This window comes from Flagellimonas sp. L-11, from assembly GCF_056857735.1.
The window spans coordinates 1-57,671 of record NZ_JBSXNR010000073.1 but is presented as its reverse complement, the minus strand read 5'-3'; the positions used below and the strand labels follow the sequence as shown (position 1 = coordinate 57,671).

General features: G+C 43.2%; 52 protein-coding genes and 1 tRNA gene (1 of these 53 running past the window's edge). 14 read left to right on the top strand and 39 right to left on the bottom strand.

Features of this window, described 5'->3' with window-relative positions:
* Window positions 1-602, bottom strand: the 5' end (the start) of a protein-coding gene (locus AC13CC_RS14800) for a M28 family peptidase (protein WP_482878030.1). It extends 1,642 nt beyond the left edge of the window; only the first 602 of its 2,244 coding nucleotides appear in the window; it begins with the start codon at window positions 600-602; the stop codon falls past the left edge of the window.
* A 149-nt stretch (window positions 603-751) separates the two neighbouring features.
* Between AC13CC_RS14800 and AC13CC_RS14795 the strand changes: the two genes are divergently transcribed.
* Window positions 752-1,222, top strand: a complete 471-nt coding sequence (locus AC13CC_RS14795; protein ID WP_326276882.1) for a CBS domain-containing protein — start codon at window positions 752-754, stop codon at window positions 1,220-1,222.
* Between the two features lie 6 nt (window positions 1,223-1,228).
* Here the strand turns inward: AC13CC_RS14795 and AC13CC_RS14790 are convergent, their stop codons facing one another.
* The 5 genes from AC13CC_RS14790 to AC13CC_RS14770 all read right to left on the bottom strand — a co-directional run bounded on the left by AC13CC_RS14790 (window position 1,229) and on the right by AC13CC_RS14770 (window position 6,600).
* Window positions 1,229-1,582: a hypothetical protein gene (locus tag AC13CC_RS14790; protein WP_326276883.1), complete on the bottom strand. Its 354-nt coding sequence runs from the start codon at window positions 1,580-1,582 to the stop codon at window positions 1,229-1,231.
* Between the two features lie 10 nt (window positions 1,583-1,592).
* Window positions 1,593-2,165 carry a pentapeptide repeat-containing protein gene (locus tag AC13CC_RS14785; protein WP_482878029.1) on the bottom strand — a complete coding sequence of 191 codons (573 nt, stop codon included), beginning with the start codon at window positions 2,163-2,165 and terminating at the stop codon, window positions 1,593-1,595.
* On the bottom strand, window positions 2,165-5,314 hold the full coding sequence (locus tag AC13CC_RS14780) for a VPS10 domain-containing protein (protein WP_482878028.1): 3,150 nt from the start codon (window positions 5,312-5,314) through the stop codon (window positions 2,165-2,167). The genes AC13CC_RS14785 and AC13CC_RS14780 overlap by 1 nt, the downstream gene beginning before the upstream one ends.
* Window positions 5,315-5,375: 61 nt before the next feature.
* A complete protein-coding gene (locus tag AC13CC_RS14775; protein WP_482878027.1) occupies window positions 5,376-5,867 on the bottom strand; it encodes a DUF6265 family protein in 492 nt (163 codons plus the stop codon).
* Window positions 5,868-5,898: 31 nt separating this feature from the next.
* Complete coding sequence (locus tag AC13CC_RS14770; RefSeq protein WP_326276887.1) at window positions 5,899-6,600, bottom strand: SIMPL domain-containing protein; 702 nt, start codon at window positions 6,598-6,600, stop codon at window positions 5,899-5,901.
* 123 nt (window positions 6,601-6,723) lie between these two features.
* On the opposite strand from AC13CC_RS14770, the gene AC13CC_RS14765 reads away from it, so the two are divergent.
* Window positions 6,724-7,860: a glycerate kinase gene (locus AC13CC_RS14765; RefSeq protein WP_482878026.1), complete on the top strand. Its 1,137-nt coding sequence runs from the start codon at window positions 6,724-6,726 to the stop codon at window positions 7,858-7,860.
* On the opposite strand, the gene AC13CC_RS14760 is transcribed toward AC13CC_RS14765, so the two are convergent.
* The 4 genes from AC13CC_RS14760 to AC13CC_RS14745 all read right to left on the bottom strand — a co-directional run bounded on the left by AC13CC_RS14760 (window position 7,857) and on the right by AC13CC_RS14745 (window position 9,989).
* Window positions 7,857-8,459, bottom strand: coding sequence for a GNAT family N-acetyltransferase (locus AC13CC_RS14760; RefSeq protein WP_326276889.1), 603 nt, complete (start codon window positions 8,457-8,459; stop codon window positions 7,857-7,859). The two genes, AC13CC_RS14765 and AC13CC_RS14760, sit on opposite strands and share 4 nt — an antisense overlap.
* 108 nt (window positions 8,460-8,567) lie before the next feature.
* Window positions 8,568-9,038 carry a hypothetical protein gene (locus AC13CC_RS14755; RefSeq protein WP_326276890.1) on the bottom strand — a complete coding sequence of 157 codons (471 nt, stop codon included), beginning with the start codon at window positions 9,036-9,038 and terminating at the stop codon, window positions 8,568-8,570.
* 53 nt (window positions 9,039-9,091) lie between these two features.
* Complete coding sequence (locus AC13CC_RS14750; protein ID WP_326276891.1) at window positions 9,092-9,586, bottom strand: Dps family protein; 495 nt, start codon at window positions 9,584-9,586, stop codon at window positions 9,092-9,094.
* A 250-nt stretch (window positions 9,587-9,836) separates the two neighbouring features.
* Complete coding sequence (locus tag AC13CC_RS14745) at window positions 9,837-9,989, bottom strand: hypothetical protein (protein ID WP_326276892.1); 153 nt, start codon at window positions 9,987-9,989, stop codon at window positions 9,837-9,839.
* A 278-nt stretch (window positions 9,990-10,267) separates the two neighbouring features.
* Here AC13CC_RS14745 and AC13CC_RS14740 point away from each other — a divergent pair, with 278 nt between their 5' ends.
* Together AC13CC_RS14740 and AC13CC_RS14735 are read left to right on the top strand one after the other, a co-directional pair.
* Window positions 10,268-10,600 (top strand): single-stranded DNA-binding protein, encoded by a 333-nt coding sequence (locus AC13CC_RS14740; protein ID WP_326276893.1) that lies wholly within the window; start codon window positions 10,268-10,270, stop codon window positions 10,598-10,600.
* Between the two features lie 142 nt (window positions 10,601-10,742).
* Window positions 10,743-11,147 (top strand): hypothetical protein, encoded by a 405-nt coding sequence (locus AC13CC_RS14735; RefSeq protein WP_482878025.1) that lies wholly within the window; start codon window positions 10,743-10,745, stop codon window positions 11,145-11,147.
* Between the two features lie 206 nt (window positions 11,148-11,353).
* Here AC13CC_RS14735 and AC13CC_RS14730 read toward each other — a convergent pair whose 3' ends face one another.
* The 8 genes from AC13CC_RS14730 to AC13CC_RS14695 form a co-directional block, all read right to left on the bottom strand.
* A complete protein-coding gene (locus tag AC13CC_RS14730) occupies window positions 11,354-12,907 on the bottom strand; it encodes a M20/M25/M40 family metallo-hydrolase (protein ID WP_482878024.1) in 1,554 nt (517 codons plus the stop codon).
* An 89-nt stretch (window positions 12,908-12,996) separates the two neighbouring features.
* Complete coding sequence (locus AC13CC_RS14725; RefSeq protein ID WP_326276896.1) at window positions 12,997-13,158, bottom strand: hypothetical protein; 162 nt, start codon at window positions 13,156-13,158, stop codon at window positions 12,997-12,999.
* 80 nt (window positions 13,159-13,238) lie between these two features.
* Complete coding sequence (locus tag AC13CC_RS14720; protein WP_326276897.1) at window positions 13,239-14,081, bottom strand: phosphatase PAP2 family protein; 843 nt, start codon at window positions 14,079-14,081, stop codon at window positions 13,239-13,241.
* Window positions 14,082-14,111: 30 nt separating this feature from the next.
* Window positions 14,112-15,014: a histone deacetylase family protein gene (locus AC13CC_RS14715; RefSeq protein ID WP_326276898.1), complete on the bottom strand. Its 903-nt coding sequence runs from the start codon at window positions 15,012-15,014 to the stop codon at window positions 14,112-14,114.
* Window positions 15,007-17,139 (bottom strand): Tex family protein, encoded by a 2,133-nt coding sequence (locus tag AC13CC_RS14710; RefSeq protein ID WP_482878023.1) that lies wholly within the window; start codon window positions 17,137-17,139, stop codon window positions 15,007-15,009. The genes AC13CC_RS14715 and AC13CC_RS14710 overlap by 8 nt, the downstream gene beginning before the upstream one ends.
* Before the next feature lie 109 nt (window positions 17,140-17,248).
* Window positions 17,249-19,345, bottom strand: coding sequence for a methionine--tRNA ligase (metG, locus tag AC13CC_RS14705; protein WP_482878022.1), 2,097 nt, complete (start codon window positions 19,343-19,345; stop codon window positions 17,249-17,251).
* A 142-nt stretch (window positions 19,346-19,487) separates the two neighbouring features.
* A complete protein-coding gene (locus AC13CC_RS14700; RefSeq protein ID WP_326276901.1) occupies window positions 19,488-21,206 on the bottom strand; it encodes a DUF1501 domain-containing protein in 1,719 nt (572 codons plus the stop codon).
* A gap of 10 nt (window positions 21,207-21,216) precedes the next feature.
* Window positions 21,217-22,728: a DUF1800 domain-containing protein gene (locus tag AC13CC_RS14695; protein WP_482878021.1), complete on the bottom strand. Its 1,512-nt coding sequence runs from the start codon at window positions 22,726-22,728 to the stop codon at window positions 21,217-21,219.
* Window positions 22,729-23,112: 384 nt separating this feature from the next.
* Here AC13CC_RS14695 and AC13CC_RS14690 point away from each other — a divergent pair, with 384 nt between their 5' ends.
* The 3 genes from AC13CC_RS14690 to AC13CC_RS14680 all read left to right on the top strand — a co-directional run bounded on the left by AC13CC_RS14690 (window position 23,113) and on the right by AC13CC_RS14680 (window position 25,516).
* The gene (locus AC13CC_RS14690) at window positions 23,113-23,256 is read left to right on the top strand and encodes a PDDEXK family nuclease (protein ID WP_482878020.1); all 144 of its coding nucleotides are present in this window, start codon (window positions 23,113-23,115) and stop codon (window positions 23,254-23,256) included.
* Between the two features lie 54 nt (window positions 23,257-23,310).
* Window positions 23,311-23,970, top strand: coding sequence for a hypothetical protein (locus tag AC13CC_RS14685; protein ID WP_014032964.1), 660 nt, complete (start codon window positions 23,311-23,313; stop codon window positions 23,968-23,970).
* Window positions 23,971-24,358: 388 nt separating this feature from the next.
* Window positions 24,359-25,516: a serine hydrolase domain-containing protein gene (locus AC13CC_RS14680; RefSeq protein WP_482878019.1), complete on the top strand. Its 1,158-nt coding sequence runs from the start codon at window positions 24,359-24,361 to the stop codon at window positions 25,514-25,516.
* A gap of 213 nt (window positions 25,517-25,729) precedes the next feature.
* Here AC13CC_RS14680 and mfd read toward each other — a convergent pair whose 3' ends face one another.
* From mfd to AC13CC_RS14665, 3 genes are all read right to left on the bottom strand, one after another.
* Window positions 25,730-29,164, bottom strand: coding sequence for a transcription-repair coupling factor (mfd, locus tag AC13CC_RS14675; protein ID WP_482878018.1), 3,435 nt, complete (start codon window positions 29,162-29,164; stop codon window positions 25,730-25,732).
* A 323-nt stretch (window positions 29,165-29,487) separates the two neighbouring features.
* A complete protein-coding gene (pdeM, locus tag AC13CC_RS14670) occupies window positions 29,488-30,120 on the bottom strand; it encodes a ligase-associated DNA damage response endonuclease PdeM (RefSeq protein ID WP_326276905.1) in 633 nt (210 codons plus the stop codon).
* Window positions 30,121-30,410: 290 nt separating this feature from the next.
* Entirely contained in the window at window positions 30,411-32,873 is a 2,463-nt protein-coding gene (locus tag AC13CC_RS14665) for a ligase-associated DNA damage response DEXH box helicase (RefSeq protein WP_482878038.1), read from the bottom strand.
* Window positions 32,874-32,971: 98 nt separating this feature from the next.
* Between AC13CC_RS14665 and AC13CC_RS14660 the strand changes: the two genes are divergently transcribed.
* Window positions 32,972-33,400, top strand: coding sequence for a tellurite resistance TerB family protein (locus tag AC13CC_RS14660; protein ID WP_482878017.1), 429 nt, complete (start codon window positions 32,972-32,974; stop codon window positions 33,398-33,400).
* On the opposite strand, the gene fbp is transcribed toward AC13CC_RS14660, so the two are convergent.
* On the bottom strand, window positions 33,397-34,404 hold the full coding sequence (gene fbp, locus AC13CC_RS14655; RefSeq protein ID WP_482878016.1) for a class 1 fructose-bisphosphatase: 1,008 nt from the start codon (window positions 34,402-34,404) through the stop codon (window positions 33,397-33,399). The two genes, AC13CC_RS14660 and fbp, sit on opposite strands and share 4 nt — an antisense overlap.
* Before the next feature lie 111 nt (window positions 34,405-34,515).
* Here fbp and AC13CC_RS14650 point away from each other — a divergent pair, with 111 nt between their 5' ends.
* From AC13CC_RS14650 to AC13CC_RS14640, 3 genes are all read left to right on the top strand, one after another.
* A complete protein-coding gene (locus AC13CC_RS14650) occupies window positions 34,516-34,998 on the top strand; it encodes a GNAT family N-acetyltransferase (protein ID WP_482878015.1) in 483 nt (160 codons plus the stop codon).
* Window positions 34,999-35,026: 28 nt separating this feature from the next.
* Window positions 35,027-36,277: an aspartate kinase gene (locus tag AC13CC_RS14645; protein WP_482878014.1), complete on the top strand. Its 1,251-nt coding sequence runs from the start codon at window positions 35,027-35,029 to the stop codon at window positions 36,275-36,277.
* A 78-nt stretch (window positions 36,278-36,355) separates the two neighbouring features.
* Window positions 36,356-38,176, top strand: a complete 1,821-nt coding sequence (locus tag AC13CC_RS14640) for a GNAT family N-acyltransferase (protein WP_482878013.1) — start codon at window positions 36,356-36,358, stop codon at window positions 38,174-38,176.
* Here the strand turns inward: AC13CC_RS14640 and AC13CC_RS14635 are convergent.
* The 14 genes from AC13CC_RS14635 to AC13CC_RS14570 form a co-directional block, all read right to left on the bottom strand.
* Window positions 38,173-38,664 (bottom strand): GNAT family N-acetyltransferase, encoded by a 492-nt coding sequence (locus AC13CC_RS14635; RefSeq protein WP_482878012.1) that lies wholly within the window; start codon window positions 38,662-38,664, stop codon window positions 38,173-38,175. The genes AC13CC_RS14640 and AC13CC_RS14635 overlap by 4 nt on opposite strands.
* A 185-nt stretch (window positions 38,665-38,849) precedes the next feature.
* The gene (locus AC13CC_RS14630; RefSeq protein WP_326276912.1) at window positions 38,850-39,239 is read right to left on the bottom strand and encodes a YtxH domain-containing protein; all 390 of its coding nucleotides are present in this window, start codon (window positions 39,237-39,239) and stop codon (window positions 38,850-38,852) included.
* A 50-nt stretch (window positions 39,240-39,289) separates the two neighbouring features.
* Window positions 39,290-39,676 (bottom strand): VOC family protein, encoded by a 387-nt coding sequence (locus AC13CC_RS14625; protein WP_482878011.1) that lies wholly within the window; start codon window positions 39,674-39,676, stop codon window positions 39,290-39,292.
* A complete protein-coding gene (locus AC13CC_RS14620) occupies window positions 39,673-40,131 on the bottom strand; it encodes a DUF1801 domain-containing protein (RefSeq protein ID WP_482878010.1) in 459 nt (152 codons plus the stop codon). The genes AC13CC_RS14625 and AC13CC_RS14620 overlap by 4 nt, the downstream gene beginning before the upstream one ends.
* 58 nt (window positions 40,132-40,189) lie before the next feature.
* Entirely contained in the window at window positions 40,190-41,122 is a 933-nt protein-coding gene (locus tag AC13CC_RS14615) for a 2-hydroxyacid dehydrogenase (RefSeq protein ID WP_326276915.1), read from the bottom strand.
* Window positions 41,123-41,141: 19 nt separating this feature from the next.
* Complete coding sequence (locus AC13CC_RS14610; protein ID WP_326276916.1) at window positions 41,142-41,507, bottom strand: cupin domain-containing protein; 366 nt, start codon at window positions 41,505-41,507, stop codon at window positions 41,142-41,144.
* 9 nt (window positions 41,508-41,516) lie between these two features.
* Window positions 41,517-42,869, bottom strand: coding sequence for a magnesium transporter (mgtE, locus tag AC13CC_RS14605; protein ID WP_326276917.1), 1,353 nt, complete (start codon window positions 42,867-42,869; stop codon window positions 41,517-41,519).
* A complete protein-coding gene (gene rsmA / locus AC13CC_RS14600) occupies window positions 42,856-43,728 on the bottom strand; it encodes a 16S rRNA (adenine(1518)-N(6)/adenine(1519)-N(6))-dimethyltransferase RsmA (RefSeq protein ID WP_482878009.1) in 873 nt (290 codons plus the stop codon). The genes mgtE and rsmA overlap by 14 nt, the downstream gene beginning before the upstream one ends.
* Before the next feature lie 18 nt (window positions 43,729-43,746).
* A complete protein-coding gene (locus tag AC13CC_RS14595; RefSeq protein ID WP_482878008.1) occupies window positions 43,747-44,055 on the bottom strand; it encodes a gamma-glutamylcyclotransferase family protein in 309 nt (102 codons plus the stop codon).
* A 3-nt stretch (window positions 44,056-44,058) separates the two neighbouring features.
* Window positions 44,059-44,376, bottom strand: a complete 318-nt coding sequence (locus tag AC13CC_RS14590) for a DUF4286 family protein (protein ID WP_326276920.1) — start codon at window positions 44,374-44,376, stop codon at window positions 44,059-44,061.
* 117 nt (window positions 44,377-44,493) lie between these two features.
* Window positions 44,494-46,230, bottom strand: coding sequence for a tetratricopeptide repeat protein (locus AC13CC_RS14585; RefSeq protein WP_482878007.1), 1,737 nt, complete (start codon window positions 46,228-46,230; stop codon window positions 44,494-44,496).
* A gap of 282 nt (window positions 46,231-46,512) precedes the next feature.
* On the bottom strand, window positions 46,513-47,784 hold the full coding sequence (gene serS / locus AC13CC_RS14580) for a serine--tRNA ligase (protein ID WP_482878006.1): 1,272 nt from the start codon (window positions 47,782-47,784) through the stop codon (window positions 46,513-46,515).
* Between the two features lie 50 nt (window positions 47,785-47,834).
* Window positions 47,835-49,151, bottom strand: a complete 1,317-nt coding sequence (locus AC13CC_RS14575) for an HTTM domain-containing protein (protein ID WP_326276923.1) — start codon at window positions 49,149-49,151, stop codon at window positions 47,835-47,837.
* Window positions 49,152-50,081, bottom strand: a complete 930-nt coding sequence (locus AC13CC_RS14570) for a bifunctional riboflavin kinase/FAD synthetase (protein WP_326276924.1) — start codon at window positions 50,079-50,081, stop codon at window positions 49,152-49,154.
* A gap of 58 nt (window positions 50,082-50,139) precedes the next feature.
* Between AC13CC_RS14570 and AC13CC_RS14565 the strand changes: the two genes are divergently transcribed.
* Together AC13CC_RS14565 and AC13CC_RS14560 are read left to right on the top strand one after the other, a co-directional pair.
* Window positions 50,140-53,934 (top strand): zinc-dependent metalloprotease, encoded by a 3,795-nt coding sequence (locus tag AC13CC_RS14565; protein WP_482878005.1) that lies wholly within the window; start codon window positions 50,140-50,142, stop codon window positions 53,932-53,934.
* Window positions 53,931-54,617 (top strand): hypothetical protein, encoded by a 687-nt coding sequence (locus tag AC13CC_RS14560; RefSeq protein WP_326276926.1) that lies wholly within the window; start codon window positions 53,931-53,933, stop codon window positions 54,615-54,617. Before AC13CC_RS14565 ends, AC13CC_RS14560 begins: the two co-directional genes overlap by 4 nt.
* A gap of 1 nt (window position 54,618) precedes the next feature.
* Here AC13CC_RS14560 and pth read toward each other — a convergent pair whose 3' ends face one another.
* The 3 genes from pth to AC13CC_RS14545 all read right to left on the bottom strand — a co-directional run bounded on the left by pth (window position 54,619) and on the right by AC13CC_RS14545 (window position 56,940).
* The gene (pth, locus tag AC13CC_RS14555) at window positions 54,619-55,248 is read right to left on the bottom strand and encodes an aminoacyl-tRNA hydrolase (RefSeq protein WP_482878004.1); all 630 of its coding nucleotides are present in this window, start codon (window positions 55,246-55,248) and stop codon (window positions 54,619-54,621) included.
* 89 nt (window positions 55,249-55,337) lie between these two features.
* On the bottom strand, window positions 55,338-55,979 hold the full coding sequence (locus tag AC13CC_RS14550) for a 50S ribosomal protein L25/general stress protein Ctc (protein ID WP_326276928.1): 642 nt from the start codon (window positions 55,977-55,979) through the stop codon (window positions 55,338-55,340).
* Between the two features lie 19 nt (window positions 55,980-55,998).
* Entirely contained in the window at window positions 55,999-56,940 is a 942-nt protein-coding gene (locus AC13CC_RS14545) for a ribose-phosphate pyrophosphokinase (RefSeq protein ID WP_293166890.1), read from the bottom strand.
* Between the two features lie 228 nt (window positions 56,941-57,168).
* Here AC13CC_RS14545 and AC13CC_RS14540 point away from each other — a divergent pair.
* Window positions 57,169-57,251 (top strand) — tRNA-Leu (locus AC13CC_RS14540).
* The last annotated feature ends 420 nt before the right edge of the window (window positions 57,252-57,671 follow it).

Below are 57,671 nucleotides of genomic sequence, written 5' to 3'. Positions count from 1 at the left end.
TTGCCCCTGTTGGTTTCAATAAGCATGTAGCTTGGACCGCCACTGCCCCGGGCTTCAAAATTTAGGGCGAGTCCTACATCTTTGGCCCAAGGATGCTTGTTTACAAAAAGGTCGGCGCCGTTTAGTCCTAGTTCTTCAGCATCGGTAATCAATATGATGATATCGTTCTTGGGAGCCTTGTTTTCGTTCAAAAATGCCCTGATACCTTCCAAAATCGTGGCAACACCACTACCAGCATCACTAGCTCCGTGGGAAGAATGCGGACTGCTATCGTAATGCGACAATAAAAGCAATGCTTTTCCATTTCCGCTTCCCTGAATTCTGGCCAAAATATTGGTGGCCCTGCTCAAGTTGCCCCAATCACCTGCGGTATGGCCTTCTTGCGTAATAGTCTCCAAACCCATTTTTTTCAATTCGGAAATAATGTAGCTCTTGGCTCTTTCATGTCCGTGAAAACCAACGGCATGGGGTTCTTTGGATAGCTGCTCTACATGGGTCAAGGCCCTATCCGTGGAAAAGGATCGTAAAGAAATCCCCTTATCAGGCTTATAGGAAGGCATTAAAGATTTAAAACTCCAATACACGGCAAAAATTAGTAGCATTAGAGCAAGGGTTCTGGAAAATTTCATGGCTTAGTGTTGTTACATCTTAAATGTATGAAATTATGAAAGGTTCTTACATTTTGATATGTAAAATTAGGTTATTCGCTAAAAAAGTCTATATTTATTATTTAAATTTAAAATCTAACCATATGGCAATCAAGAGTTTTCAAGGCGTACGAAGCAAGGAGGAGAACAAGAAAAAGTACAATGCCCCTATTTTGGTGGAGGATTACATGACCAAAAAATTGATCACCTTTTCTCCGGACCAGTCCATTTTGGAAGTGATGGAGACTTTTGCCAAACACCATATTTCCGGTGGTCCGGTTGTGGACAACAATGGTTTTTTGGTAGGTATTATTTCCGAGGCGGATTGTATGAAGCAAATTTCGGAGAGCAGATACTTTAATCAACCTATTTTGGATAAGAGCGTTGAGCGTTTTATGACCAAAAATGTGGAGACCATTCCGTACGATATGTCCATTTTTGACGCTGCAGGTGTTTTTGATAGGCACAACAGGCGTAGATTGCCCGTAATGAAGAACGATATTCTTGTGGGGCAGATCAGCCGAAAGGATATTGTGATTGCGGCCTTAAAACTAACTTCCCATAGTTGGAAATAATGGAGGCTACTCTCTTTTCACGATCATGTAATAATCATTATCAAGTGGCAAGTACCCTAAATCATATACAAAATAGTAGGTACTTCCCTTTTTGGTAGTGTAAAGGTTGGTTATATATTCAAAATCAAAACCTTTGTCCAGCAATCGCATTTTAGTGGTCTTGGTCTTACCGTCACGTAGTGGAAAGCTATCCAATATCCTGTAGTTTTTGCGAAGTTTGTTGTTAATGTTGCGCACCAAGTTCTTGCTATCTCGGTTCAATCGGTTGTTGTAGTCGTTTCTACAATGGTCGGAACAGTATTTTTGGTCGATACGGCCTACAAGTTTTTCACCACATACCAAGCATTTTCTTTCGGTCATAGGATTAAGATTAGGTCACCACAAGATTATATTTTTTTAATAAACCAATCAATCCTTCCTTGCTAAAACGGGTTTTCTTCACTTGGTTGGTGGAAGGATCTATGTTGAAATGTAGAGCCGAGGTAAAATCAGCTTGCTCAAGATCAGTATTCTCAAATATGGCATTTTCAAAATCACAATTAGGGAATTTGGCCTGTTTTAAGCTGGCCTCGGAAAAGTCAGTTTGATGGAGTTTGCAATCATTGAATTGGATGCCGGGCAGATGCATCCCGATAAATGACGCTACGGATAAATTACAGCCCACAAAATTAAGTGATAACAAAAGTTGGTTACAGGTCTCAAATTGAAGACCTACCATTTTGCATTCCTCAAAGCTAACATCGTTAAAAATGGTGTGGGAAATATTGGTGTTGGTAAAATCACAGCCTTCAAAAGCGCATTCCACAAAGTTCTGATTGTCCAAAAAACCCTTGGAGAACAGGCAGTCCACAAAACGGCAATTTTCGTAATCGCCCTTGGGCAACTTGGTTTGCGAATAATCCTGTTTTGTGAACTCCTGATCTAACCAAAAGGACGCTGCCATTACTCTCCTGTTAAAATAATGGCAGGTATGTCCAAAGCCTTGAACATTTCGTTATATGCTGCCATGCCGCTGCCCACAATGGCATTTTTCTCATCTTCATAGGTTTTCCATTGTGCCAACAGATCTCTAAAAACTGCTTTGGCACCTTCGGTCACCTTTGGTTCGGCCACATCAATAAACCCTTTGAGGTTCATAAAATCAGCATTCAGCTTACTGCTGAAATTTACCACATCTTGGAAGGTTTTTTGTTTGGGTTGAATCAAATTTTCTTCCCAAGTATTGATTCGCTCCAACAATTTGTCGCCATTTTCCAAAAGCGCTGCGGCACTTTCATTGTCTTTGAGCAACTTTTTATAGTGCTTAAGTTGAGATTTGGCCATACGCATTTGGTTAACGGCCTTGTGCATATTGGTCACAGTCTCGTCAATTCTGTTGAGAATGGTCTGCTGTTCGGCATAATCGGCCGGAGTGCCCTCTACTTTGGGGTCCGCAAGTACTTTGGCCTCGGTTTCAACAGTTTTCCCTTCCATTGTTAGGCGGAGGGTGTACGTTCCGGGAGCCACACGCGCCCCTTTGTAGTTTCCGAACATAAAAACCTCATCAATGGCAGGTACGGGATTTTTGGTAAAGTCCCATGTAAAGCGATTGTATCCTTTAACCGATGGCAACACATCTGGTTTAAGGGGTCCGCCCGGCCAGCTTTTAAAATCTTCTTCGGGTTGATTGGTGACTGTTTTGATGACCTTTCCACCTGATAGTACTTCGAGCTTTAGCTCGACAGAATCCAGTTTTTTGGGCAGATAATAATCGAAAGTAACACCGGATTTTGGATTTTGGCCCAAACCGGGAACAGGCTTGTCCGAACTACCGTTAAAAATTCGGTAAGATGGTTTTGGCTTTACAATTTGGAGTTCGGATGCAGGATTCAAACTATGTTGAATGGCGCCCAGATCATCCAATATCCAAAAAGCTCTTCCTGCCGTGGCGGCGACTAGGTCGTTATCTTGAATGATCAAATCATTGATTGGAACCACGGGCAAATTTAGTTGTAGCGGCTGCCAATGTTGGCCATCATCCAAAGAAACATATAACCCGGTTTCGGTACCTGCATAAAGCAATCCTTTTTGCTTTTTATCCTCGCGCACTACGCGTGCAAAAGTGTGTTCACCATCAATCCCATTAGTGATTTTGGTCCAAGTTTGGCCATAATCCGTGGTTTTGAAGATATAAGAGTTCAAGTCCATGAATTTATATCGCATCAAAGTAATGTAAGCAGTGGCTGGGTCATGTGGAGATACTTCAATGCTATTGATGATACCTTCTTTGATGTTGGGCGGGGTAATGTTGTCCCAAGTTTCCCCGCCGTTTTTGGTAATGTGTACCAAACCATCATCCGAACCGGCATATAATACACCTTCTTCGTGTGGGGATTCTACCAAGTACATAATGGTGTTATAGTTTTCTCCCCCGGCCGCTTCGTTCGTGTAAGGACCTCCTCCCGGGCCCTGTTTTTCTATTTCATTTCTTGTTAAATCGGGGCTTACCACATCCCAGCTATACCCGCCGTCCTGAGTTTTGAATACTACGTTTCCGGCATGGTAAATGGTATTGCGATCGTGGGGCGAGCTAATAATGGGAGCGTTCCAATTGTATCGGAATTTGAAATCCTTTGGAATGTTTCCCAATCCCAATTCAGGATATTCTTTGATGGGTTTTGCTTCGCGGGAGGCCTTTACCCATTTTTCAATAATACCTTGATAGCATCCGCCATAGATAAATTCGGGATTGTCTGGATCAAAGGCCAAATAAGCACTTTCGCATCCAGAAACGGCATGCCAATCTTTCCAATCGATACCATCGTCATGGGTGCGGCTTGCAATGGCCACAGAAGTATTGTCCTGCTGCCCACCGTACACATTATAGGGTACCAAGTTATCTGTGATTACGCGATAAAATTGTGCTGTTGGCTGATATTGTTGTGAACTCCAGCTCTTACCGCCGTTGTTGGAAACGTTGGCACCACCATCGTTGGAGTTGACCATTATTTGGTTGTTGTTGGGATGAATCCAAAGGTCGTGGTTGTCTCCATGCGGTGTGGAAACGGGGGTGAATGTTTTACCGCCATCAATGGATTTGGTAACAGGAGCATTGAGCACATAAACGATGTTTTCGTCTTGCGTATCCGCAAAAATCTCCATGTAGTACCAAGAACGCGCAATATTGATTCGGTCCTTGTTGGTTTGTTTCCAGGTCTTTCCAGCATCAACGCTTTTATAAACACCGCCTTTTTCGCCTTCGGCCTCAATTACGGCATATACCACATCAGAATTTGCCCTTGATACGGACAATCCTGATTTTCCAAACTCTTTTGGAAGTCCTTTTTCCATTTTGTCCCAAGTGGTTCCGCCATCTGTGGACTTATAGAGGCCCGAAGAGGCCCCTCCGGAAGTAATGGTCCAAGGGGTTCTTTCGTGTTGCCACATGGCAGCATACAGGATCAAAGGATTGTTCATGTCCATGCTTAGTGATGAAGCTCCGGTAATGTTGTCCACGTAAAGTACTTTTTCCCAAGTTTCTCCTCCGTTCTTGGAGCGGTAAATGCCACGGTCTTCGGATGGTCCATATTGTGCACCTTGGGCAGCAATAAAAAGAATGTCGGGATCAGTGGGGTGGATAATTACATCGGAAATGTGACGAGTATGGTCCAGTCCCATGTGTTTCCACGTTTTTCCGGCATCGGTAGATTTGTAGACACCATCGCCCATGGAGGTCATAACCCCACGAGCTGCGTGTTCTCCCATTCCTGCAATAACCAAATTGGGATTGCTTTCGGAAACGGCAATATCGCCTACGGTTCCTGTTTTTAGGAATCCATCGGAAATATTGTCCCAATTGAGACCGTCATCGGTGGTTTTCCAGATGCCACCTCCGGTAGTCCCCATATAGTAGGTGTGGGGCTGGCCCACAACACCGGTAGAGGTAACGCTACGGCCACCACGGAACGGCCCGATATTACGCCATTTTAATCCCGGAAAAAGGGAATCGTTAACTACAATGGACGGTTGGTCCGATTTTTTGTTTCGTCGTTGGGCATCCATAGAATGCCATGCCAAAACTATGGCACATAAAAGTAGAGGTCTTAGTTTCACGAGTGTTGGAATTAGTTAGTCTGTTAAAGATACTAATTCAACTTCTAGTGGTAAAACTAAATTACTTTACTCTTTTGTAGGCAAACAAGACTTCTTCTTGGTTTCCATTCTCTTCAATAAGGACCCAAACATTCATTTGGTCGTCACTTATCTTTTCCATGGTGAGTCCTTCAAAATATACCTTGTTCGGCTCAAGCTTCACCAGTTTAAAATCGATGGTTTCATCCTTTTTCTCCCAACCTTTCATATTGCCATCAAAATGTTTGAGCTGGAGTATGAGGGAATTGTCCAATTGCTGAATGTGTCCCGATTCATAGAAGGAGACTTTGCCCTCATTCACCAGTCGGAACACAAACATCATGGAATTGGCCATGGGGGCGCTCCAAATTTCCTCGGCAATGCCCCCGAAGGCCTCACCTTGCCAGTGGCCCTCTATCCAAGAAACATCTTCCAGATTGGCCTTGGGCGATGATCCACCTTTGGGCAGATGCATGGTTTGTTGCGCCGAAACAATTCCGGCGCTGAACATAAAAATAAGTGCGATTGATTTCATATTTAGGATTTTTGATTGATGAATATTTTTGTTATTGATTGGACAAGGCGAATTTAACGTTTACGGTGGTTTCCACCTTTATTTTCTCAAAATCGATGTCCAGGGGTTGTGCATTGCCCATATCTGCGGAAACGGCTTTCATTTCCATCATCGGGGCTTGGTTGTACCTTGGGTAATATTGGGAATTATCCGCAATATGGATGGCCATGCCTACTTTTTGGCCTAGTGGCTTGGTCAAAGCATTCGCTTTTTTCATGGCTTTTTTAACGGCCTTTGTTTTAAGTTCCAGTTCCAGATCGTCCATTTTAGAGTACTCGGTTTTTTCGATATTGGTGTTGGCAATGTCCAATTGTTCCAAAGCCATCATCACATCGCCCAGTTCTTTACCTGAATAAACTACTAGGGAGTATTGTTTGCTTTTGAGCACTTCTTTTTGACGCAGGAAGTATTTTTTAAAATTGCTGCCCATATCCTTGATGACCAACTGCTTCTCTAAATCAATGCCCATTGCTTTAAAGCGTTGTGCCATTTGATTTTCTTGTTCCTCAACGGAAACACGCCCTTTGGTGTCCTTTTCTTGTATGATGATGTTCAGATAGATCTTATCTGGTGTGACCAAGGTGTCCACTTGCGCTTGGGTCTCCAAGTAGGGAGTGTCCAAAAAGTTTTTGGATTGGGCAAAAATGGTAGTAGCGAATAAAACTGTGGCTAAAAAAATGATTGTCTTTTTCATGATGTAATTTTATTAAAGTTAAATACTTCTCCCTTATGTTCAAAACCTGTGCCGTACTGTTGATGATAAGGTGACTTATCAAAATGTATGGGTTAACTCGATTAACTTGAGTACATTGTGGACATGAAATTTATTTTGGCACCCGATAAATATAAGGGCTCGTTAACTGGACGTGGATTTTGTGAAACCGTTGCCCGTGGCATCAAAAAAGTTTTCCCGAATGCGGAAATCATAAATAGACCTTTGGCCGATGGCGGCGATGGTACCATTGATGTTGTGGAGGACTATCTGAATGCTTCAAAAGTATCCGTAACGGTAAAAGACCCACTTTTACGGGAAATCACGGCCCAATATTTGCTTTCGGAGGACAAACAAACAGCTTTCATCGAAATGTCCGAAGCCTCGGGATATACATTGCTCAAAAAACCGGAAATGAACTGCATGGACACCACAACCTTGGGCACTGGCGAAATGATTGTCGACGCCCTTGAAAAGGGGGCCAAAAAAATTGTTTTGGGTATTGGTGGTAGTGCTACCAACGATGGGGGCATGGGCATGGCCAAGGCCTTGGGCTATTCTTTTTTGGATGCTGATGGCAATGAATTGGAACCCATTGGGAAACATCTGGGGAATGTGGCAAAGATTGATAGGGAACATGTGAACCCAAAGTTGTCCAAGGCTAAAATACAAGTGGCCTGTGATGTGAACAATCCCTTTTATGGGGATAATGGGGCTGCCAAAATTTATGGGGCGCAAAAAGGTGCTTCCGATCAGGATATTGAGTTTCTGGACCGAGGATTGCAAAGCTTTGCCAAGGTGCTGCAATCTACTTTTGGTATTGATGTACAAGAAATTGCTGGTGCTGGAGCAGCTGGTGGCGTAGGAGGGGGCTCCGTGGTTTTTTTGAATGCCGAACTGGCCTCTGGAGTTAATTTGGTGATGGAACTTGCCAATTTTGATGAAGTACTGCAAGGTGCCGATTGGGTAATTACGGGAGAGGGACAGTTGGATGGGCAGACTTTTTCGGGAAAAACCATAAATGGGGTAGTGCAATCCGCCAAAAAAAGAAATGTACCTATTGCGGCCTTCTGTGGTTCCATTGATGTTTCCATTGACGAAATGCAACAAATGGGACTGGATTATGCCGTTTCCATTCTCAATCAAGTTGGTAACTTGGATGATGCGAAGGCGAAGACTGCCGAAAATCTAGAGCTGGCCAGTTACAATTTTGCCCACTTGGTGAAGCTGTGCAAACACTAGCTCAAATACCTTTTCTTCATTTTATGCTCCAATGAAATTTTAACGGTCTTCCATTCGCTGTTCAAGATGGAAAATACCACGGTGTCCCTAAGGTTTCCAAAGTCATCAACACGATGGTTTCTTAAAATACCATCTTGTTTGGCTCCCAAACGCAGTATCGCATTTCTCGACGGAAAGTTATGGTAGTGGGTGCGGAGCTCCACGGCAATGCAGTTCAAATTTTCGAAGGCATATTTTAGCAAAAGGTACTTGCACTCGGTGTTGATTCCCGTGCGTTGCGCTTTTTTGGCATACCAGGTCGCCCCGATTTCCACCCTTTTGTTTTTGGAATCCACATTTAAGTAGCGCGTGCTACCTACAATGGTATTTGTTTTTTTATTGATGATGGCAAAGGGCAAAGCGTTTCCCTTTTCTTGTTCGGAAAGTGCCATATCCAAATAGGAATCTATGGTTTTGGGAGAAGGGACGGAGGTGTACCAAAGTTCCCAAAGATTTCCGTCCGATGCGGCAAAGGCCAAATCCACTTTCTGCGATTTCTGCAGGGGGACAAGCTTTACCAATTCGCCTTCCAATTGTATGGGACGTAACCAAGAATCCATAGGTTGAAATTAAACTCCAAATATAAGTTTTAATCCATCGATTTAAACAAAGAAAAAGCCAGGGAAAACCCTGGCTTTATCATCAATCAAAAAACGAAATTATATCAACTATTCCGATTCAAATTCGTCTATAATAAAGAAGTTTTTGTTCTTCTTGTTCACGATATAATTACTTTCCAATACATCGTAATGCATGGTTTTGTCATCTACATTAATATCAAACCCTTTGTCGGTCTGCACTACTTCAAAATCATTGTTCTCGGTACCTTTATATTTCAGCACCATATAATCGTCGTAGTTTTTGTCGGAATCACTGTCAATGGCTACCAATTTGGTAACAAAAGGGGAGGATGGTTTTCTATCTTGATTGACCATACCTTTATCTTCATTGTCCAGTGCCATTCCGTACTTTCTGCGTTCCATCACCTTTACGCTGTATTGCTTTTCTTTTCCATCTTCGGATAGGGTGAAGGTTTTAAGTTGTGTGGTGGCTTTCATGATTCCGGGATTTTGGTTTTGACCATATCCCGCAAATGCGATCAGGGTTGTAAATGATAGTATAGTGAGTAACTTTTTCATAGTGTTGTTTTTTGTGATTAATAGATCAGTTTTCTGGATAAATTGTTTATCTCTTACTTTAAGTAAGATGTGAACATCCAGTGTCTTTTCTCCAGCTCGGTCATAAACTCGGTCAACATGTTTTCTGTAACAACATCGCCAGTTTCAAGGGCTGCATTTACACCGTCCAGCATACTGTCGTGCAAGATTTCGTAGTCGTGCATGACTTCCCTCACCATTTCCAAGGCAGATAGGTTTTTATCCTGTTCTTTGATTTTGGAGAGTTCCATGGTTTTCTTTAGGGTGAAGTTGCTTTTTACACCGAACACCCGGATTCTTTCCGCTACGATGTCAATGTTTTCCTTAACCGTGTTGTATTCGTTTTCAAACTCTTCGTGGAGTTCAAAAAAATCCGGCCCTTCAATGTTCCAGTGAAAATTTCTGAGCTTATTGTAGAATACCTGATAGTTGGCCAATAATGTATTTAGGCTAACAACAATTTCTGCGGTTTCTAAATAAGTGAATCCCAATTTTTTAAAAGTTTTATTTTTTGCTTTAATAGCTTCCATATAATATGTTTTTGATTTGTTTGGTATAAAAGTACAAGTCAGTAGCCAGGGAGATTGATCGAAACGATGGAATTCTTGATGCAATTGGTTTTTGAATGACTTTTAAAGGGTAAATAAGCCTAATTCATACCTCTATTGCCATGATTATTGGTAGAAATTATAATCATGACTTCTTTAAACATGATACATGTATAGGTATGTAAATCAATTGTTTAACTTAATTTAACGTTTATTGGGAGTTGTTTTGGTTTCAGGAGGTCTCATTTTCTCTTTCAATAAAACCTTTGTAAAGTGATTCATATATATCCGAAGGTATGTCGGTAATGTATTCCTTTTCTCCGTTAATTACTTTTTGTGGCTCCTCATTTACGGGGTCGTGTTCTTGGATGTAGATGGTATCCAATTCATAACATTTTACCCAGACTAAATCTTTTAATTACAGCGTATTTATCGATACTTCGAATTGACATTGGGTTAGGGTATTTGGTTATTTTTTTGACACTAAAACCGTAACTAAATCACATATAGGTGCCCACATATAATTGAGTGTAGTTATTTACATACGTTTACAAACGAAAACAAATGATTACAAACCGAATAACATTATTAAGTGCTTCTAGGTTTGCCTCGTCGGACAATGAGTGTTCGATGGATAATTTTAAAAACTTAAACATTATTATTATGAATTCACTTAGAAACAAAGTACAGTTGATCGGCAATTTAGGGAACGACCCAGAAATCATCACTTTGGAAAATGGAACCAAATTGGCCAAGTTTTCCATAGCCACCAATGAATCCTACAAAAATGCGAAGGGCGAAAGAGTAACCGATACGCAATGGCACAATATAGTGGCTTGGGGCAAATTGGCGGAGATAACCGAGGACTTCCTATCCAAAGGCAAAGAAGTTATGATAGAGGGCAAACTCACAAGTCGTTCTTACGAAACCAACGAAGGTGAAAAAAGATATACCACCGAAATTAAATGCAACGAATTGTTGATGCTTGGCAAGTAAGTCCAAACAACTGGTTTCGACTAAAAAGGGGCAACGGCCCCTTTTTTTATTTTCTCGTTAGGGTAATTACATTTTGGGTTGTTACATAACCAAACGCCAGAACTTTAGTAAATGAGTAAAGTAACTTTTAAAACGTATTTTAATGAGGATAACAACGCTACTTACGGTACTGTTTGCATTGGGTCTGGCGACCGTGGTTATGGCACAGGACTACACAGTTTCCTTTTATGAAAAACAGGCTCGGAAAGATGCTCAAAACGAGCAATCGGCAGTGTTTTACAATGTAGAAGACGAAAAGGACTTTTGGTACGACCAAGTACGCTATGAAAAGGGTTTAAAGACCCAGAATAGTAAGGCCTATCATATTTACATGAAAGCAAAAAGGTCGGCCTATTCCAAACATGCCGAATTTTGTGAAAATCAATGTACACATAGTGATTACTATTACCAACAAGCAAGTTTCTACCTTACCTATAAAGACAATCAAAGCTTATCAAAAGAAGCCGCTGGTGAAATAGTCCAAATAGCTTCTCCCCGAATTTTTTAAATGTGCTTTTTTAGTTGGTTAATCAAAAGGGGGTGTTTAAAAAGCTTATTAGCTGTCGGTTCGAGCGCAGTCGAGAACTTAAATTAGGTTGATAACCAAGAGGTTTCGACTTTGGTTTATCCTAAGTGTAGCCGAAGGGCTCAACCTGATATAATCAAAATTTGTTGCTTTATAGATACCCTCTTTTGTTGTAGCCTATGTTTTTTTTAATTCTGACCACCATTGCGTTCTGGTGAACGGGGTGTTGGCCACTCCAGTTGTTCTCCGGTTCTGCTGCTTATGGGCAACGCCGCTTTTTCTCTAGATGTTTTTACGGGATGCTCGCTGGCCATGTAGGCAAGAATCGCTGTGAGGATGGCATTGTTTCTAACATCATCAAAAATAATTTTATCATAAGTATCCCTGTTGGTGTGCCATGTGTAGTTCCAGTAGGACCAGCTTAATGAACTCAAACTAAAGGCGGGTGCCCCTGCTGCTTGGAAAGAAGCATAGTCAGAACCGCCGCGGGCAGGTGTTCCAGGGAAAGTCGTTTCGATCTCATCCGTGATTTCTCCCGGCACTTCATGCAGCCACTTTCCTAAATAATCATAAGCGTGTAAAAACCCACCACCAGAGATTCGGACCACTCTACCTGTTCCATTGTCTTGGTTAAAAACGGCTTGGACACCATCAACAATCCCAGGGTTGTCCTCAACAAAGGCTCTTGACCCGTTCAGACCTTGCTCTTCGCTGCCCCAATGTCCCACAAGAATAGTTCGTTTTGGGTTTGGATAGGCTTTTTTCAAAATACGCATGGCTTCCATCATCACCAATGTCCCCGTTCCATTATCGGTAGCACCGGTTCCCCCGTCCCAAGAATCAAAATGGGCGGATAAAATCACATATTCATCAGGTTTTTCGGAGCCTTTGATTTCCGCTATGGTATTGAATGTGGGTACCTTGCCCAATTCCTTGGACTCTGCCACAATATGAAGTTGTGGCTGTTGCCCCGATTCTACCAATCGATACAACATGCCGTAATCCTCCAATTCCAAATCTATGGTTGGGATTTCCTTGGTGTAAGCCCCAAATATTTTGTTTACCCCAAACCCTCTGGACCAATAGGAAGAAACAATGCCTGCGGCACCCGCTTCCTCCAATGCAACTGGAAGGGTGCGTCTGTTCAGTCCGGTATTTCCCATATTTTGGTTCCAAGCTTCGGTTTGCCCATCACGCTCCTTCTTCATCTTTTCAAAAGACTTCTCCGTAGCAAATTCTTCCCAGTTATAATCGGGTCTTCCCGTGGGTTGTGGCATGGAAATCATTACCAGCTTCCCTTTTACGTTCGGCAACCAATTCACAAATTCCAAAGAGTCGGATACGGTCGGTAAAACCACCAATTCTGCGGTTACCCCTTTTTTGGGAGTACTGGGACTCCAAGCCAATTGGGTGCCCCTTAGACTTTGTACTCTGGGATGTACCATATCAATATGGCATATTCCACGTTCCCAACCTTTCCACTCTCCCCATTGTTCGTTACGTGCGGGAATTCCCCAACTTTCGTATTTGGCAACGGCCCAATCGTGAGCGTTCTTCATTTGGGGTGTCCCTACCAATCGTGGTCCAATGCCATCCATAAGTTCATGGCCAAGGGTTTCCAATTGGGAGTTTTCGTTGGCTTCTTGAATTATGGCTTCAATGACTGCATCCTTGTCCTGCGCCAACATCGATAGACTGGATGCAAGGAACATGGCAAATAAAAGGGAGGTTTTTTTGATCATGGTTTCTAGTTTGCCCTAAAAATAGGACAAATAGAGAAACCAATACGTTTGGTTACGGGGTTTAAATGGGTAAATTATCCAGAAAAGGATTATGCAACTTTTTGAAGAAGATCAAAGCAAGGACACTTTTTGCAGCGCTTTTTTTCGCTTTTCTTGTATTTTTCGCAGCACTTGGATTTTACCTTGCCGGTTGGCGGCAATTCTCTAAGCTTAGCTTTTTTGAGTTTCTTTTTGTCCTTTTTCTTTCCCATGAACAGCAACGAAATAGGATGCGAAAGTAACTATTTTAAATCAATCTAAATAAAATTTAACATTATTGTTTTTGTATTGCTTAAAAATGAAGCGAAACACCCAGAGTGTTGGGTCCAAACGACAGGTTCCAACTCACATTTTTGGGTTTGCGATCATTGTACTTTTCATCGTATTTGGAATCCAAGTATCTGTCTATGGACTCCACAATAAAAATACTCAGCACGGTACTGAAGGCAACATCGGAAACCCAATGGAAGTCATCCATAACCCGGACCAAACCGGGGATCATACCTACCGCATAAAGTCCACCCTTGACCCAAGGGCTTTTAAATTGTTTGGCGATGGCATAAGCATTGCTGAATGCCAACATCGCATGGCCCGAAGGGAAGGAATCGTAATTGTAGACCCTGTCCAGGTGAAGTGGGTCAAATGTACCGGAACTTGCCCCACTTTTAGGTCGAGCCCTACCAATGGTTCGTTTGCTCACTTGCTGTAAAAAACCTCCGGCCGTAGCTGAGGAAATTAGAAGGACACCGGTTCGCCTCAATTTTTCATTTTTGGTAAATAGGCCCGCAAGATAAACACCTCCCGTGAGCATATAGTTGTTTTCGGGGCTGCCATATTCATGGCCATAATCCATAATTACATCTGGGATATCCTGATTAAAACCATTTTTCCATTTATTGAGCCCGTCGTCCACCGTAAACAGAAGCAAAGTACCCCCGGTTAAATATCCAAAATTGGCCCAGTCATCGCCTTTCCAATGGAAGGGGCGGGAATAGGCATAACCCACACTGCCAAACATATTTCCGGCATCGTAGGTAAAATTGTTCCAAAGGTTTTTTTCTTTGTTCTGATGAAGTTCTTGACCCGTCATGCAGATGGTCAATAAAAAGAAGGCGAGGTATTTTAAAAGTTTCATGAGCTTATAAAGCAAAAGTAGTCGTTAAAATTACTCATAAATATCCTGGGCAAGACGAAAAGTGTTCGCATGCGCTTCTACTATTATTTTGATGTCCGGCGAGTAACCGCCACCCATACTGCATTGCAAGGGAATTTTTGCATCGTAACAGGTTTGAAGCACAAAACGGTCACGTTCCTTGCACCCCTCCAATGTCATGGACAGGGTGCCCAGTTTATCCGATTCCAAAACATCCACACCACAGAGATAAAAGATAAAATCAGGCTGAACCTGTTCCAATAATTCCAGCAAGTTTTTTTTTAGAATGGACAGATATTCCTCATCCGTAGTGCCCTTTTCCAAAGGAATGTCAAGGTCAGAGACCTCTTTTTTGAAGGGATAGTTGCCCTTTCCGTGCATGGAAAACGAAAAAACAGAATGGTCTGTCTTAAATATTTCCGCAGTTCCATTGCCTTGGTGAACATCCAAGTCCACAATCAATATCTTTTTGGCTAGTTCATTGTTCAAAAGGTATCGAGCGCCAATCGCTTGATCGTTCAGCATGCAAAAGGCTTCTCCTCTATCCGAATAAGCATGGTGCGTTCCTCCAGCAATGTTCATGGCAATGCCATGTTTTAGCGCAAATCCACATCCCTTTATTGTACCGTCAGCAATGATTCGCTCTCTTAAAACAAGTTCATCACTTAATGGAAAACCAATCTTGCGGACAGCGCTTTTAGAGAGGTTCAAATCCACCAAATCCTTAAAATAAACCTCATCATGTACGGCTAAAATATGATGGTCCTCAGCTAATTCAGGTTCAAAAAAATTATGCTCAGTACAAGTTCCTTCGTGGAGCAGTTGCTGTGGCAACAACTCGTATTTGATCATGGGGAAACGATGTCCTTCAGGCAATGGATGTTTGTAAAGGGGGTGATAGGCTATTTTAAGCATCTTGTTTATGCAATGCTAACTGAATTCGCTTTCGTGGCACATCAACATCCAAAACCTTAACAACCACTTGCTGATGAAGACTTACATGTTCGCTCACATCTTTCACAAAAGAATCGGAAAGGTTGGAAATGTGGATAAGACCACTTTCCTTGATCCCAATATCCACAAAACAACCGAAATTGGTAATGTTGTTGACAATGCCGGGTAGCAATTGACCTTGTCGCAGGTCAGTAATCTCCTTGATGTTTTGGTTAAACGTGAAGACCTTGGCCTTTTCTCTGAGATCTAAGCCCGGTTTTTCCAATTCTTTCAGAATATCCTCCAAGGTGGGCATACCTATGGTGTCGGTACAATAGGATTTTAGGTCGATGCCTTGCAGGGCCGATTTGTTCCCTACGATTTCTTTGAGTGGGACGCCTTGATCCTTGGCCATTTTCGATACCAAACCGTAGCTCTCTGGATGTACGGCGGAATCATCCAAAGGATTATCACCCTTTTTGATGCGTAAAAACCCTGCACTTTGCTCAAAGGCCTTTCCACCTAATCGTGCTACTTTTTTGATCTCCTCCCTATTTTTGAACTTCCCGTTTTCGTTACGGTGGGCAACGATGTTTTCGGCCAATTTGGATCCAATACCGGAAACATAACTTAATAAGGGAACACTCGCCGTGTTAATGTTGACTCCAACGGAGTTTACACAGCTTTCTACTACGGTGTCCAATGATGTTTTCAATTGGGTTTGGTCTACATCATGCTGATACTGCCCCACACCAATGGACTTGGCATCAATTTTCACCAATTCGGCCAAGGGATCGGCCAAACGGCGACCGATGGAAACGGCACCCCTTACCGTAACATCGTAATTTGGGAACTCGTCACGTGCGATTTTGGAAGCCGAATAAATAGATGCTCCAGCTTCGCTCACCACAAACACCTCAATCTCTTTTTTAAATGGAATACGTTTTACCAATTGCTCGGTTTCGCGAGATGCTGTTCCGTTGCCAATGGCAATGGCCTCAATTTTGTAGGCATCCACCAAGGAACTTATCTTTTTGATGGCCCCTGAGCTGTCACGTTGTGGGGGATGGGGATAAATGGTCTCGTTGTGTTTTAAATCGCCCTGCTCGTCCAAACAAACTACTTTGCAGCCCGTTCTAAAACCTGGATCTATGGCCAAAATACGTTTTTCGCCCAAGGGTGCACCAAGGAGCAGCTGTTTCAGGTTTTTAGAAAAAACCTGAATGGCGGAAGCATCCGCTTTTTCCTTAGCGGTTTTTAAAAGTTCGTTGGACAGGGATGGCAACAAAAGTCGTTTGTAGGCGTCCGCTATGGCCAATTCGATTTGTTCGGAACAGGCATTGTTGGATTTGATCAAGCGTCTTTCGATGTTTTGGAGGGCCCTTTCGTTATCTATTTCGATTTTTACCCGGATAAAACCCTCCTTTTCGGCTCGCATGATGGCCAAAAATCGGTGCGAGGGACAGCGGTTCAAGGGTTCGCTCCAATCAAAATAATCCCTGAATTTTTGGGCCTTTTCATCATCCTTTTTGGTCTTGGCCAATTTGGTGGTGATAAGGGCATGGCGTTCCAACTGACCGCGTAGCTGATTTCGGATATCGGTCCGTTCGTTGATCCATTCGGAAATGATGTGCCTGGCCCCTTCAAGAGCATCATCTTCGTTGATGACGTCCTTGTTCAGGTATTTGGAAGCAATGAATTCGATTTCATCGCTCCGTTGCGCCATAATGATCTTGGCCAAAGGTTCCAACCCATTTTTACGTGCGGTCTCCGCCTTGGTCTTTTTGCTCTTTTTGAACGGGAGGTAGAGGTCCTCCAAACTGGTCAAGTCGGTACAGTTCAAAAACTTTGCTTCCAGTTCTGGGGTAAGGGCATCCTGCTCCGAAACTGCTTTAACAATGGCCGCTTTTCTTTTTTCCAGTGCCTCGAACTGGGTTTTGTACTCCACAATGGAACCAATCTGAACTTCATCCAAATTGCCCGTAAGTTCCTTTCGATACCTTGAAATAAAGGGAACGGTACAATCTTGGTTCAAAAGTGCCACGGTGTTCTCCACACTTTTTTCGGAAAGATTGGTGTGGCGGATTATGTAGGGGACAAGTTGCATGCTGTTTATTTAGTTGTTGTCACTTCGAGCGCAGTCGAGAAGTCTTACAATCCAAATTTTTAATGTGGGCCTGGACTCCGCTCGACCGGACAGTTCCTTTGGATATGAATTAACTTATAGCCTCCCCATTATCAACCCCATCCTCATCTGGGTTCATGAAAACGATTTTTCCATCTCTGTTTTCGGTCATCAAAATCATCCCTTCGCTTTCCACTCCCCGCAATTTTATTGGGGCCAAATTGATTAAAACGGTTACTTTTTTGCCCACAATGTCTTCAGGCTTAAAGCTGTTGGCAATTCCGGAGACAATGGTTCGGGTGTCCAAACCTGTGTCCACTTTCAATACCAAGAGTTTGTCGGCCTTTGGCATTTTTTGGGCTTCGATAATAGTTCCCACACGCATATCGAGTTTGGAGAAATCATCATAAGTGATGGTGTCTTTTTGTGGGGCTATTTCATTGTCCATTGCACCTGTGCTCGGCTTAGTCGAAGCATTGGCTTTTTTGGTGGCTTCCAGTTTGTCCAATTGTTGTTGAATTTCCTTATCCTCGATTTTTCGGAAAAGCAGTTCACTTTTGTTGATGGTATGTCCCGCGGGAAGTAATGTTTCAGCTGTGGCAACACTATCCCAATCGATCTCGACTGCGCTCGACCTTACATTTAGAATGCCCTTTAATTTTTCTGAAGTAAACGGCAAAAAGGGTTCGCTAAGCACTGCCAATCCCGTTGCAATCTGAAGTGCCACGTACATAATGGTCTTTACACGTTCCTCATCCGTTTTAATGAGTTTCCAAGGTTCTTCGTCCGCCAAATATTTGTTGCCCAATCGCGCCAAATTCATCAACTGTTGGCCCGCTTCACGGAAACGGTACCGTTCCAGTGATTTGGACAAGATTTCTGGAAATTCCCTCAAGGCTTGCAGGGCCTCTTTATCTACAGTTGTAAGGTCGGCTGGGGCTGGAACCCCACCTCCGTAGTATTTGTGCGTCAACACCGTCACACGGTTCACGAAGTTGCCAAAAATGGCCACCAGTTCGTTATTGTTCCTCGATTGAAAATCTTTCCAAGTAAAGTCGTTGTCCTTGGTCTCTGGTGCGTTCGCGGTCAGAGCATATCGGAGCACATCTTGCATATCGGGGAACTCTTCCAAATACTCGTGCAACCAGACCGCCCAGTTTTTTGAGGTGGATAGTTTGTTCCCTTCAAGGTTCAGAAACTCATTGGCAGGAACATTGTCCGGTAGTACAAAATCGCCATGGGCCTTTAACATGCTCGGGAAGATGATACAGTGGAACACAATATTGTCCTTGCCGATAAAATGTACCAATTTGGTGTCTTTGTTCTTCCAATACGGTTCCCAATCTTTTCCTTCGCGATCGGCCCATTCTTTTGTGGAAGAAATGTAGCCAATAGGCGCATCGAACCACACATAGAGTACTTTTCCCTCGCCGCCCTCTACGGGAACGGGGATGCCCCAGTCCAAGTCACGGGTCACGGCACGCGGTTTCAACCCTTCATCTATCCAAGATTTACATTGACCGTACACATTGGGTTTCCAATCGGCTTTATGGTCTTTAATGATCCATTCCTTCAAAAAATCATCGTATCTATCTAAAGGCAAAAACCAATGTTTGGTCTTTTTTAAGGAGGGAACCGTTCCCGTTATGGTGGATTTTGGATTGATGAGGTCGGTAGCATTCAGCGATGACCCGCAATTTTCGCATTGATCGCCATACGCTTCTTCGTGCCCACATTTGGGGCAAGTTCCGATGACAAACCTGTCTGCCAAAAACTGTTTGGCCTGATCATCGTACAATTGTTCGGTTTCTTCTTCGATAAAATCACCGTGCTCGTACATTTTTTTGAAAAACTCAGAAGCAGTTTCGTGGTGAACTTGTGCCGAGGTCCTGGAATAATTATCAAAGGAAATACCAAAATCAGCAAAGGATTTTTTGATGATGTTGTGGTACTTGTCTATAATTTCCTTTGGGGTGACCCCTTCTTTTTTGGCCTTCATGGAAATGGCCACACCGTGCTCGTCACTGCCGCAGACAAAGGCTACGTCGTTTCCTTTTAACCGTAAATAACGGGTGTAGATGTCCGCAGGAACGTAAACACCGGCCAAGTGCCCAATATGAATGGGGCCGTTGGTGTAAGGCAGTGCTGCAGTAATGGTGTACCTTGAAGGGGATGTATTTTGAGTCATGTATAATTCAAATTAGGCCCAAAAATACTGATTTTAACGGGATAGACATAAAAAAGGAACCTCCGAAAATGTTACCCTATTTGGGGTGGGGGGTGCATTACCGAAGGGCTCCGAAAAATGGACAACAAAGTGCCCCGCTTTTTTAAGAAATCATTACTGATTTGCTCATTTTTTTATCGCCCACAGAAATTCGGTAAATATATTTTCCTGTGGATAAGCTATCGCGTAGTCGCTCCCGAATGTATACCTCCATTCTACCTTCCATGACCATTTCATTGAACAAGGTGCCTACACGCTGCCCCAAAATATTGAAGAGTTCAATATCTACATGTGCAGCTATAGGCATAATCCATTCAATTTTAGGGTTTCTTGGCGATTCAGGAGGGTAAACCGCTGCATGTTCAATGGTATCCAAAATATCAACATTCGGGTCTAGAGGGTCTTGGCTCGGCGGGGTCTCCGGCAATGTAGGTGGGTCGTTGTCCATGGCAATATCATCAAATTCCTCGCCACTGCAGTTGAAGCCTAGATCGATAGCTTGGTAGGGATGGCCCAATAGATGTTGTTCCACGGATTCCCTTGGAACACAGAGCCATTCGGCCAATACGGTTCCGTAAAGGTTCCTAAAGTCCATGGTGTATTCCAAATTGCCGCGATTGTTGGGTTCATCCAGCGAAGGGTGTTCGCCAACAAAGGCACTACCGCTCAATCCTGAACCAAAGAACAGGGTAGGGGCGGCCTTTCCATGATCGGTACCGTTGGAACCATTTTCAAAAATCCTACGGCCAAACTCGGAGAAGGTCATACTTAGTACGTTATCATCTTGCTCTGTGAATGCAAGGTCTTCGTAGAAATTGTTGATGGCCACAGATAGGTTGGACATCAAACGTTCGTGCACGATGGGTTGATTGCCGTGGGTGTCAAAGCCTCCCAAGGAAATCATGTAGACCTTGGTGCCCAAATTCCCTTTGATCAAACGTGCCAAGAGCGCCAATTGCCTTGCAAAGCCATTGTCCTGATACTCTACTTGATTTTGACCTCTCATGTAGGCATCGTGAATCGTACCTGCATACTCGTAGGTCGTATTGGCAACACCACGGAGAAACCTCAATTGGTCGCCATACATACAATCATCAAACGGAGCATTTTCGATATCGTAAAAAGCACCGGTCTCAGCAATCTGTTCCAACTGATCTACATTGTTGGTCACAAATGCATAATTGGTTTCTTCCCCTTGAAAAACCATGTTTGCCAAGTTTCCAATTTGAATGGCAGCAGGGGCAGCCGGCGGATTGATTAGGTAATCGGGGTAAAGTTCTTCAAAATGCCTGCCCATCCAACCAGTGTTCTCTCCAGAGAATCCGGTAGTGGTCAAATCGGTATTGGCAAAAATATCGGAGCCCGTAAAATGGGACAAACTTTGGTTTTCATACCCTACGCCGTGCACGGCCTTAAATTGGCCGTCGCCCCAAAGGGATTCCAAGGCACCCATGTAAGTGGGCACCCCAAAATCGTCGGTAAGTTTTAAGACCTTGCTTTCTGGGATGTAAATGTTGGGCCTTGCATTTGCATACGTATCATATTGTTGGATAGGGATTACGGTACTGAGTCCGTCGTTCCCTCCCGATAGACGGATCAGGATTAAAATATTGTCTGTTTCCGCGGCAGCAACTGCAGCGGTAAGCGGTGAAGGTGAGGAAGCCGAAATTAGATGGCTCCCCAAGAACATGGAACCCGAACCTGCTATGCCCAATGCTTGGACAAAGGAACGTCGGCTCCATTTTTTGTGTTCCAGATCATGGCCCTCGTGTTCTAGGCCTTTGTGGGGAGATGTATCGTGGGTATGGTGATTATCGCACATGGTGGTGGGGTTATTTGAGTTGAAATTCGGGTTCTCTGGATAAATGACGCAACAGGATATACACCTGTGTTGGTGATTCTGCACTCATTTGAAGCATCCATTGGCTTGTTCCTCCGGGAAAATAATCGGGTGAGTAATATTCTTCCGGAACATCGTCAATTTTGAAGGCATCCATAGCTCTTTCAAAATCGGCATCCGTCAATAGGCCCTTTGGTGTAAACTTGTTCACCAAAGCCCTAACCACAATTTCCGGGTTGCTTGTATTGCTATCAGCTGGGCCAACGGCATCCATGGCCAAATTTCTAAATTGTTCTGGTTCGTTTTGAAAAAAACGTTCCAAGAACACTTCTGCGGTTAACCACCTACCTATAATAAAATTGGTATTGATCCATGTTCGGTCACGTTGCCAACCTTCCACTTCAGGCGGTTGAAAAAAGCGTTGCCCAACTAAGGAACAGGCATCGATCATATTTAAAACCGTTCCGTCATCGTAGGTGAAGCCGGTTTCCTTCAATAAATTGAAATAAAGGTCGGCTGGACTTTTTATGATGACACCAATCGCGGTTTCATCAAAAAAGTGCTGGCTTTTGAAAAGTTGACGCAGTACCGGGGCAATCTCAAAACCACTGCCAATGAAGGTATCTGCCAAACCATCAATAATTTGTGGGGCAATTCCCCCATCTTCGTCGGTTGCATCTGGATGGACAAAGAACTCGTACAGTTTTTTGCAGATAAACCATCCAATTTCATCAGGTCTTTGATTGAACAGTATATCAATGACATCATCGTACCCCCAATTACCGGTTTGACCAAATATTGTTTTGTTTTCAGTGTTGAAATCCTCCGGATTAAAGGTAACCTGTGTACAACTCTCCTCACCACGTTCGGTGTATCCGGAGAGTGCCTTAGCGGTTTCAATAATATCTTCTTCTGTGTAGTTATTCCCTTCGCCTAAGGTAAAAAGCTCGTAAAGTTCACGCGCGTAGTTCTCGTTGGGATTGTCCCCTCGGTTTCTGGCACCGTCCAAATAGTAGAGCATGGCACTGGTGAGCCCGACCTCACTGGTGAGGTTCTTAAAATTGCCCAATGCATTCTGCTGCAAGCAAAGAATATAATAATAAAGGAATTGTGGGCAATTATAGGTCTCCAACTGCGTAACAAAGTGGTTGCTCCAAAAGAAGCTCATTCTATCCCTGAGGCTATTGTCCAAAAGTGCGTTGCCGTATGTAGTTGTAAAACCTTCAACTTGTGCACTGCGCAGTTGTCTGGTCAAATCATCATCTTCAGGATAATTGGCACCGGTCCAATCCGCCCATTCAGGAGGAGGTATGGTCGGTAAGCTGAGGGCTTGGTCTACCAAGTTGTCCACGAGGACACTTGCTGATTGCCCCACAGCGGCATTCACGGTTTCTAGGGAGGCACTAAAACCAAGCCTTCGGTACAAGTGGGCAGCACGTAACTCATCTAATGGAGTAGTGTACGGCGCCAAAGTTGAGGAATTACAATTGATAAAGTACTCCATAGCAATGTCTGGCGTTAATTTGTTACATAGTTTGGGGGTAACTATTGCTTATGCTAGTGTTGGATGTGGTTCAATTGAGCCAACAAAGTACAATCTTAACGCACTAAAGTCCATGAACGACCAATTTTTTCGATAAAATGCCTATTTTTTTTTGATTTTTACAAATTGTATGGACGGTCATAACACATTTGAAAAACTGGGAGAGTAATAAGCAGTAGACTTTTTAAAGGCTTCCGGATACGGGATAAGAGCACTTAACTTTAGGTATCCCAATGCCGGGGTATATCTTATTGCGGAGAAAGATGGTTTTTTGGCAAGAGTTGAAGTAAAGTCAATAAATATGGGGTTTTTGGAAGATATTTCCCGTGTCATCACACCTAAAAAGTGAAGCTTTTAACTATGGCGGCCAACCATTACATGGAAGAATTGGATAGTGATTTAGAGGCTAGGTTCGATGCAATTACCGTGGTAAAAAATGCTGATAATTTTGACATTGAGCACTTTGAAAATGCATTCTGCCATTTCTAACCATTTGTTTGTTTTGTAACAATATGTTATTTTTGTTCAAAACCAACTGAATAAATGAAAACAATATCTGCAGTAGTTGAGCATTACATCAAGAAAAAGCCCTTTTTACAAACCGCTTTGGCACAAGGGATTATCAACTTAACCTCTTTATCCAGACAGATAAAACCGGAAATTGCGGAAGAATTGGGTAAAGATGTAAAGGATGGAGCCATTGTAATGGCGCTTAAACGCCTATCCGACGATTTGGAGTTTAGGGCCACCCATAAAATTGTTAAGGTCCTTAAGAATATTGGGGAGATTACGGTACGTTCCAACCTTACCGATTACACATTTTTGGCTTCGGACACCATTTTGCAGCAACAAGCTAGATTGTTGGAAGAGGTCAATGTTAACCAAGATGTATTCTATACTTCATCGCGAGGAGTGAACGAGATCAATATTGTGATCAGTAATATAATGGACGGTGTTGTGGAAAAGTACTTTAAAATGGAACGCTGCACCCAAAAAGCCGAAGGACTTTCCTCAATTACCGTAAAATTGCCCGCAGAGAATGTTTCGGTTCCCGGAATTTATTATTTTATTTTTCAGCGCTTGGCCTGGGAAGGCATTGTGCTTTACGAGGTAATTTCCACCACCAACGAGTTTACTATTTTGGTGAACGATGAACAGGTCGACGTTGCTTTCAAGACCATCAAAGATTTAAAATCACTATAGTCCGGGATTCCTTTTCTTGATCTAAACCAAAACGAAACCTTCTTCGTTGTAGAAAAAGACACTTTTTGCAAAAATGACCATAAGAGGGTTCTTTGTGGTTTATTGGGCCTAATGGTGCTATATTCGTGCTATTTGGCCTATATTTTTATACTCTCCCCCCAAGATCAAACGACAGTCCATTTACCTCATTCCCAAGGATGTGGTTTTCATCATTGAATATTAAAAAAAATTAGTATAAAGTTGGCAAAAAAGCAGCGAGAGCGAAGCAAGGCACCACCTAAAAAAGAACGGCTACTTTTCGGAATCTGACTAAAATACCCTCGGGTTTTTCGGGTGCGATAAATTCATCAACAATCACTACCTTTCTTGTCCAAACCAAACTTCAAAAATGAAAAACACCTTAGTTGCAGCAGCACTTCTTGTTGCATTCACCACAACCTGTACAGTCAACGCTCAAAACATCAATTTCCCACAACGCTACGAAACGTGGAAAGCAGTAGAAAAAGGACAATTTAAGTTGGACCAAGAAGCCTTGGACAAAGCCGTGGAATATGCCAATGCCAATGAATATTCTGGTTCCAGGGATTTGCGGATTGCCATATTGGAAGGCTTCAAACGCGAACCTTTTCATCAAATTCTGGGGCCTACCAAAAAAAGGGGCGGACCTGCTGGAATGATTATGAAAAATGGGTATGTTTTGGCCTCTTGGGGCGACACCAAACGGGTGGATATGACTTTTAGCGTTACCAAAAGCTTTCTTTCTACAGTGGCAGGTGTAGCCGAAGACCAAGGATTGATTGACGACACCAAAGATAAAGTAGGCGACTATATTTGGGATGGCACTTTTGATGGGGAACATAATTCCAAAATAACTTGGGAGCATTTGCTACAACAAAACTCAGATTGGTCGGGGGAACTTTGGGGCGGTAAGGATTGGGCCGACCGCCCGCCCAGCGAAGGTGGTCTGGACGATTGGAAATTCCGTAAACTGAACGCGCCTGGCACAGTAATGGAGTACAACGACGTTCGAGTAAACGTATTGGCCTATTCGCTCACCCATGTGTGGAGAAAACCCTTGCCCATGGTACTCAAAGAGCAACTGATGGACAAAATTGGGGCCACCACTACTTGGCGCTGGTTCGGCTACGAAAATGCTTGGACCGAAGTCGATGGGATGCAAATGAAATCCGTTACGGGTGGGGGACACTCAGGCGCGGGACTTTTTATTTCTACTGAGGACATGGCCCGTTTTGGGGTGTTGTTCCTGAACAATGGAAAGTGGGAGGATCAGCAGATAATCAGTGAAGATTGGATTAAAAAAGCAACCATACCTTCGGTGCCCAATGTAAATTATGGCTATATGTGGTGGCTCAACCAAAAGGGAAGCCGTCATTGGGAGGGTGTTCCCGAACATGTGTTTTACGCCGCTGGATTTGGCGGCAACTTTATTGTGGTGGACCAAAAAAGTGGATTGGTCATCGTGACCCGTTGGTTGGAGCCTTCAAAAATGGGGAAGTTTGTGAAGCAGGTGTATGAGGCTTTGTAATGTCATTCCGTGCGATTGTTGGGCGAAGTCGAAACACGACACGGGATCTCTTGCATATTTGAGATTTATAAAAGACTCTCGTCTCCCTGAACCGCCTGTAAAGGCAGGTTCCAGAATCTCATTATAGATGGATTCTTGCCATCGCAGGAACGATACTTGTACTTGTCATTTCGAACATCCCGATTTTTATCGGGAGTGAGAAATCTCTTTTACCTAGGCGGAAACATCACTAGGTTGGGATGATTTCACGGGCATGAACGGCTCCAAAACCTTCAATGCCTTGTCCACACTCGTAACCCTATCAAAAACCAACAACAATCGAAGTCCGTTTCGGGTTTGTTTTTCCTTGAGCTTTACAAGTTGGGGATGGGTCTGTGCGTATTGCAGTATTTGGGTAAACACGGCACTTTGATAAAAACTGGATTGCTGATCGGCGATAAAGTAACCGATAAACTTGCCCTTTTTCATGATTACCTTTTCCAAGCCAATGTGGGTGGCAATCCATTTAATGCGGACGGAGTTCATCAAATCCACTACGGGTTCGGGCAATTCGCCAAAACGGTCCACCAGCTGGGCCTCAAACTTTTGAAGCCCTTCCTCGTCCTCCACATCGTTCAATTGGGTGTAGAGGTTTAAACGTTCGGTGATGTTGTTGATATAATCATCGGGGAAGAGCAATTCAAAATCCGTGTCCAACTGCATCTCTTTTACATATACTTTTTCCTTGTCGCCCTCTACTTCATCATACAGTTCCTTGAACTCGTTTTCCTTGAGTTCCTCAATGGCTTCGGACAATATTTTTTGATAGGTCTCAAACCCAATTTCGTTGATAAACCCACTTTGTTCACCTCCCAACAAATCACCTGCACCACGAATCTCCAAGTCTTTCATCGCAATGTTGAAACCGCTGCCCAGCTCTGTAAATTGTTCCAGGGCCTCAATGCGTTTTCGGGCTTCCGTGGTCATTACTTCGTAAGGTGGGGTAATGAAATAGCAGAAAGCCTTTTTGTTGCTTCGCCCAACACGCCCACGCATTTGGTGGAGGTCGCTCAAACCAAAATTGTTGGCATTGTGGATAAAAATGGTATTGGCATTGGTCACATCCAACCCGCTTTCTATGATGGTGGTGGAGACCAAAACATCAAACTCCCCGTTCATAAAGGAAAGCATAAGGTTTTCCAGTTTTTTGCCTTCCATTTGTCCGTGTCCAATCCCAATTTTGGCATCTGGCACCAAACGTTGGAGCATTCCGGCCACCTCCTTGATGTTCTCAATGCGATTATGGATAAAGAACACCTGCCCGCCGCGTTGGATTTCGTAGGACACGGCATCACGGATGATTTCTTCGTTCAATCGAATCACATGGCTTTCGATGGGGTAGCGGTTCGGTGGTGGCGTATTGATGACGGATAGGTCGCGAGCGGCCATCAAACTAAACTGTAAGGTTCTTGGGATAGGAGTTGCCGTTAAGGTAAGCACATCCACATTTTCCTTTATGGAACGTAGTTTTTCCTTGACTGAAACACCAAACTTCTGTTCCTCATCCACGATGAGCAAGCCCAAATCCTTGAATTTTACATTTTTGTTGACCAGCTGGTGCGTGCCAATGATGATGTCTACCTTTCCATTTTCCAAATTTTCAAGGGTTTCCCTTTTCTCTTTGGCCGTTCTAAAGCGGTTGAGGTAATCCACTGTTACGGGCATTTCCTTCAATCGTTCCGAAAAAGTACGATGATGTTGGAAAGCCAAAATGGTAGTAGGGACCAAAATAGCCACCTGTTTGCCATTGTCCACAGCCTTGAATGCCGCACGGATGGCCACCTCGGTTTTTCCGAAACCAACATCCCCACAAATAAGTCGGTCCATGGGGCGTTCACTTTCCATGTCCTTCTTAACATCTTGGGTGCTTTTTTCCTGGTCGGGAGTGTCCTCGTACAAGAAAGATGCTTCCAACTCGTGTTGCAGATAGCTGTCGGGAGCGTATTTAAACCCTTTTTCGAGTCTTCGCTTGGCATAAACCTTAATAAGGTCGAAAGCAATTTTTTTGACCCTTGCCTTGGTCTTTTGTTTGAGTTTTTTCCAAGCAGCGGAACCGAGCTTGAATATTTTTGGTGGGGCACCGTCCTTGCCGTTGTATTTGGATATCTTATGAAGCGAATGGATGCTCACGTACAAAATGTCGCGGTCGCCATAGATCAGTTTGATGGCTTCCTGTTTTTTGCCTTCCACATCAATCTTTTGTAGCCCCCCGAACTTGCCGATACCATGATCAATGTGGGTAACATAATCCCCAATTTCCAGTTTGTTGAGTTCCTTGAGCGTGATGGCCTGTTTTTTGGCGTAGCCATTTTTTAGATGGAACTTATGATAGCGTTCAAATATTTGATGGTCGGTATAGCATACCAATTTAAGGTCATCATCCACAAACCCTTTATACAAAGGAAAAATGATGGTCTGGTAGTGAACCGTTTCGTCCACTTCTTCAAAAATATCGTGGAAGCGCTTGGCCTGTTGTTCGGTGGAACAGAAAATGTAATTACTGTAACCCGCATCCCGATTATCATTGAGGTTTTCAATGAGGAGGTCGAACTTTTTGTTGAATGCTGGCTGGGGTTTGGTGTTGAATTGGACAACTGAAGCTGTCATCCCTAGCGCAGTCGAAGGGCTCGAAGTGATAGAAGAAGGACCAATATCGAAACATAAATAATCCTTCAACTGAGCTTTCAGCAAAGCTGAATCCAAAAAAAGCTCCTTCGGTTCTGCATGTTTGATTTCTTGGCTCAACTTGGCAAAACGCTCCTCTGCCTTTTCAAAAAAGGAATCGATACGGTCGTAGATCAAAGAAGGGTTCTTTGCAAAGACCACCGTTTTGGGTGAAATATATTTCAGGAAGCTTTCCCGTACTTCTTCTGTGAACTTGTTTTCCACATTGGGAATAATGGCGATTTTCTTCACCTTGTCCGTGGAAAGTTGCGTTTCCACATCAAAAGTTCGGATACTGTCCACTTCATCGCCAAAAAATTCGATTCGGTAAGGTTCATCATGCGAAAAGGAAAATACATCCACAATACCCCCACGAACGGAAAATTCCCCGGGTTCGGTCACAAAATCCACCCGTTTAAATTGGTATTCAAAAAGCACCTCGTTCAAAAAGTCCAACGAAATCTCATCGCCCAATTTTATTTTTTGGGTGTTCTTGTCAAGCTCCTTTCGGGTAACCACTTTTTCAAAAAGGGCATCGGGGTAGGTGACGATCACCGCAGGTTTTCTTCTGGAGTTGATACGGTTCAAAACCTCGGCGCGTAACAGCACATTGGCATTGTCGGTTTCCTCAATTTGATAAGGTCTGCGGTAACTTCCTGGGTAAAAAAGCACATCTTTTTCACCAATTAGTTGTTCCAAATCATTTAAATGATAAGCTGCTTCCTCTTTGTCGTTCAAAATCAACAGAAATGGTAATTCAGCCGACTTAAAAGCTTCGGAAACTACAAAGGAAAGTGAAGAACCGACAAGTCCCTTTATATTGGTTTTTTGGTTGGCAAAGGACTTCCCGATTGCGCTCGAAGTGGCAGTTTGGGCAATAATCTCCCTCAGTTTCCCAAGTGGGGGAGACTGTTCAAAAAGTTGTGAAATCGGGGTTTTGGTCAATCCAAAAAACTTTGCGGCAAAGATAAACCGCGAAACCTTTTACTAAAAATGTTTTTTTAGATTTCTCAATCGACGCGTTGCATCTCATTTCGAAATGACCGAGTCTTCGTCATACTGAATCCCTGCCTGCCGACCGGTACGGCGTTTCGGCATCTTAATTGTCTTGCTCTTTCTCCTTTTTATTGATAATCCTCTAAATTATTAATACATAGTTACATCCTCTTACAAACATAGGATGACAATTGAACCACGGATGTCATTTCGAGCGCAGTCGAAGGAACAGTCGAGAAACCTCAACCTGGATTCCGTGTCAAGCAAGGAGTCTAAACCTTAATAATACTGTCCTCAACAATGGCATATACCTCGTCACCTTTCTTGGGATTGAGTGCGTGCGTTCCAGTGAATTGACCAAAAGCAGGTAAGATCATTTGGTTGTCGGACTTAAAAAAACAAGGCAGTTTTATGCGATCCCGTCCAAATCCTTTAAGTTTTATAGCAGGGTGAATGTGCCCGCAAAAAGTAAAATGGTCTTTTCGTTCTTCGGGATGATGGGTCAACAAGAAAGCGTCCATGACCAGTTCTGGAAATATCAAGACCTTCAGTTTTTTGAATTTTTCTGGCGCAATGATGTCATGGTTCCCCGTCACAAGCAGAATTTCAGCAGGGGTTTTGGCTACCCAATTCTCGAAGAACTCCCACTCTTTATTTAATGATGAGTGGAACAGATCTCCCAAAAAACAGATTTGAAAGGGCTGAAAATCGGCAACGATTTTATCCAAGAGCAAGAAGTTCTTGTGGATGGCCTTTCTGGGCACGGCAGCCCCAAACTTTCTAAAATGGGATACTTTGCCCAAATGCACATCACTGATCAGCAAGAGTGATTTTTCTATCCAAAACAATCCACCCAAAGGGTGAAGTTGGAATTCTTGATTTTGTATTTGAATGTTTTGTGTCATTTGAGTCTGGAACAACAAATTTAAAGCAATTGTCATTTCGAACCGAGCGGAGCGCGTGTGAGAAACCTCTTTAGGCTTTTGAAATCGAATGGCACTAATTTTCACAAATAGTTCCGTTATCATTTCGAGTTCTATCCAGAGCGTAATTGAAAGAGCAGTCGAGAAATCCCAGTTAGGATTTTAGATTTCCCAATCAATGCATTGCATCTCATTTCGAAATGACCGTGTTGTCTTTATACTGAACATTGCCGGCTGGAGCACGGAATGGCAAATACTTGGACGATTTTTGGCTATTTGGTCAATTTATCCACCATTCTTTTAATTCGGTCTGCTAATTTTTCGTTGGACAGTTTTTCCCTGAGTCTGTCCGTAATTATCGGGAAAGATAGGGGCGTAGGTTGGGAGCATTGTTTCCAAACTATCTCTTGTTGGGCAATGCGTTCCAAGGCCAATCGTAAACGCCCTTCTTCCAGCTGGTGTTCAAAGGTTTCGGTGTAGGCCTGTTGGTAGAGCAGATTATCGTCCTCAAAATCACGGAAAACACCAAAGAGCAGTTCCGAACTGCTTTGTAGGTGTTTCATTTTGACTCCTTTTTCGGGATATCCCGAAAAAACCATTCCACTGATTACGGCGATATCACGAAATTTTCTGCGTGCCATTTCGTTGGAGTTCAAACTTTTTTGAAGGTCGGACAACATGTATTCGGGGGTGAACAAATTGTTGTCCAAAACTTCCCGAATGTTGATTTCCCTATCCGATAGCAATTCAAAACCGTAGTCGTTAAAGGCCAGTGAACAAGTGATCGGTGCAAGTAGGCTGATCCGGTAGGCCAAAAGACTGCTCATTCCCTCGTGGATCGCCCTGCCTTCAAACGGGTAAAACATGTGGTGGTAACCATCACGGGTCTTGAAGGTTTCGATTAAAAACTGATGCGGTCGTGGCACTATGCTTTCTTCCCGCTGCTTGTTGAACATCGGTTGCAATGCTCGAATTTCTTCCGATTGTTCGGAGAATTTCAGTTCAGCGGTGTACAGTTCTTGGCGTAACAGCTCCGACATTTTTGCGGAAAAACTCAATCTTCCACCCATCCAACTGGGTACTTTATTGGTTCTTTTTTTTGAGTTTCGCACATGCACTGCCATTCCTTTTATTCTGATGAATTCCAGATTCCGACCCGCAAAGGTGAATACATCGCCAGGACTCAGTTTGGAGATGAAATATTCTTCAATGCTGCCGATATATCCTCCTTTTTGATAGCGAACGGAGATGGTGGCGTCGCCCACAATGGTTCCAATTTGAAATCGGTGCCGCATGGCAACCGCCCTGCTGTTTACTTTGAATCTTCCATCTTCCTCGATTTCCACCTTTTTGTATTCGTCGTAACTTTTAAGGCTCTGGCTGCCCATCACCAAGAAATTGAGGAGCCATTGCCATTGTTCATCCGTGATGGCTTGGTAGCAAAATGTTTGTTTGATCTCAGGATAAATCCCTTCTGGATAAAACCCATCGGAGACAGCAAGTGTAGTCAAATATTGAATAAGGACATCAAAACTGTTGAGGTAGGGTATTCGGTCTTCCACTGCGCCGTTCCTTACTGCTTTTTGCATGGCCGATGCCTCTACCAGTTCAATGGCGTGGGTGGGCAAAAAATAAATAACGCTTTCCTTGCCGGGTTGGTGACCACTTCGCCCTGCCCGTTGCAAAAAACGGGCCACGCCCTTTGGCCCACCAATCTGCACCACCGTCTCAACGGGAGCAAAATCAACCCCAAGGTCAAGGCTCGATGTGCAGACCACAGCTTTAAGGCTTTCGTTGCGAATGGCCTGCTCCACCCAAAGTCTGGTCTCTTTGTTTATGCTGCCGTGGTGCATGGCCATTTCCCCGGCAAACCCAGGATATTTCTCCAGTATTTTTTGAAACCAGATTTCGCATTGGCTTCGGGTGTTGGTAAAGAGCAAAGTGGTTGTACTATTGTTGATAATGGGCACCACCTGATCCAAAAGATGCAGTCCCAAATGCCCGCGCCATGGAAAAGTTTCCATCTTTTCTGGAATAATACTTTTTACCGTAATTTTTTTGTTGAGCTTGGCCTTGACCAAGACCGAATTGGCAAGTTCTTGAGATGTAGGTCCCAGCAATACTTCGCGTGCTTGTTCCAGATTCCCAATGGTGGCCGATATGCCCCAAATTCGCAATTGTTTGCAGACCGTTTTTAATCGGGACAGCCCCAACTCCATTTGAACACCGCGCTTGGTGCCCAAAAGTTCGTGCCACTCGTCCACCACAATGGCAGAACAGTTTTTGAAGGTTTTACCGTATTCTTTGGATGATAACAACAACTGCAAACTTTCTGGCGTAGTAATCAATAGGTCGGGCATATTGGTACGCATTTTTGCCCGTTCTTTGGCTGAGGTGTCTCCGGTGCGAATCCCTACGGTCATTTGGGTTTCCAAATCCTTGGTAATTCGTTCTGCGGATTGTTTTATTTCTTGCGAAAGTGCGCGTAACGGGGTTATCCAAATAGCTTTCAACCCTTTTTTGTGTTTGGTCTTGTAATCAGGATTATTTTTGATGTAGTTGAGTACAATTGGAAACCAAAGCGCATAGGTTTTTCCACTGCCCGTAGGTGCGTTCAACAAACCATGTTTGCCCTTCAAAAAAGCATTCCAGGTCTCTTTTTGAAACGGGAAGGGTTTCCAATTTTGTTCTTGGAACCAGTTTTCAGCTATATGGAACAATTCTGATTCTTGCAGAGCCGTGGTACTTGAGATTGAAAAATACAAATTTCTTTGCTGGGTTTGTACCCACTTATTTGCGATAAGATTTATATTTGTGCCACAAAATATAAGGTATGCCAATTTTAGATCTTTACGAGCACGGAGACCATAGGAGAAACATGGCCCATTTTGCCACATTGGCAAGTTTGGCAGCTGCCGATGGGGACATTAACCCAAAGGAAATGGCCATTTTGGAAAAGTTTGCCTTTAAACTAAACATTAGTGAAAATGAGTTTAAGGAGGTGATGAAAAAGGAGAATAAGTATCCGATTGAAACTCCGCACAGTGGCGAGAAAAGATTTAAAAGGCTATTTGATTTCTTCCAGATTATTTTCTCGGATCACGATATTGATGATGAAGAGCGCAGAATTGTGGAAAAGTATGCAGTTGGACTAGGTTTTTCTCCAAAAACGGCAGCTCAGATCATTGATAAATCCATCAAAATTTTCAGGGGGGAAATCCCGTTCGAGGATTACCACGAATTGGTTAAAAGGGAAAATTAGGCCTTGGCCATAAACTCTTCTGCTTTTTCCACCATTTTTTTACTACCACAGAAAAAAGGAACCCTTTCGTGCAGTTCGGTGGGCTGTATCTCCATAATGCGCTGAAAGCCATCACTGGCCTTACCATTGGCCTGTTCGGCCAAAAATGCCATGGGGTTGCACTCGTACAATAAACGGAGCTTACCGTTTTGGGACTTACTGCTTCTCGGATACATATATATACCGCCTTTGATCATGTTGCGGTGAAAGTCCGAAACAAGCGACCCGATATATCTCGAAGTATAGGGCCTATCTCCCTCTTCCATTTGGCAATATTTAATGTAATCCTTTACCCCTTGCGGAAAATGGATGTAATTACCTTCATTTACGGAATAAATTTTACCCGTTTCGGGGAATTGCATATCGGGATGGGACAAGTAAAAAGTACCTAGAGCAGGATTCAAAGTAAAGCCATTAACGCCATCACCTGTGGTATAGACCAGCATGGTGGATGTTCCATAAATAATGTACCCCGCGGCAATCTGATGTTTTCCCGGCTGCAAAAAATCCTCCAGGGTAACCGGGGTGCCAACGGGCGTTACCCTTCTGTAAATGGAGAAAATGGTTCCCACCGATACATTTACATCAATGTTGGACGAACCATCCAAAGGATCGATAAGGACAACGTATTTGTTCTGGTGTTGCTTGTCAAAACTATTGATGCTGATAAAATCGTCTTCTTCCTCCGAGGCGATTCCGCAAACAATTTCCCTGTTCTTCAGTGTTTGAATAAACTTTTCGTTGGCGAGAACATCCAGTTTTTGCTGATTCTCCCCTTGAATATTGGTTTCTCCCGCTGCTCCAATAATATCGACCAAACCTGCTTTGTTCACCTCGTGGTTCACTACTTTTGCCGCCAAACGGATACCGTTCAGCAATCTTGACAATTCTCCAGAAGTATATTGAAATGAGTTTTGGTTGGCGATGATAAATTCACCGAGTGTGCGGTGTTGCTTCTCAAACATGGAAAGGCTGTTTTATTTAAGGACAAATATCGGGCATTTTGTGAAACTACAACGTTTTCGTAAGACTTTAATTATGTGATTTTATAACTTTGAGTTTTATTTGTAACAATTATGGAATATACAATCAGAGACGCTCGACCAGAGGATATGGGACAGGTGCTTAACTTGGTTCAGGAATTGGCCGATTTTGAAAAGGAACCGAATGCAGTAGAGATAACCGAGAAAGATTTGGTTGCGCATGGTTTTGGTGACCAAAAAATGTTCCATTGTTTTGTTGCCGATACCCAAGATGGCATTGCGGGAATAGCCTTGGTGTACCCAAGATATTCCACATGGAAAGGTCCCGCGATTCACTTAGAGGATTTGATAGTGTCCGAAAAAATGCGTGGAAGTGGACTGGGAACGGCTTTGCTGGATGAGGTGGTCAAGTATGGGGCCAGTTTGGGCGTAAAGCGCATTTGTTGGGAGGTGTTGGATTGGAATGAACCTGCGATCGAATTTTATGAAAAGAAAGGGGCTAATGTACTGCGCGATTGGGACGTGGTGCAATTGGACGAAGAAGGAATCAAAAATTATATAGAAAGCCTTAACTAGGCCGACTAAATTCTAGAATATAAAATACATGAGGGTATTTAAGTTTGGGGGAGCATCCGTTAAAGATGCAGATGCGATTAAAAATGTGGTCAACGTTTTACGGGAAGTAGGTTACAGCGACACCTTGGTGGTGATTTCCGCAATGGGTAAAATCACAAATGCCATGGAAAAGGTGGTGGAATCCTATTTTAACGATAAAGACGCCGTTCAAGAATCCTTGCAACAAGTAGTGGACTATCACAACAACATATTGTTGGATCTATTCCAAAACCCCAACCATCCGGTTTATGATAAAGTAAAGGTGCTTTTTGAGGAGGTAAAAGGTTTTTTGGCATGGAACAAATCACCCAAATATGCATTTGTTTATGATCAGGTGGTTTGTTATGGCGAATTGTTATCCACTACAATAGTCAGCGCATATTTGAACGAGATAGGTATTTCCAATACCTGGGTGGATGTCCGTACCCTTATCAAAACTGATAGCAGTAACAGGGATGCCCAAGTAAATTGGGAGCGCACACAACAAGAAGTGGTTTCCAAAGTGGATATATCAAAACTGAACATTACCCAAGGTTTCTTGGGTAGCGACGATAACAACTTTACCACCACTTTGGGCAGGGAAGGTTCCGATTATTCCGCGGCAATTTTGGCCTATTGCCTCAACGCCGAATCGGTAACCATTTGGAAGGATGTGCCAGGAGTTTTGAATGCAGACCCCAGAAATTTTGAAAATGCGCAATTGCTGGACCAGATTTCTTACCGGGAAGCCATTGAACTTGCGTTTTATGGAGCTTCTGTAATTCACCCCAAAACCTTGCAACCCCTACAACGCAAGGAAATACCGCTAAAGGTAAAATCTTTTGTGAATCCTAAGGACAAAGGAACGACAGTGGGTAAAGGCAATGGCATAGAACCAAAGGTACCTTGCTTTATCGTGAAGAAGAATCAAGTGTTATTAAAGCTTTCATCCTTGGATTTTTCCTTTATTGTGGAGGACAATATCAGTGAAATCTTCAAGCTGTTCCACGACCATCGGCTCAAAGTTGACCTTATCCAAAATTCCGCCATTAGCTTTTCCGTATGTTTGGACAATAAATTCCGGGGATTACCCCCTTTGTTGGAAGAACTCAAACGAAAATTCAAAGTAGTTTGCCACGAGGATGTATCGCTTTATACCATTCGCCATTTTAACGATGATTCGGTCAAATCCCTTCAAAATGGAAAGTCCGTATTGGTAGAGCAAAGAGGCAAGGAAACGGTTCAATTGGTTGTAAAATAAAAGCTTAGGCTTAATATTTAGGTAAAAAGTGCTCTAGGGTTTATTTTCTATCTTTACACGTACCTAAATACTTTTTCTATGGGCTTGGTTTCTGCTAAAGAGGTCGCGAAAGTCATCCATCTGGACAAATATGGCTTTTTGGGAACATTTGTAGGATGGCTTTTAATGGTAGCCACTAGAATTAGCACCATCAATAGATTTTACGACAAAAACAAAGAGCTTTCTGGTCCAGAATTCCTCGATGCTATTTTGAACCACTACGAAATCGATTTTGAAATTCCGGAGGAGGATATAAAACGATTGCCCAGGTCAGGGCCATACATCACTATTAGCAATCATCCCTTGGGAGGAATCGACGGGGTGTTGTTGCTCAAATTACTATTGAAGGAGCGACCCGATTATAAAATAATCGCAAATTTTTTGTTGCACCGCATAGAACCGTTGAAGCCTTACATAATGCCTGTGAATCCTTTTGAAAACCATAAGGATGCGAAAAGTAGTATTGTTGGTTTCAAAAATGCGCTCCAACATTTACGTGATGGACATCCGCTTGGCATTTTCCCGGCGGGAGAGGTGTCTACGTACCGTGACGGAAAATTGGTGGTGGACCGACCGTGGGAAGAAGCTGCCATAAAACTGATCAGAAAGGCCGAAGTGCCCGTGGTACCTATATATTTCCACGCTCGCAACAGTCGATTGTTTTACCGACTCTCCAAGATAGATGATGTATTCCGAACGGCGAGGCTGCCCTCCGAGCTTACCTCACAGAGCCGAAGGCCCATTAAGGTGCGTATCGGTCAGCCCATATCCGTAAATACCCAGAATGAGGAACAGACTTTGGAGGATTTTGCTGAACTTCTTCGGAAAAAGACCTATTTATTGGCCAATGCTTTTGAAAAGGAACGTTTTATAGACAAGGTTCCCACTTCTCTTAAAATCCCGAAACCACCCCAGAAAATAGCCACGGCGATAGGCGCAGAGGTGTTGGAAGGTGAGATTGATAAATTAAGGGAGAAAGATTGCCGCATGTTGCAAAGCAAGAACTATGAAGTGTTTTTGGCCCAGGCCAAGGATATGCCCTTTTGTTTGAACGAGATTGGACGACAGCGCGAGGTAACTTTCCGGGAAGTGGGAGAGGGTACCAACAATGCCATTGATTTGGACAAGTTTGATTCCTATTACCATCATTTATTCTTATGGGACAACGATAAAAAGACCATAGTTGGTGCTTACCGTATGGGCTTGGGATCGGAAATCTTCAAAAAGTACGGTATTGATGGTTTTTACCTTCAAGATCTTTTCCGATTTGAACCCGAATTATACGGAATGATGGAAAAATCCATCGAAATGGGCAGAGCTTATATTGTAAAAGAGTATCAGCAAAAACCGATGCCCTTGTTCTTGCTCTGGAAAGGAATTGTGCATACGACCTTGAGGCATCCGGAGCACCGATATTTGATCGGAGGAGTAAGTATCAGTAACCAGTTCTCCAATTTTTCAAAATCGTTGATGATCGAGTTTATGAAATCGAACTATTGGGATCCTTATGTAGCACAATATATCCGACCCAAAAAAGAGTTCAAGGTAAAACTAAAAGATGCCGATAAGGAGTTTGTGTTTGATGAGACACAGGCCGACCTGAACAAGTTCGACAAACTGATCAGCGAAGTGGAGCCAGGCAGTTTACGATTGCCTGTTCTGATTAAAAAATACATTAAGCAAAATGCCAAAGTGGTGGCATTTAATGTGGACCCATTGTTCAATAATTCGGTGGATGGGTTAATGTATATCCGTATTGCAGACCTTCCAGAAAGTACCGTAAAGCCTGTTATGGAAGAATTTCAGGCCGAGTTGGAGCGTAAAGTGGCCGAGGGCAATGGAACTATGGAAGAAGATTAATCCATTCCAACTTTGTTGCTACGTCTTTCAAACAATAAATTATCCTTCCAAACCCCGTGGATTTTGCCCACACGTTCCCGTTTTCCAATATAGCGGAAACCAGCCTTTTCATGTAATTTGATGCTGGCCGTGTTTTCTGGAAATATGCCCGATTGAATGGTCCAAAAACCGGCCTTTTCACTTTCTTCGATCAAATGTTGCATTAGTAGTCTGCCAACGCCCATACCACGACTTTTATCGGCAATGTAAACGCTGACTTCCCCAACGCCACCATAGACACATCGGCTGGAAACTGGAGAAAGCGCAGCCCATCCCATAATTTCCCCATCTTTTTCAGCAATCAAACGGCACTCTTTTGTATGTGCTTTGTCCCAATGCTCATAAGTGGGGGGCTCGGTTTCAAAAGTGGCAAGGCCCGTGGCGATTCCTTCGGAATAAATTGTTGAGACATCTTCCCAATCCGATGCCTTCATTGTTCTGATAATCATAGCTGATTTATTGATTGCAATATTACGATGAATAAGAGTATAAAAAAGCTATCTAAAATTTGATTTTCGTCAACCTAAACTTGTTTCAGGTCCTCATGATACTTTGTTAGTCCGTACGATGGGATTCTGGAATGAACTGAGAATGACGTTTTAATAGCATTTTGGACAGCCTTTGTCAATTATAGTTATAGACTCTTAAACCACTTTTGGAAGTGTTCCCCAACTAGGAAAACAGGTTTTTGAGTTCCATTGATAGCGCCAATCAGGCTTATTATCCACAAAATAAATGGGAAAATCCAAGCTATAAGATTGATTACGGGTATAATGCCCAGAACTAAACCAAGTAAACCGATCCCAAGGACTTGCCTTACATAAAAAGAACCGACCTCCGTTTTGTTGCTACTGTTCATTATTATTGCAATAATCCATCCAATAATTGTTAAATGGGCAATAATTGCCACCGTTTTGCCGCTTTCAGGGTTTTTGGGGTCAAAGGCTTCTTTTACATCCTCCTGAAAATCCTTGGCTGCTTCTTCGGCTTTGTCGCCGATGTCTTTTTTCTCTTCTTCTGACATGTTTAAAAGTGTTGGTTAATTAACTTTAAAAGTAGGAAATTATTCAATACCTAAAGAAAGGCTTTGTCAATAGGTTCCCAAAGTTCCAATTTATTACCTTCGGGGTCTAGAATCCAACCAAATTTCCCATATTCATATTCTTCGATTTCGCCGATAACAGTAACCCCTTCTTTTTTCAAAACTTCGAGTAGTTCTACCAAGTTTTCCACTCTAAAATTCATCATAAATTGCTTTTCACTTGGTTTAAAATATTCCGTTCTTTCATCCATCGGACTCCATTGGGTAGAGCAATCATTGCCTTGTTTATCCTTCCACCAAAATGTGCAGCCGTATTGGTCGGTGTTGAGCCCCAAATGGTTTTTATACCATTCCTTGATTTTGTTCGGGTCTTTGCTTTTAAAGAAAAACCCTCCCAGTCCCGTTACTCTATTTTTCATGATCTTTTGATGTTTTGTCCGTACAGGGCAATCCAATCTTGCGGTGTCATTTTTTGACAAAGTTTGGCAATCAACGCATAAGGTATTTTATTGATGTTCTTGAATCGAATACAGCTTTTGCCCATATCCAGTTTTGTGTTCACGTGCTTGGGATATTCGGCAACAAACCAATCCAACAATGCTTTGTTTGAATAAATCCCCATGTGATAAAGTGCCACAAAGTTTTTCTGAGAAGCGATATTGATAAAGGGAAGGGACTGTTTTGGGGCGCAATGGTACCCAGCCGGATACAAGGAGTGCGGTACTACAAAACCGATTATTTTGTAATTGATACATTCCTCGAAACCTTCTGGCAAATTGCTTTTTACGGTTTCCCGAAGTTTGGAAACAGCTGCTTTGCGTTCCTCGGGCAACTTTTCGATGTATTCGTCCGGTGTTTTGGCATTTATGGTCATATCTGGTCAAATTTAAGGATGGCCAGGGCCAAAAGTAGGATGGGCAAGGGTTAGAAAGTTAACAAAATCTTTCTTTGACTTTGTCAACGATGGTCTGGGCCAACTTTTCCTTACTCTCTACCGTCCAACCAGCTACGTGCGGAGTGAGCAGCACATTCTTGGCTTTGCGTAGGTATTTAAAGGCTTTGGGCTTTTGCACGAACATGTTCTCGAAGGATTTTTTCTCGTATTCCAATACGTCCAGTCCTGCACCGAGTACTTTTCCAGATTTTAAGCCTTTCACTAAATCCTTGGTCACCACACATTTGCCACGGGCGGTGTTCAACAACCAAAAAGGTTTATGGAAGCCCTTGATGAATTCCGTATTCACCATAGCTATGGTTTGTTCGGTCTCGGGAACGTGCAAACTGATGACATCTGAGCGCTGTTGAAATTCCATAATCCCAACCTGGCGGGCATTTTCGTCCCCAACGCCTCCGACAATATCGTAACAAATGACCTCTACATCAAAACCGCGTAGTTTTTTGGCGAAGGCCTTGCCCATGTTCCCATAGCCAATAATGCCCACGGTTTTGCCATCCAGTTCCACACCACGGTTGGCTTCGCGTTTCCACTTTCCTTTTTTTACCTGACGGTTGGCCTTGCACATATTGTTCATAAGGGAGAGCAACATGCCCAAAGTATGTTCGCCTACGGCATTTCGGTTTCCTTCCGGGGCCGATGCAAGAAATACTTCTTTGAACTTGGCGTGTTCCACATCAATATTTTCCAATCCGGCGCCCACTCTTCCAATGAATTTTAGATTGGTGGCCTTGTCCAAAAACTGTTGGTCTATGGTAAACCTGCTTCGGATAATGATTCCATCGTACAGGTGGATTTTTTCTTCTACTTGCTCTTTGGTGGAAGTATAATCTTCGTGATTTTCGAACCCAAGCTCGGCAAACTGTTCGAGGAGCAACGGGTGATTGGTATCGAGGTGGAGAACTTTCATGGGGGCAAATATACAACTCCTAGATTTTTGGGTAGTGGGTCTGTGTTTTTTCGTGTTGGACTTTTCCGGTATGCGCCGTACCCATCTTTTCAAAAAGAAGTACATGTACCTCTTCGCCTTCTTTGGTCATGGGATTGTGTTCCACGCCTTTGGGAACCACGATGATTTCTCCTTCCTTCACCACTTCGGTTCTATCGCGAAATTGCATATACAGTGTTCCCTTTATTACTTGGAACAGTTCATCTTCGTTTTCGTGGGCATGCCAAACAAATTCACCTTGGAGTTTTGCCAACAGCACTTGCATGTCGTCCACTACGGCAATTTGATGGGGGTGCCATTGTTCGGTAAACTCAGCGTGTTTTTCTTTTAGGTTGATGGGTTTCATTCTTTGGATTTATATCCCCAAAATCACTTTTGCTATCCAAAAATAAATCAGTATTCCAAAAATATCATTGCTTGTAGTGATAAACGGGCCCGTGGCAATGGCGGGATCAATATTTCTTTTGTGAAGGAACAGCGGGATAAATGTACCGATGAACCCTGCTACCACAATTACCACGATCAAGGAAAGTGAAATGGCCAATGCCGTGGCAAAGGCACCTTTCCAAATCCAAGTGAAGAGCAAAAGCAAAATAGCTAAAATAAATCCATTCAAGAGTGCCAATAGCATTTCTTTTAGCAGATGGTTCCGAACGCTTCCCTTTAAATCGTCGTTGGCCAAGCCTTGTACTACAATGGCACTGGATTGTACGCCCACGTTGCCTGCCATGGCCGCGATCAATGGGGTAAAAAAGAACAAAACGGCGTGCTTGGAGATCATATCCTCAAAAGTGCCCATAATGGCCGCAGCACCAAGTCCGCCCAAAAGGCCTAAGGTCAACCAAGGGAGTCGAGCACGGGTCAATATCCAAATGCTATCGCTTACTTCCACATCTTGTGATATACCAGCCGCCATTTGGTAATCTTTGTCCGCTTCTTCACGGATTACATCCACAATATCATCAATGGTGATCCGTCCCACCAATCGGCCGATCTCATCTACCACTGGAATGGCCTCCAAATCGTATTTGGACATAATCTTGGCAACTTCTTCGCCTTTTTCGTTTACGTTTACGGCATCTACCTTGGAAATGTAAACATCCTTGATGTGCGTTTTGGTCGAGGCGGTAAGCAAGTCTTTTAAGGAAAGCCTTCCTTTTAATTTGCCCTCATCATCCACCACATAAATGGAATGTACCCGGGTTACGTTTTCCGCCTGTGCACGCATTTCCTTCACACAAGTGGTTACCGTCCAATTTTCGTTGACCTTGACCAACTCCTTCGCCATAAGACCACCTGCGGAATCCTCTTCGTACCGTAAAAGATCCACAATGTCCTTGGCGTGCTCCCTATCTTTTATTTCTGAGATGACTTCTTGAACAAGCTCCTTTGGAAGCTCGTTGATGATATCCGCGGCATCATCCGTATCCAGTTCGGAAAGCTCTCCTGCAATTTCCTTGGCGGTAAGGTTTTTAAGTACGGCCTCACGGATATCCTCGTGCATTTCTGCAAGGATGTCCGAAGTTTTTTCGCTGTCCAGGAGCTTGATCAGATAAGTTGCCTCCTCAACCTCCAGTTCGTCCGCTATCTCGGCAATATCCGCATAGTGGAACTCCTTCATCATGATCTGAAGCTCGGCGTCCTTGCCATCGGCAATCAGTTGCCTGATTTCTTCTAAAAGTTCGTCTGTGAGTTTAAACGGGGTCATTGGCTATCTTTTGAGTCAACGCTACAAAGTCAGCTACACTCAGCTGTTCTGGGCGCTGGTCAAAGATAGTATCTTCTTTTAGATTATCGGAAAGGTTGAAGGTTTTAAGACTGTTACGTATGGTTTTACGTCTTTGGTTAAAGGACGTTTTGACCACTTTAAAGAAAAGGCGTTCATCGCAGGGCAAGGTCAGTTCTTTTTTTCGGGTGAGGCGCAAAACGCCTGAATCCACCTTTGGTGGAGGGTCGAAAACGCTTGGTGGAACGGTGAACAAATATTCAGCATCGTAATAGGCCTGGACAAAAACCGAAAGTATTCCGTAGGTTTTGCTTCCAGGTCCTTCGCAGATACGTTTGGCCACCTCTTTTTGGAACATTCCCGAAAACTCTGGGACTTGTTCCCGCATTTCCAGCATTTTAAAAACTATCTGGCTGGAAATGTTGTATGGAAAGTTGCCCGTTATGGCAAACTGTTCGTCTCCGTAAAGTTGGGTTAGGTCAAACTTGAGGAAGTCAGCTTCAATAATGTTGAGGCGATTGTTGTTCTTTAAGATATCGGCATGTTCCAAAGGAAAGCTCTGGTTGAGGTAAACAATGGACTCTTCGTCCAAATCCATGGCTACCAAGTCCAAATCCCGTTTCAGCAAATGCTTGGTAAGCACTCCCATTCCAGGGCCAATTTCGATAACATTGGAGTATCCGTCCAACGAAAGGGTCTGAGCTATTTTTTCGGCCACAGATTCGTCCTTAAGGAAATGCTGGCCCAAATGTTTTTTTGCCTTTACCGCACCATCTTCCTGCTCATATTTGTTTTTGTGAGAGGGGCCGTTGGAGTACTTCTTCTTTTTCTTTTTGGACACAGATGGTTTTTTTGCAAGTTAGTTGGAATTTTCGATATAGATCCAAGCTTCGTCACCAGATTCCAAGGGGAATTTTTCCCGTTTGTAAGCACTGGTCTCGTAAATATCTGCTTTTTCAAGGTCCGCATCGTTAACCCCATAGGCCATTCCCGCTGCTTTATCTTCAGGGTTCTTTGTGTTGACAACCAGAGGGTAACGACCATAAACAGCATTTTCCAGTTTTTTAAAACCAAGGGCTGTATCGGGCTTTCCAGTCAGCAAGCGACCAAAAATGTGCTCCTGCACTTGCGGGTCTTGAAGCGTTCCGTAGGAAAACAGATACTCCAAAGACTAAGGTATTTGTTGACTGATGACTTCCAATTCCGTTCTAAAGGCGACGAATTTATTGGGGAACATTTTTTGGGCATCGCCACGTAAGCGTTCTGCATCCTCTTTGTAATACGCTTCCAATGTATCCCTGTTCTCAGTGGTATATTGTACCGAATAGGTGATACCTCCCATATCTTCTTCCACCAAGACTTTTACCATTTTGGCGTGCGTAAATTTTCCTGTGGCGAGCATATCGGGCAGGTGCTTGTCCTTCATCCAATCCAACCATTGGTCGTGGACACTTTCGTCTATATTGATGGTAACGTTGTATATGAGCATTCGGTTTCTTTTAGTTTAATAAGGGTGAAAATTAGTCTATTTTTTGGGAAATCCTTTTATAAGTTTCCCGCCGGAATTTGTGCTTAACAAATTGTAGAAGGGGGGATGACAATGGGATTAGTTGATCGCATCCCCACGCAACCTTCTAAAACTCTTACGCGCTTGGGGGAAATAATAACTGTCCTGATAATTGTAGATGATTTTTTCGTAATGATTTTTCGCTTTTTCGGGTTCGTTCAGAAAGTTCTCATACAGCTCTCCAAGAGCAAAATGTGCATCATCGGCCAAAATGCCATCAGCATAGAACTCCACTATTTTTTGATAGTTGAACTCGGCACTTTCATAATTTTTCTGTTCAACTTGGATTTTCGCTTGTTTCAGCAAAGCTTCGTCCTCGATTTTTTCCCCTTTATGGTTTTGTAAAATATCTTCAAGGGCGTCTATGGCTTCCTTGTTTTTATTTTGATAGGCCAACAGGTCTGCTCTGGCATATTTTTTAAGGGCGGTTTGGGTGGAATCTTCGAGGGAGTTGTCAGAAATTAAAAGGCTCAACTGCATGGCATCGTTGGCAATAAGCTGGGATGTGGAACTTCTCAGTACTTTAAGTTGAGTGAGCGCCCAATCAAAATCCCCTTTATAAAAACTGGTCTGTGCCACTTTAAAACGGGCATCTTGCCCTAGCACATCGTTCTTCATGCTTTTTTGCACTTGGGTAAATAAGATCAGGGCCTCGTTGAATCTTTGATCGAACACCAGAATATCGCCAAGAGCGAGCTTTATATAGGCCATGGTAATTCGGCCCATTGGCAGCTCCAAACTTTGTTTGAGCATCGCAATAGCAGGCTCGGGCTGCTCTTTTTTGAATGTCAAGAAATTGGCATAGGCAATTTGTAGTTGAAGGGTTCTGCTCTGGTTGCCGTATGTTTCCACCAAGTCCTGAAATTGTTTTTCAACATCTTTCAATACTTTTTCCGTGGGGTTTTCCAAAGCAATGTCAATTAAGCTAAGCTCTGCATTAAGTTTGGTCCGTGGGTTTTCGGTATTGTCCACAATAAATTCGTAGATGGATGTGGCGGTTTCCAAATCCCTATCCTCCAAAGCTATGCTTCCCAGGTTTTCCAGTCTATCTACGGACTGGCCTTCGCTTCGTTTGTAAATGGCTTTTTCTTGGCCAAAGGCACTACTATACTGCTTTTGTTGAACAAAAAGCCAACTTAATAGCTCGTTCCAGAGAATATCGGGCGCTTTTTGTGCATTTTGAAGCAGTACTTTTCGCAACAAGACATTGTTTTCGTCGGATGGGTCTTCGGAGATGAAATCATCAATGTTCCGAAGTACGTTGGAGCGCGATGTTCGTCCTTCCCAGATAAGATTGAGGTAGGATTGGTACATTTTTGCGATGTCGCCCTGCTCACCATAGATGCGCGCCAACTGAAAATCGTAGTTGAGGTCCGGCTTCAGTTCCATCGCTTTTGTGTAGGCCTGGATGGCATAATCCAGCAGCGCATATTTTTGGAACCGATAGCCTACGCTGTACCCATAGTTTGGGTTGTCCTCGATTTTGTTGATGGCCTTATCGTAGTAGGCATTCGCCTTTTCAGCTTCATTTTTTAGCGTGAAATTGTACCCCAATTCAATGTAAAAAGTGGGAAAGGCGTAGCTGTCCTCTATTTTTTGAAGTAAAAATGCCTCGGCATCATCATAACGTTCCAATTGTTGGTAGCAGGCCACCAAGCCTTCGGCATAATCCGTGCGCCTTGGATTGGTCTCCACCAATTTTTCGTAGAACACCATGGCTTTTTCATAATCACCATCCTGAAAGTATTGTTTGGCCAAGAAATCTTCTTGAGCCATTCCAATACAACTGGATAAAATCAATATGAGAAATAAAAGACGTTGCAAAGGCATATTTATGATCTAGTAATAACTAAGGGTATCTTGTCATTTCGAGCATAGTGAGAATCCCATTCCAAATTAAAAATTATAAGATTCCTCGTCGCTCCACTATGTATGGATGACAATTTGTACTCAAAAAATAAAAAACCGTGGATTTCAAATCCATAGTGGTTTATTTCAAATATAACGCAGAAATGTTGGGGATTCTGTTAAGCGAATCCAAATAAATGGCTGAAATGTTTAAGCGATGGTGTCAAAACCGCAATACGGCACCAGTACTTCCGGTATTTTTATGCCTTCCTCGGTCTGATAATTTTCCAAGATTCCCGCCAACACCCTTGGCAAGGCCAAAGCGCTCCCATTCAAGGTGTGGGCCAATTGACTTTTTCCGTTTTCATCCTTATAACGAAGTTTTAAACGGTTGGCCTGAAAGGTTTCAAAATTGGACACGGAACTGATTTCCAACCAGCGGTCCTGTGCCGTGGAAAACACTTCAAAATCAAAAGTAAGGGCAGCGGTAAAGCCTAAATCGCCACCACAAAGACGCAAAATACGGTATGGCAATTTTAATTCGCGCAGTATATTTTTTACGTGTTCCACCATTTCATCCAAGGCTTGATATGAATTGTCGGGGTGTTCCAATCGCACGATTTCCACTTTATCGAACTGGTGCAAACGGTTCAAACCACGAACGTGTGCCCCGTAGCTACCTGCTTCGCGACGGAAACAGGGGGTGTAGCCGGTATATTTGATAGGAAAATCACTCTCTGCCAACAAATCCCCACGGTGCAAGTTGGTCACGGGTACTTCGGCGGTTGGGATAAGGTACAGATTATCGGCCTGTACGTGGTACATTTGGCCTTCTTTGTCGGGCAATTGGCCTGTTCCATAACCGGAGTCTTCGTTGACCATAAGCGGCACTTGCATTTCGGTGTAGCCCGCTTCGGCATTTTTGTCCAGAAAATAAGCGATCAAGGCACGCTGCAAGCGGGCACCTTTTCCTTTGTAAACTGGAAAACCAGCTCCTGTGATTTTTACGCCAAGCTCAAAGTCGATGATGTCGTATTTTTTTGCCAATTCCCAATGCGGAAGTGCTTCTTTGGGCAATGTTGGGATGTCTCCTTCTTTGAAAATCTCTTCATTGTCTTCTTCTGTACTGCCAGCTGGAACGGACTCGTGGGGAACGTTTGGAATCAAATACAATTGCTGCTGCAATTCATCGGCAGTAGTGTTTAGGTCGTCCCCTAATGTTTTTGATGTTTCTTTGAGTCCAGCGGTTTTTTCTTTAAGGACATTGGCTTCTTGTGCCTTTCCTGTTTTAAAAAGCATGCCAATTTCCTTGGAAAGTTTGTTGGATTCGGCCAAGGTAGCGTCCAGTTCGGTTTGGATGGAACGTCTTTTTTCGTCGAGTTCCAACACCTTTGCTATCATAGGTTCAGCATCGACGTTTCGCTTTTTTAAGGCGGCAATGATACCTTCCTTGTTTTCCCTGATATTCTGTATTTGAAGCATAGCCTTGTTTTGAGGCGCAAATTTAATTCAATCTTGAGAAGTGCCCAACTTTATTCCTTGGGAGCGGGCAGAATCCAATCGTTATGGGCAAAATGTTTCCACGTAACACTGGCCAAATCCACTTTGGGATCAATAAATTGTTGATAGGGCCTTTGATTTACCTTGACCTTGTTCTCTGCAAAAACTTGAATGTTTTGGCCTTTTTCGGCATATTCTATTTTTAGGTGCTGTGCAAACTGCCAAATAAAATCGGGATAGCAAGCAACCCGTTGTTGTTGTTTTGTGGTGAGATAATCGTTAAGGTTGATTTTGATCGTGTCTTTGGTCTCTGCGTTCACCACTTTGTACGAGATGCTTCCGCCACGGCTGCGTAGCATCATTCTCCAACTTAACCGATGGCCTTCTTCGGTCCAGAGCACATCACCTTTAAAGAAATGATGGCGCAGGGGCAAAACCAATTGAAACAGGAAGTAGATGCCCAAAACCGTTAAGACTATTTTTTTTGTTTTAGGGATGATGATTTTGGTCTCTGGCAGTATCTTTTTGGTTCTAAGAAAAATGTTTCTGATGGTCTGTGGTTTAAAAAAGAAGACTGTAAACGCAAGTGATAGGTAAGGAAAAATACCTATTTGAAAGACGATGCTGTTGAACAAGTGAAAGAAAATGGACAGCACAAAGGCAATTTTTCGGGTGGGTTTCCAAAGCAGGGCGGGTACAATCAGCAAATCAAAACAAATACCGAAAATCGCTACTATTTTATGTACCCATTTTTGTTGGAGGAGGTCGCCGATCACATAGTAGTCCTTTTTGGAGCCCATCAACACTTCGATCATGCTAAAATCCAACCAATCCGCATACAGTTTGGCCACCGATGCGTAGGTGTACACGATGAAGAGTTGCAGGATGATGGTCCATCGAACCCAGTTGTACATGGTTTGCGAACGTAGATTGGGGATTAATTTTGCATCTAAAGATGCATCTCGGTTGGCGGGAAGAAATGCCATAATGTAGGCGAGCAACATCAGCAAATAATAGTGGTTGTTGTAGGATGTTTTCTGCATCAGATACACCCCTGACCACAATACTGCGAAAGCCAATGCGCTAAAGCGATATTTGAGCCCAAGAGCGATCAAAAGTCCCAAAGTGCCCATTACGGCGAAATAAATGTACATGCCGTTGCCCGGCAAGGGTTGTAACCATTCAAAACCGATAAAGGAAAAGGTGAATTTTGGTTCCACCAAGGTTCTACGCACCCAACCAGTAGCTATGGCGCCATAACATTCCGCGCTGACCAAAAGCCCGTAAAACACTCTGAAAACCACAAGTTGTGCATTGTCAATCTTCCTAAATAGAAATTGGCTCAGCATTTATTTGGAGATTAGACCCAATGAATGGTTTTTGTCCTTCTTTAATTGTTCCTTTAGTTCTTCAACGGAGTTGAACTTATGCTCGTCTCTAATGCGGTGTAACAGATCCACCTGGATTTTTTTGTCGTACAGGTCTCCATCAAAGTCAAAAAAATGGACTTCTATGCTTTTTTTAGAACCATCCACGGTTGGGTTGAAGCCGATGTTCATCATCCCGAAATACTCTTTTCCATCGATGTTGCTTTTTACCACATAGGCACCATTTTTAGGGATGAGTTTGTATGCTTCGGCTATATGGAGATTGGCCGTTGGAAAGCCAAAATCTTTGCCCAAACCTTTGCCTTTTTTTACCGTTCCCGTGAGCATGTAGGCATAGCTGAGGTAGTTGTTGGCGGTTTCCACATCGCCTTTCAAAAGCGCCTTTCTAATTTTTGTGGAACTTACGGAAACATCCTCAATTTCTTGGGCCGGAATCTCTTCCACTTCAAAATTAAAGGTATTGCCAAAGGAAATAAGGTCTTGGATGTTGGCATTTCGATTGCGTCCAAACCTATGGTCGTACCCTATGATGATTCTTTTTGATTTGATATTGTTTACGAGGATATCCCTTACAAAATCTATAGCTGAGAGCCTTGAAAATTGTTTGGTAAAGGGGTGAATAATCAAATAATCCAGCCCCAAAGTTTCCAAAATCTGTTTTTTCTCTTCGAGGGTATTCAACAGTTTTATGTCCACATCTTTTTGCAGAACCATGCGTGGATGGGGGAAAAAAGTGAGCACTGTGGATTTTAACCCCGTGTTTTTGGCATTGTTTGTGAGACGTTCCAATATCTTGCGGTGCCCAAGATGTACACCATCAAAAGTGCCGATAGTTACCACTGTATGGTGCGGAATGTGCTTAAAATCAGAAATGTTATGGATTGTTTCCAACGCAATAAAGAAATAAAAAAAGGCTTACATTTGAAATTATACTATGCCCTAACCGTGTATGAAAGCTAAATTACATTTTGTTTTTTCAATAGCCATATTTTTTAACTGCTTTTGCATTTACGGGCAGCAAGGTTATTGGAAAAGCATTCCCAAACAGTCTGATCTGCGAAGTGCTTCCCTGACAGATATTTCAGGTGCCAAGAAGGTTTTGTCCTTGGATAGGGAAGGTTTTTTAAAGGAAATGAAACCTTTTTCATCAGCAAAAACGAATCGAAAAATTGTTTATCTGCCTAACAACGAAGGGGTTATTGTTCCGTTCCATTTGAAGGAAACCTCTGTGCTGCACCCTGATCTTGCCAAGAAATATCCGAATATCAAATCGTACACGGGGGTGAGCTCCGATGGTAGATATAAAGTGAAGCTAAGTAGTTCGCACAAAGGTATTCAAACTATGTTGGTGGATTTGCAGGACAACAAAACAGCTTTTATGGAGCCGGTTTCCAATAAACCGAATGCCTATGTTTTGTATGATAAAGAGGATGGTCTTTCCTCAAAAATGGATTTTATCTGCGAGACCAGCAAGGATTTATTCGGTACAGGAAGCAAGTCATCGGGCACTACGGCAAAGACCATTGTTCCTTTGGTGGATGATCAAGTGTTGCGTAAATACAGAATTGCGATTTCCGCATCGGGAGAATATACCCAAGAAATGGGCGGCACCATTGCGGATGCCCTAGCGGGAATCAATGCTACACTAACACGGGTTAACGAAGTGTTTGAAACGGATTTGGGCGTTACATTGGAGCTTGTTCCAGACAACGATGAAATCATCTTTACCAATGCGAATACGGATCCTTATGATAGTAGTTTAAATTCGGAGGTACAGTCCACCATAACTTCCTTTATCGGAGAGGAAAATTACGATGTAGGTCATCTTTTTCATAAAGTGAACGAAGGCTTGGATAATGGAAATGCAGGGTTTATTGCTTCAGTTTGTGTGGATAATAGAAAAGGAAGTGCTTTTTCATCAGCATTTAATCCGCAAGGAGATGGATACGATTTGGATTTTGTGGCCCATGAGCTCGGCCATCAATTTGGGGCCAACCATACATGGTCGTTCGAACCCGAAGGAACCGGGGTGCAAGCAGAACCTGCAAGTGGTTCCACAATAATGGGGTATGCGGGAATTGTTGAAGGCAATAATGTAACATCTCAAGGAGACGATTATTTTCATTACAATAGCATTCTTCAGATAGCTACGTACCTCGCGACAACCTCATGTGCGCAAACCGAAGCACTGGTAAATTCGCCGCCAGTACTTACCCCGGTCAATGATTTTACGATTCCAAAGGGGACGGCTTTTGTTCTGGAAGGTATTGCCACCGACCCCGATGTTGGGGATGTACTTACCTATACTTGGGAACAAATTGATGATGGTGTGGTGACAACCTCATCTTTTGGATCCACCAATCCAAGCGGTGCGAATTTTAGATCGGTGCCACCCTCCATGGAGCCCACACGATATTTCCCAAGGCTATCGGAAGTGGCCCAGGGAAATTTAACGCAAACCAACCCCGCTACCGGAAGTGCATGGGAAACCGTTTCCGATATAGAACGAAACCTTAGGTTTGCCTTTACTGTTCGGGACAATGCAGCGGGAGGGGGACAGGTAGTTTCCGATGTATTGGATGTCAAGGTCATTAAGGCCTCCGGTCCTTTTTTGGTTACCTCCCAAGCAGCCGGTGAGGTCTATCAGGCAGGATCGGTCCAAGAAATTACATGGGACGTGGCCAATACCGATGTTGCTCCCATAAACGCCCAGAATGTAGCTATTTTTCTTTCATTGGACGGAGGTTTGACCTATCCGATCACCTTATTGGAAAACACCGTTAATGATGGTTCCGAAGAAGTGCTTTTGCCAGCGGATATTACGGAAACTGCTCGAATTATGGTGAAGGCAAGCGACAATGTATTTTTTGCCGTAAACGCCACTGACTTTACCATTGAACAATCCGAAGTGGTCCTAAATTTTGAAACGTTGGAACATGAAGTTTGTCAACCGGATGATATAGTGATTCCCTTTGTGTACGAAACATACGCCGGATTCAACGAAACCGCTACATTTTCGGCAGATGTGCCAGCGGGTTTATCAGCTAACTTTTCCCCGACGGAGGCCAGTGCCGATCAAACCGCTGTGGACCTGACCTTATCCAATACCAATAGTGTTGCCCCCGGGGTTTACGATATTATTGTAAATGCTACTTCCGCATCGGTGACCAAAAGCGTGGTTGTTACCCTATCGGTACAAGATGGCACTTTTTCCGATGTAGCAATGTTGTCTCCCGCTAATGGTGAAGTCGGAGTTTCTTTGGATACAGAACTCAACTGGGAGGAAGACCCATTGTACTCAAGTTACGATGTGGAAGTGGCAACAGATGCTGGATTTGTTGATGTTGTAGAGTCGGCCAACATACCCTTCACCAATTACAGGGCCACGAATCTGGAGCCGGAAACCGAGTATTTTTGGAGGGTTAGGCCGAACAACGGATGTGGAACAGGAACTTTTGGAACCACTTTCAGTTTTGTTACTGCGCAAGTGGACTGTAAAAATAGGGAACCTAACGATTTGCCGCTTGCCATTTCAGCTTCAGGAACGCCAAGCGTTACCACATCGGTTCTATTTGTAGAAGATTTGCCCATTTCAGATGTGAATGTAAACTTGGAGTTGGACCATACCTATGTGGAGGATTTGATCATTACCCTTACATCCCCGGAGGGAACCGTGGTAACGTTAATTTCGAACACTTGTGGAGAGGCGAATAACATCAACGCGGTTTTTGATGATGATGGGAGCCCCGTAACATGCGGGGATAATCCTGCCATTTCTGGAACGGTAACACCTCTAGGGTCATTGGCATCATTAAAGGGAGAATCCATATTGGGTGAGTGGGTATTGGAAATACAGGATACTGCTGCAAGTGATGGGGGGACCTTGATAGGTTTCTCTTTGGATGTTTGTATAGAAGGGAACTACCGTCCAGATGAGGACGAGGATGGTGTTTTTGATGATGGGGACGACCTTTGTTTGGGAACGCCCAAAGGTGCGGAAGTGGATACCAACGGCTGTGCCGTTTATAGGTTTGCTTCGGATAATTTTGAAATCGAAATTGAAAGTGAAACCTGTAGAAGCAGCAACAATGGATCAATAACGGTAAACCCTTTTGATACCTCCATTACCTATACTGCAGTTTTGGATGGTGCCAATGGTACGGAATCCTTTGATTTTACAAACTCCCAAACCTTTGCCAATTTATCTGCAGGAGAATATTCCCTTTGTATTACAGGAACCAATGGAACGATTAGCTATCAAGAAATATGTTTTGATGCCATGATTACCCAGCCCGATGTGCTGGATATGGATGCGGTGATAGATTCAGGTATTGTGAACGTGGATTTGAATGGGGCTTCATTTTATAATGTCGAGCTCAATGGATTGGTAACACAGACCGAAGCACCCAAAGTTCAACTTGCTTTAAAGGAAGGTGTCAATACATTAAGGGTGTATTCAAACTTGCCATGTCAGGGCATGGTTGAAAAGACACTGTTCTACTCTTCAAGGCCCATTATTTCACCAAACCCGGTAGATGCCGTTACCGAGGTTTATTTGGCGGGCTATGAAGGAGATGTAGGCATACAAATATTTACTGCCAATGGTAGATTGGTTCGAACCGATAACAGAAAGGTTTATGGCAATGATTTACAGTTGGATTTGTCGAACCTCCCCAAAGGAATTTATTATTTGGGTGTTGAAAAAGCGGGGGTAAAAGAAATGTTTAAACTTGTAAAAAGATGATTCGGAATATAATTAGGCTGTCCATAGTGGCTTTGTTGGTTTCTTGTGGGGGAGATGATGGTCCACCACCCGCCCCAAAGGGTGCAGCGTTGGTGTTTCCCGAAGAAAATTCTGAGTGCACTACAGGAACCGATATCAGCGAAACATCCACTCAGGTCACATTTAGGTGGATGGCGTCCGATAATACGGAAAGCTATACATTGAGCGTTGTAAATTTGGACACCAATGTCCCGCAAAATATATCCACCTCATCCACATCCGCAAGTCTTACCATAACTAAGGGAACGCCTTATGCTTGGTCCGTAACGTCTCGGAACTCAGCATCAGATCAAATAGCCTCCAGTGCAACCTGGTTGTTCTATAATGCAGGTGCACAAACCACCTATGCACCTTTTCCTGCGCAATTGGTAAGCCCAACATCGGGCTCTACGGTGCAAAAGGATATTGCAAACGAAGTACTTTTGGAATGGTCCGGTGCAGATGTGGATAACGATATTGAATCTTTTGAAGTGCTCTTTTCGGATACCGATCCACCGACAACATCAGTTGGGCTCACTAATGCAAGCACCATGGAAATACCGGTAGGTGTTGAATCTGGAACTGTTTATTATTGGAGGGTGGTCACAACGGATTTAGAGGGGAATAGTTCCGATTCGGGGGTGTTTGACTTTAAAGTGCTTTAAACTATTTGCCATTGAATTGATTCATGGTGTTTTTTACACCGGCAAACACAAACGAGCGTATAAGATCTGTAGATTTTTTCAGTCGGTCCGGCATGGCTTTTTGCTGTTCGTCGTCCCATTTGCCCAAAACATAATCAACTTGGTTACCTTTGCTAAAATCGGAACCTACACCAAATCTAAAACGGTTGTATTTGGTAGTCTGTAGCACATTTTGAATATCTTTCAGTCCATTATGTCCACCATCACTGCCCTTGCCCTTAAGGCGAATGGAGCCAAAGGGAAGGTTGATGTCATCCGTAACGACGAGAATATTGTCCAGGCTTATATTTTCCTTGTCCATCCAATACTTTACAGCTTTGCCACTTAGGTTCATATAGGTGGATGGTTTTAGGCAGACTACGCTTTTTCCCTTATGCTTAAAGGTGGCCACGGCTCCCAACTTGGCACTTTCAAAAGTAAAGCCTTCTTGCTCGGCCAAATAATCAAGAACCTTGAACCCTATGTTGTGACGGGTTTCATCATATTTGGCTCCAATATTCCCAAGGCCGACAATTAAAAATTTTTTCATAGGGTCAGTTTCTTGCAATAGTTGTCTTGATGTGCCAAAAAGCTGTTTGATAATATTGAGCATCTACTTTGTTCCATTTGTCTAAAAATACAAAAGCATCCCAAATTTTTACCAAGGTAAAAAAGGGATGCTCTTACAAATCTTTCAAGGTGCTATTCTGCAGCTTCGGCTTCAGGGGCCTCGCCACCTTCGGTAGCTTCTCCTTCTACACCTTCTTCATCTTCTTCATCTTCTAGCTCATCATCAACAGAAGTTCTAGAAGCTTTAACCTGAACGATAGCGGTACTATCTGGGTGTAAGAACGTGTAATCGTCGTTTAGAATGGATTCCACGGCAATGGTTTGACCGATTCTCAACTTGGAAATATCAATGGTGATAAAATCGGGAAGTAAATCGGGCAATGCTCTAATGGAGAGCTTTCGCTTTCTAAACAGCAAGCGCCCACCATTTTTCACCCCAGGGGAGTTTCCTTCCAAACGTACCGGGATTCTCATGGTGATTGGTTTGTCTTCGAACAATTGATAGAAATCGATGTGGAGGATGTTGTCCGTTACAGGGTGAAATTGAATGTCCTGTAGTACGGCGGCAAATTTTTCGTCCTCCAATTCAATTACCACGGTGTGCGCATTTGGGGTGTACACCAAGTCTTTGAACGCGATTTCATCTGCTGAAAAATGCACTGGTTTATCCCCTCCGTACAGCACGCAAGGGACCTTTCCAGCATTACGTAAGGCTTTGGTAGAAACCTTGCCCACGCTTTCTCTTTGGGATCCTTTGATTGTAATTGACTTCATTGTTATATATTAAATTGATTTACATTAAAAATTTTGAAGATATTGACGTGTTGTGATGTACCCGGTGCATAACATCTGCAAAAAGGTCGGCACAAGACAATACCTTTATTTTTTCCTTGTCGTGATCAATCGGAATGGAATCGGTAACGATCAGTTCCGATAATTTTGACTCTTCTATTCTTTCGTATGCCTTGCCGGACAACAATCCGTGTGTTGTAACGGCACGTACGCTCTCGGCTCCTCTTTCCATCATCAAATCGGCGGCTTTGGTAAGTGTGCCGGCAGTATCGACCATATCATCCACCAAAACTACGTTTTTGCCCTGAACATCGCCAATAAGTTCCATGTGCGAAATTACATTGGCCTTGGCCCGTTGCTTGTAACAGATCACTACATCACATTCCAAAGCTTTGGAATAGGCGTAAGCCCTTTTGGAACCGCCCATATCGGGGGATGCAATGCACAAATTGTCCAAATTAAGTCCCCTTAAATAGGGTAGGAACAAGGTAGAGGCAAACAAATGGTCCACTGGCTTTTCGAAGAAGCCCTGGATCTGGTCTGCATGCAAGTCCATGGTTATTATCCTTGTTGCGCCAGCGGTCTCCAACATTTTGGCGACCAACTTTGCGGCGATCGGAACGCGTGGCTTGTCCTTTCTATCTTGTCTGGCCCAACCAAAATAGGGCATTACGGCCGTAATGTGCCTGGCGGAAGCTCTTTTGGCAGCATCCAACATCAACAACATTTCCATCAAGTTTTCCGAGCTTGGATTGGTAGAGCCGATGATAAAAATCCTGGCTCCCCGAATGGACTCCTCGAACGATGGCTGGAATTCACCATCGCTATAGCGTGAGAATTGGACTTTTCCCAATTCTGCACCATAAGAAGCAGCGATTTTCTTGCCCAGTTCTACACTTTGGGTGCAAGCAAAAATTTTAGGTTCCGGAACTTGATATGCCATTACAATCTCTTGTTAACTAGCGTTTTAAAGTACTTTTTTGTAAGGAGGTGCAAATTTAAGAATTAATTCGGGTTGCTAAAGGATAAATCAAAGTATTTTTTGGTGATAAATAAAAAATATTTTTTAGCTTTGCACTCGCATTTAAAAAATGTGGTGCCAATGCCTTGGTGGCGGAACTGGTAGACGCGCTGGATTCAAAATCCAAATTTGAGAAGGGAAAAAAAGTATGCCGAAGTGGTGGAATTGGTAGACACGATGGATTCAAAATCCATTGCTCACAAGGCTTGCGGGTTCGATTCCCGCCTTCGGTACTAAAAAAGCTGAGATGAAAATCTCGGCTTTTTTTATGACTTGGTACAACATAGGTACAACATTTTGCTATTTTGAAGGCAACATTTTTATTGATGTTAAATTCTTCTATTTGTTTTTAAACCCTATGAATTTACTATCAGAATAATAAACTTTATCTAATCACGACCTTACTTCTTCGTAAGGGAAGTTTATTATCATACAATATACACGCAAGGTAAACTCGTAAAATACTTCCATCAAAAGACTACGGCATAAAGCCAACGCTTCTTCCCCTACTCATTTATATACTCTATTAAAAACCAAATAAAATCCTGAATATTTCAATTCAATTGTCTTGGGTCATTACAAATATGGTTCATATCATATGGTTTTCGACTCTGGATTACACCATAGACAGTTCTGAGCATTTTATTGGATAC

Bases quoted from the DNA above. Each gene is read 5' to 3' on its own strand.
- AC13CC_RS14760 (WP_326276889.1), bottom strand. From the start codon at position 8,459: ATGGATTCTTGGTTACGTCCCATACAATTGGAAGGCGAATTGGTAAAG.
- AC13CC_RS14750 (WP_326276891.1), bottom strand. From the start codon at position 9,586: ATGGAAGCTATTAAAGCAAAAAATAAAACTTTTAAAAAATTGGGATTC.
- AC13CC_RS14795 (WP_326276882.1), top strand. From the start codon at position 752: ATGGCAATCAAGAGTTTTCAAGGCGTACGAAGCAAGGAGGAGAACAAG.
- AC13CC_RS14755 (WP_326276890.1), bottom strand. From the start codon at position 9,038: ATGAAAAAGTTACTCACTATACTATCATTTACAACCCTGATCGCATTT.
- AC13CC_RS14725 (WP_326276896.1), bottom strand. From the start codon at position 13,158: ATGGGAAAGAAAAAGGACAAAAAGAAACTCAAAAAAGCTAAGCTTAGA.
- serS (WP_482878006.1), bottom strand. From the start codon at position 47,784: ATGCTTCAAATACAGAATATCAGGGAAAACAAGGAAGGTATCATTGCC.
- AC13CC_RS14590 (WP_326276920.1), bottom strand. From the start codon at position 44,376: ATGCTCATATACAACGTTACCATCAATATAGACGAAAGTGTCCACGAC.
- AC13CC_RS14620 (WP_482878010.1), bottom strand. From the start codon at position 40,131: ATGACCATAAATGCCAAAACACCGGACGAATACATCGAAAAGTTGCCC.
- AC13CC_RS14625 (WP_482878011.1), bottom strand. From the start codon at position 39,676: ATGAAAAATAGAGTAACGGGACTGGGAGGGTTTTTCTTTAAAAGCAAA.
- AC13CC_RS14700 (WP_326276901.1), bottom strand. From the start codon at position 21,206: ATGTGCGATAATCACCATACCCACGATACATCTCCCCACAAAGGCCTA.
- AC13CC_RS14560 (WP_326276926.1), top strand. From the start codon at position 53,931: ATGATTCGGAATATAATTAGGCTGTCCATAGTGGCTTTGTTGGTTTCT.
- AC13CC_RS14550 (WP_326276928.1), bottom strand. From the start codon at position 55,979: ATGAAGTCAATTACAATCAAAGGATCCCAAAGAGAAAGCGTGGGCAAG.
- AC13CC_RS14660 (WP_482878017.1), top strand. From the start codon at position 32,972: ATGCCAATTTTAGATCTTTACGAGCACGGAGACCATAGGAGAAACATG.
- AC13CC_RS14685 (WP_014032964.1), top strand. From the start codon at position 23,311: ATGAAAACAATATCTGCAGTAGTTGAGCATTACATCAAGAAAAAGCCC.
- mgtE (WP_326276917.1), bottom strand. From the start codon at position 42,869: ATGACCCCGTTTAAACTCACAGACGAACTTTTAGAAGAAATCAGGCAA.
- AC13CC_RS14790 (WP_326276883.1), bottom strand. From the start codon at position 1,582: ATGACCGAAAGAAAATGCTTGGTATGTGGTGAAAAACTTGTAGGCCGT.
- AC13CC_RS14740 (WP_326276893.1), top strand. From the start codon at position 10,268: ATGAATTCACTTAGAAACAAAGTACAGTTGATCGGCAATTTAGGGAAC.
- AC13CC_RS14545 (WP_293166890.1), bottom strand. From the start codon at position 56,940: ATGGCATATCAAGTTCCGGAACCTAAAATTTTTGCTTGCACCCAAAGT.
- AC13CC_RS14630 (WP_326276912.1), bottom strand. From the start codon at position 39,239: ATGTCAGAAGAAGAGAAAAAAGACATCGGCGACAAAGCCGAAGAAGCA.
- AC13CC_RS14720 (WP_326276897.1), bottom strand. From the start codon at position 14,081: ATGAAACTTTTAAAATACCTCGCCTTCTTTTTATTGACCATCTGCATG.
- metG (WP_482878022.1), bottom strand. From the start codon at position 19,345: ATGACTCAAAATACATCCCCTTCAAGGTACACCATTACTGCAGCACTG.
- AC13CC_RS14715 (WP_326276898.1), bottom strand. From the start codon at position 15,014: ATGCTTAAAATAGCCTATCACCCCCTTTACAAACATCCATTGCCTGAA.
- AC13CC_RS14710 (WP_482878023.1), bottom strand. From the start codon at position 17,139: ATGCAACTTGTCCCCTACATAATCCGCCACACCAATCTTTCCGAAAAA.
- AC13CC_RS14765 (WP_482878026.1), top strand. From the start codon at position 6,724: ATGAAATTTATTTTGGCACCCGATAAATATAAGGGCTCGTTAACTGGA.
- AC13CC_RS14735 (WP_482878025.1), top strand. From the start codon at position 10,743: ATGAGGATAACAACGCTACTTACGGTACTGTTTGCATTGGGTCTGGCG.
- pth (WP_482878004.1), bottom strand. From the start codon at position 55,248: ATGCTCAATATTATCAAACAGCTTTTTGGCACATCAAGACAACTATTG.
- AC13CC_RS14610 (WP_326276916.1), bottom strand. From the start codon at position 41,507: ATGAAACCCATCAACCTAAAAGAAAAACACGCTGAGTTTACCGAACAA.
- AC13CC_RS14635 (WP_482878012.1), bottom strand. From the start codon at position 38,664: ATGATTATCAGAACAATGAAGGCATCGGATTGGGAAGATGTCTCAACA.
- AC13CC_RS14680 (WP_482878019.1), top strand. From the start codon at position 24,359: ATGAAAAACACCTTAGTTGCAGCAGCACTTCTTGTTGCATTCACCACA.
- AC13CC_RS14775 (WP_482878027.1), bottom strand. From the start codon at position 5,867: ATGAAATCAATCGCACTTATTTTTATGTTCAGCGCCGGAATTGTTTCG.
- AC13CC_RS14730 (WP_482878024.1), bottom strand. From the start codon at position 12,907: ATGATCAAAAAAACCTCCCTTTTATTTGCCATGTTCCTTGCATCCAGT.
- AC13CC_RS14640 (WP_482878013.1), top strand. From the start codon at position 36,356: ATGGGCTTGGTTTCTGCTAAAGAGGTCGCGAAAGTCATCCATCTGGAC.
- AC13CC_RS14695 (WP_482878021.1), bottom strand. From the start codon at position 22,728: ATGGAGTACTTTATCAATTGTAATTCCTCAACTTTGGCGCCGTACACT.
- AC13CC_RS14645 (WP_482878014.1), top strand. From the start codon at position 35,027: ATGAGGGTATTTAAGTTTGGGGGAGCATCCGTTAAAGATGCAGATGCG.
- AC13CC_RS14565 (WP_482878005.1), top strand. From the start codon at position 50,140: ATGAAAGCTAAATTACATTTTGTTTTTTCAATAGCCATATTTTTTAAC.
- AC13CC_RS14585 (WP_482878007.1), bottom strand. From the start codon at position 46,230: ATGGCTCAAGAAGATTTCTTGGCCAAACAATACTTTCAGGATGGTGAT.
- AC13CC_RS14785 (WP_482878029.1), bottom strand. From the start codon at position 2,165: ATGGCAGCGTCCTTTTGGTTAGATCAGGAGTTCACAAAACAGGATTAT.
- pdeM (WP_326276905.1), bottom strand. From the start codon at position 30,120: ATGACACAAAACATTCAAATACAAAATCAAGAATTCCAACTTCACCCT.
- AC13CC_RS14650 (WP_482878015.1), top strand. From the start codon at position 34,516: ATGGAATATACAATCAGAGACGCTCGACCAGAGGATATGGGACAGGTG.
- AC13CC_RS14575 (WP_326276923.1), bottom strand. From the start codon at position 49,151: ATGCTGAGCCAATTTCTATTTAGGAAGATTGACAATGCACAACTTGTG.
- AC13CC_RS14615 (WP_326276915.1), bottom strand. From the start codon at position 41,122: ATGAAAGTTCTCCACCTCGATACCAATCACCCGTTGCTCCTCGAACAG.
- AC13CC_RS14770 (WP_326276887.1), bottom strand. From the start codon at position 6,600: ATGAAAAAGACAATCATTTTTTTAGCCACAGTTTTATTCGCTACTACC.
- fbp (WP_482878016.1), bottom strand. From the start codon at position 34,404: ATGTTTGAGAAGCAACACCGCACACTCGGTGAATTTATCATCGCCAAC.